The sequence below is a fragment of the Mesorhizobium sp. M1227 genome (genome assembly GCF_040318315.1).
Taxonomy (GTDB): Bacteria; Pseudomonadota; Alphaproteobacteria; order Rhizobiales; family Rhizobiaceae; genus Mesorhizobium.
Map to the genome: position 1 here is coordinate 1 of NZ_JAMYLZ010000023.1, position 55,751 is coordinate 55,751.

The 55,751-nt window shown below is 62.3% G+C and carries 57 protein-coding genes (1 of these 57 running past the window's edge); 17 read left to right on the plus strand and 40 right to left on the minus strand.

All coding sequences use genetic code 11. From position 1 onward, the window contains the following. Positions 1-398: 398 nt before the first annotated feature. From NKH28_RS22850 to NKH28_RS22870, 5 genes are all read left to right on the plus strand, one after another. Positions 399-1,403, plus strand: a complete 1,005-nt coding sequence (locus NKH28_RS22850) for a LacI family DNA-binding transcriptional regulator (protein ID WP_352980496.1) — start codon at positions 399-401, stop codon at positions 1,401-1,403. A 72-nt stretch (positions 1,404-1,475) separates the two neighbouring features. Further along, positions 1,476-2,831 carry an ABC transporter substrate-binding protein gene (locus NKH28_RS22855; RefSeq protein WP_352539309.1) on the plus strand — a complete coding sequence of 452 codons (1,356 nt, stop codon included), beginning with the start codon at positions 1,476-1,478 and terminating at the stop codon, positions 2,829-2,831. A gap of 21 nt (positions 2,832-2,852) precedes the next feature. Continuing rightward, positions 2,853-3,779: a carbohydrate ABC transporter permease gene (locus tag NKH28_RS22860; RefSeq protein ID WP_352539308.1), complete on the plus strand. Its 927-nt coding sequence runs from the start codon at positions 2,853-2,855 to the stop codon at positions 3,777-3,779. After that, a complete protein-coding gene (locus tag NKH28_RS22865) occupies positions 3,772-4,614 on the plus strand; it encodes a carbohydrate ABC transporter permease (RefSeq protein WP_352469604.1) in 843 nt (280 codons plus the stop codon). The genes NKH28_RS22860 and NKH28_RS22865 overlap by 8 nt, the downstream gene beginning before the upstream one ends. 24 nt (positions 4,615-4,638) lie before the next feature. Next, the gene (locus tag NKH28_RS22870) at positions 4,639-5,835 is read left to right on the plus strand and encodes a glycoside hydrolase family 172 protein (protein WP_352539307.1); all 1,197 of its coding nucleotides are present in this window, start codon (positions 4,639-4,641) and stop codon (positions 5,833-5,835) included. A gap of 76 nt (positions 5,836-5,911) precedes the next feature. Here NKH28_RS22870 and NKH28_RS22875 read toward each other — a convergent pair whose 3' ends face one another. Further along, positions 5,912-6,283 (minus strand): VOC family protein, encoded by a 372-nt coding sequence (locus NKH28_RS22875; protein WP_352615424.1) that lies wholly within the window; start codon positions 6,281-6,283, stop codon positions 5,912-5,914. 365 nt (positions 6,284-6,648) lie between these two features. On the opposite strand from NKH28_RS22875, the gene NKH28_RS22880 reads away from it, so the two are divergent. Together NKH28_RS22880 and NKH28_RS22885 are read left to right on the plus strand one after the other, a co-directional pair. Further along, a complete protein-coding gene (locus NKH28_RS22880; protein ID WP_352980497.1) occupies positions 6,649-6,909 on the plus strand; it encodes a hypothetical protein in 261 nt (86 codons plus the stop codon). Between the two features lie 120 nt (positions 6,910-7,029). Beyond that, positions 7,030-7,470, plus strand: a complete 441-nt coding sequence (locus NKH28_RS22885; RefSeq protein ID WP_352448133.1) for a DUF2267 domain-containing protein — start codon at positions 7,030-7,032, stop codon at positions 7,468-7,470. A 12-nt stretch (positions 7,471-7,482) separates the two neighbouring features. Here NKH28_RS22885 and NKH28_RS22890 read toward each other — a convergent pair whose 3' ends face one another. The 12 genes from NKH28_RS22890 to NKH28_RS22945 form a co-directional block, all read right to left on the minus strand. Further along, positions 7,483-8,478, minus strand: coding sequence for a LacI family DNA-binding transcriptional regulator (locus NKH28_RS22890; protein WP_352539305.1), 996 nt, complete (start codon positions 8,476-8,478; stop codon positions 7,483-7,485). Positions 8,479-8,546: 68 nt separating this feature from the next. Beyond that, positions 8,547-9,881: a sulfatase family protein gene (locus NKH28_RS22895; protein WP_352767567.1), complete on the minus strand. Its 1,335-nt coding sequence runs from the start codon at positions 9,879-9,881 to the stop codon at positions 8,547-8,549. Positions 9,882-9,903: 22 nt separating this feature from the next. Then, positions 9,904-10,719 (minus strand): carbohydrate ABC transporter permease, encoded by an 816-nt coding sequence (locus tag NKH28_RS22900; protein ID WP_352539303.1) that lies wholly within the window; start codon positions 10,717-10,719, stop codon positions 9,904-9,906. 7 nt (positions 10,720-10,726) lie between these two features. Further along, positions 10,727-11,680, minus strand: a complete 954-nt coding sequence (locus NKH28_RS22905; RefSeq protein ID WP_352469612.1) for a carbohydrate ABC transporter permease — start codon at positions 11,678-11,680, stop codon at positions 10,727-10,729. Between the two features lie 3 nt (positions 11,681-11,683). Further along, entirely contained in the window at positions 11,684-12,931 is a 1,248-nt protein-coding gene (locus NKH28_RS22910; protein WP_352980498.1) for an ABC transporter substrate-binding protein, read from the minus strand. 200 nt (positions 12,932-13,131) lie between these two features. Continuing rightward, positions 13,132-13,944 carry an SDR family NAD(P)-dependent oxidoreductase gene (locus tag NKH28_RS22915; protein ID WP_352448128.1) on the minus strand — a complete coding sequence of 271 codons (813 nt, stop codon included), beginning with the start codon at positions 13,942-13,944 and terminating at the stop codon, positions 13,132-13,134. Then, the gene (locus NKH28_RS22920; RefSeq protein WP_352980499.1) at positions 13,941-14,942 is read right to left on the minus strand and encodes a sugar phosphate isomerase/epimerase family protein; all 1,002 of its coding nucleotides are present in this window, start codon (positions 14,940-14,942) and stop codon (positions 13,941-13,943) included. The genes NKH28_RS22915 and NKH28_RS22920 overlap by 4 nt, the downstream gene beginning before the upstream one ends. A gap of 37 nt (positions 14,943-14,979) precedes the next feature. Further along, positions 14,980-15,753, minus strand: a complete 774-nt coding sequence (locus NKH28_RS22925; protein WP_352994495.1) for an SDR family NAD(P)-dependent oxidoreductase — start codon at positions 15,751-15,753, stop codon at positions 14,980-14,982. A 4-nt stretch (positions 15,754-15,757) separates the two neighbouring features. Next, on the minus strand, positions 15,758-16,855 hold the full coding sequence (locus tag NKH28_RS22930) for an ABC transporter ATP-binding protein (protein WP_352448125.1): 1,098 nt from the start codon (positions 16,853-16,855) through the stop codon (positions 15,758-15,760). Between the two features lie 10 nt (positions 16,856-16,865). Next, positions 16,866-17,768 (minus strand): carbohydrate ABC transporter permease, encoded by a 903-nt coding sequence (locus tag NKH28_RS22935; RefSeq protein WP_352539299.1) that lies wholly within the window; start codon positions 17,766-17,768, stop codon positions 16,866-16,868. Continuing rightward, entirely contained in the window at positions 17,761-18,699 is a 939-nt protein-coding gene (locus NKH28_RS22940; protein ID WP_352466746.1) for a carbohydrate ABC transporter permease, read from the minus strand. The genes NKH28_RS22935 and NKH28_RS22940 overlap by 8 nt, the downstream gene beginning before the upstream one ends. Positions 18,700-18,756: 57 nt before the next feature. Continuing rightward, a complete protein-coding gene (locus tag NKH28_RS22945; RefSeq protein ID WP_352539298.1) occupies positions 18,757-20,022 on the minus strand; it encodes an ABC transporter substrate-binding protein in 1,266 nt (421 codons plus the stop codon). A 101-nt stretch (positions 20,023-20,123) separates the two neighbouring features. Here NKH28_RS22945 and NKH28_RS22950 point away from each other — a divergent pair, with 101 nt between their 5' ends. After that, complete coding sequence (locus NKH28_RS22950; protein WP_352469619.1) at positions 20,124-21,362, plus strand: ROK family transcriptional regulator; 1,239 nt, start codon at positions 20,124-20,126, stop codon at positions 21,360-21,362. Between the two features lie 68 nt (positions 21,363-21,430). Here NKH28_RS22950 and NKH28_RS22955 read toward each other — a convergent pair whose 3' ends face one another. After that, positions 21,431-22,390 (minus strand): DMT family transporter, encoded by a 960-nt coding sequence (locus NKH28_RS22955; RefSeq protein ID WP_352539483.1) that lies wholly within the window; start codon positions 22,388-22,390, stop codon positions 21,431-21,433. Positions 22,391-22,789: 399 nt separating this feature from the next. Between NKH28_RS22955 and NKH28_RS22960 the strand changes: the two genes are divergently transcribed. After that, a complete protein-coding gene (locus NKH28_RS22960; protein ID WP_352980500.1) occupies positions 22,790-24,121 on the plus strand; it encodes a PQQ-dependent sugar dehydrogenase in 1,332 nt (443 codons plus the stop codon). 103 nt (positions 24,122-24,224) lie between these two features. Here the strand turns inward: NKH28_RS22960 and NKH28_RS22965 are convergent, their stop codons facing one another. From NKH28_RS22965 to NKH28_RS23000, 8 genes are all read right to left on the minus strand, one after another. Continuing rightward, positions 24,225-25,733 carry an aldehyde dehydrogenase family protein gene (locus tag NKH28_RS22965; RefSeq protein WP_352980501.1) on the minus strand — a complete coding sequence of 503 codons (1,509 nt, stop codon included), beginning with the start codon at positions 25,731-25,733 and terminating at the stop codon, positions 24,225-24,227. A 161-nt stretch (positions 25,734-25,894) separates the two neighbouring features. Further along, a complete protein-coding gene (locus tag NKH28_RS22970; protein WP_352469622.1) occupies positions 25,895-26,239 on the minus strand; it encodes a cupin domain-containing protein in 345 nt (114 codons plus the stop codon). A gap of 23 nt (positions 26,240-26,262) precedes the next feature. Next, positions 26,263-26,610 carry a cupin domain-containing protein gene (locus NKH28_RS22975; RefSeq protein WP_352767552.1) on the minus strand — a complete coding sequence of 116 codons (348 nt, stop codon included), beginning with the start codon at positions 26,608-26,610 and terminating at the stop codon, positions 26,263-26,265. Next, positions 26,607-27,881: a glycosyltransferase gene (locus tag NKH28_RS22980; RefSeq protein WP_352980502.1), complete on the minus strand. Its 1,275-nt coding sequence runs from the start codon at positions 27,879-27,881 to the stop codon at positions 26,607-26,609. Before NKH28_RS22980 ends, NKH28_RS22975 begins: the two co-directional genes overlap by 4 nt. Before the next feature lie 17 nt (positions 27,882-27,898). Then, positions 27,899-28,972, minus strand: coding sequence for an ABC transporter ATP-binding protein (locus NKH28_RS22985; RefSeq protein WP_352980503.1), 1,074 nt, complete (start codon positions 28,970-28,972; stop codon positions 27,899-27,901). Further along, entirely contained in the window at positions 28,969-29,763 is a 795-nt protein-coding gene (locus tag NKH28_RS22990) for an ABC transporter permease (protein ID WP_352980504.1), read from the minus strand. Before NKH28_RS22990 ends, NKH28_RS22985 begins: the two co-directional genes overlap by 4 nt. Beyond that, entirely contained in the window at positions 29,756-30,598 is an 843-nt protein-coding gene (locus NKH28_RS22995; RefSeq protein WP_352818434.1) for an ABC transporter permease, read from the minus strand. Before NKH28_RS22995 ends, NKH28_RS22990 begins: the two co-directional genes overlap by 8 nt. Positions 30,599-30,704: 106 nt before the next feature. Beyond that, positions 30,705-31,769 carry a polyamine ABC transporter substrate-binding protein gene (locus tag NKH28_RS23000; protein WP_352980505.1) on the minus strand — a complete coding sequence of 355 codons (1,065 nt, stop codon included), beginning with the start codon at positions 31,767-31,769 and terminating at the stop codon, positions 30,705-30,707. A 230-nt stretch (positions 31,770-31,999) separates the two neighbouring features. On the opposite strand from NKH28_RS23000, the gene NKH28_RS23005 reads away from it, so the two are divergent. The 4 genes from NKH28_RS23005 to NKH28_RS23020 are packed head-to-tail and all read left to right on the plus strand — an operon-like array spanning position 32,000 to position 36,921. After that, positions 32,000-32,938, plus strand: a complete 939-nt coding sequence (locus tag NKH28_RS23005) for a GntR family transcriptional regulator (protein WP_352980506.1) — start codon at positions 32,000-32,002, stop codon at positions 32,936-32,938. A gap of 5 nt (positions 32,939-32,943) precedes the next feature. Beyond that, positions 32,944-34,239, plus strand: a complete 1,296-nt coding sequence (locus NKH28_RS23010; protein WP_352980531.1) for a nucleotide disphospho-sugar-binding domain-containing protein — start codon at positions 32,944-32,946, stop codon at positions 34,237-34,239. Beyond that, a complete protein-coding gene (locus NKH28_RS23015) occupies positions 34,232-35,617 on the plus strand; it encodes a glutamine synthetase family protein (RefSeq protein WP_352539287.1) in 1,386 nt (461 codons plus the stop codon). The genes NKH28_RS23010 and NKH28_RS23015 overlap by 8 nt, the downstream gene beginning before the upstream one ends. Beyond that, positions 35,617-36,921 carry an NAD(P)/FAD-dependent oxidoreductase gene (locus NKH28_RS23020; protein ID WP_352539286.1) on the plus strand — a complete coding sequence of 435 codons (1,305 nt, stop codon included), beginning with the start codon at positions 35,617-35,619 and terminating at the stop codon, positions 36,919-36,921. The genes NKH28_RS23015 and NKH28_RS23020 overlap by 1 nt, the downstream gene beginning before the upstream one ends. 174 nt (positions 36,922-37,095) lie before the next feature. Here NKH28_RS23020 and NKH28_RS23025 read toward each other — a convergent pair whose 3' ends face one another. The 9 genes from NKH28_RS23025 to NKH28_RS23065 all read right to left on the minus strand — a co-directional run bounded on the left by NKH28_RS23025 (position 37,096) and on the right by NKH28_RS23065 (position 45,777). Further along, positions 37,096-37,353 (minus strand): hypothetical protein, encoded by a 258-nt coding sequence (locus NKH28_RS23025; protein ID WP_352539285.1) that lies wholly within the window; start codon positions 37,351-37,353, stop codon positions 37,096-37,098. A 339-nt stretch (positions 37,354-37,692) separates the two neighbouring features. Beyond that, entirely contained in the window at positions 37,693-38,232 is a 540-nt protein-coding gene (locus tag NKH28_RS23030; RefSeq protein ID WP_352452927.1) for an NADH-quinone oxidoreductase subunit B family protein, read from the minus strand. Between the two features lie 12 nt (positions 38,233-38,244). Further along, entirely contained in the window at positions 38,245-39,762 is a 1,518-nt protein-coding gene (locus tag NKH28_RS23035) for a hydrogenase large subunit (protein WP_352980507.1), read from the minus strand. 18 nt (positions 39,763-39,780) lie between these two features. Further along, the gene (locus NKH28_RS23040; RefSeq protein WP_023675518.1) at positions 39,781-41,232 is read right to left on the minus strand and encodes a hydrogenase 4 subunit F; all 1,452 of its coding nucleotides are present in this window, start codon (positions 41,230-41,232) and stop codon (positions 39,781-39,783) included. Continuing rightward, positions 41,229-41,891, minus strand: a complete 663-nt coding sequence (locus NKH28_RS23045; RefSeq protein WP_023675519.1) for a hydrogenase-4 component E — start codon at positions 41,889-41,891, stop codon at positions 41,229-41,231. Before NKH28_RS23045 ends, NKH28_RS23040 begins: the two co-directional genes overlap by 4 nt. Beyond that, positions 41,891-42,847, minus strand: a complete 957-nt coding sequence (locus NKH28_RS23050; RefSeq protein WP_023675520.1) for a respiratory chain complex I subunit 1 family protein — start codon at positions 42,845-42,847, stop codon at positions 41,891-41,893. Before NKH28_RS23050 ends, NKH28_RS23045 begins: the two co-directional genes overlap by 1 nt. Next, positions 42,838-44,859 carry a hydrogenase 4 subunit B gene (gene hyfB / locus NKH28_RS23055; RefSeq protein ID WP_502906652.1) on the minus strand — a complete coding sequence of 674 codons (2,022 nt, stop codon included), beginning with the start codon at positions 44,857-44,859 and terminating at the stop codon, positions 42,838-42,840. The genes NKH28_RS23050 and hyfB overlap by 10 nt, the downstream gene beginning before the upstream one ends. After that, positions 44,856-45,170, minus strand: coding sequence for a helix-turn-helix domain-containing protein (locus NKH28_RS23060; protein ID WP_352742228.1), 315 nt, complete (start codon positions 45,168-45,170; stop codon positions 44,856-44,858). Before NKH28_RS23060 ends, hyfB begins: the two co-directional genes overlap by 4 nt. 457 nt (positions 45,171-45,627) lie before the next feature. Continuing rightward, the gene (locus NKH28_RS23065; protein ID WP_352469632.1) at positions 45,628-45,777 is read right to left on the minus strand and encodes a hypothetical protein; all 150 of its coding nucleotides are present in this window, start codon (positions 45,775-45,777) and stop codon (positions 45,628-45,630) included. An 83-nt stretch (positions 45,778-45,860) separates the two neighbouring features. Here NKH28_RS23065 and NKH28_RS23070 point away from each other — a divergent pair, with 83 nt between their 5' ends. Both NKH28_RS23070 and NKH28_RS23075 read left to right on the plus strand, forming a co-directional pair. Further along, positions 45,861-46,328, plus strand: coding sequence for an ABC transporter permease (locus NKH28_RS23070; RefSeq protein ID WP_352980508.1), 468 nt, complete (start codon positions 45,861-45,863; stop codon positions 46,326-46,328). Continuing rightward, positions 46,325-46,663 carry an ABC transporter permease gene (locus tag NKH28_RS23075; protein WP_352980509.1) on the plus strand — a complete coding sequence of 113 codons (339 nt, stop codon included), beginning with the start codon at positions 46,325-46,327 and terminating at the stop codon, positions 46,661-46,663. Before NKH28_RS23070 ends, NKH28_RS23075 begins: the two co-directional genes overlap by 4 nt. A 192-nt stretch (positions 46,664-46,855) precedes the next feature. On the opposite strand, the gene NKH28_RS23080 is transcribed toward NKH28_RS23075, so the two are convergent. The 6 genes from NKH28_RS23080 to NKH28_RS23105 are packed head-to-tail and all read right to left on the minus strand — an operon-like array spanning position 46,856 to position 51,651. Next, positions 46,856-46,990 carry a hypothetical protein gene (locus tag NKH28_RS23080; RefSeq protein ID WP_352980510.1) on the minus strand — a complete coding sequence of 45 codons (135 nt, stop codon included), beginning with the start codon at positions 46,988-46,990 and terminating at the stop codon, positions 46,856-46,858. 42 nt (positions 46,991-47,032) lie between these two features. Beyond that, on the minus strand, positions 47,033-47,839 hold the full coding sequence (gene hpaH / locus NKH28_RS23085) for a 2-oxo-hept-4-ene-1,7-dioate hydratase (protein ID WP_352836788.1): 807 nt from the start codon (positions 47,837-47,839) through the stop codon (positions 47,033-47,035). Continuing rightward, positions 47,836-48,711, minus strand: a complete 876-nt coding sequence (locus tag NKH28_RS23090; RefSeq protein ID WP_352980511.1) for a fumarylacetoacetate hydrolase family protein — start codon at positions 48,709-48,711, stop codon at positions 47,836-47,838. The genes hpaH and NKH28_RS23090 overlap by 4 nt, the downstream gene beginning before the upstream one ends. A 25-nt stretch (positions 48,712-48,736) precedes the next feature. Further along, positions 48,737-49,717 (minus strand): 3,4-dihydroxyphenylacetate 2,3-dioxygenase, encoded by a 981-nt coding sequence (gene hpaD / locus NKH28_RS23095; protein ID WP_352469637.1) that lies wholly within the window; start codon positions 49,715-49,717, stop codon positions 48,737-48,739. Positions 49,718-49,732: 15 nt separating this feature from the next. Continuing rightward, on the minus strand, positions 49,733-51,250 hold the full coding sequence (hpaE, locus tag NKH28_RS23100; RefSeq protein WP_352980512.1) for a 5-carboxymethyl-2-hydroxymuconate semialdehyde dehydrogenase: 1,518 nt from the start codon (positions 51,248-51,250) through the stop codon (positions 49,733-49,735). 14 nt (positions 51,251-51,264) lie between these two features. Continuing rightward, positions 51,265-51,651, minus strand: coding sequence for a 5-carboxymethyl-2-hydroxymuconate Delta-isomerase (locus NKH28_RS23105; RefSeq protein ID WP_352980513.1), 387 nt, complete (start codon positions 51,649-51,651; stop codon positions 51,265-51,267). A 224-nt stretch (positions 51,652-51,875) separates the two neighbouring features. Here NKH28_RS23105 and hpaR point away from each other — a divergent pair, with 224 nt between their 5' ends. Further along, a complete protein-coding gene (hpaR, locus tag NKH28_RS23110; protein ID WP_352831300.1) occupies positions 51,876-52,286 on the plus strand; it encodes a homoprotocatechuate degradation operon regulator HpaR in 411 nt (136 codons plus the stop codon). A 6-nt stretch (positions 52,287-52,292) separates the two neighbouring features. Here hpaR and NKH28_RS23115 read toward each other — a convergent pair whose 3' ends face one another. After that, on the minus strand, positions 52,293-52,802 hold the full coding sequence (locus NKH28_RS23115; RefSeq protein ID WP_352469640.1) for a flavin reductase: 510 nt from the start codon (positions 52,800-52,802) through the stop codon (positions 52,293-52,295). A gap of 10 nt (positions 52,803-52,812) precedes the next feature. After that, positions 52,813-54,357, minus strand: a complete 1,545-nt coding sequence (locus NKH28_RS23120; RefSeq protein ID WP_352469821.1) for a 4-hydroxyphenylacetate 3-hydroxylase N-terminal domain-containing protein — start codon at positions 54,355-54,357, stop codon at positions 52,813-52,815. Between the two features lie 91 nt (positions 54,358-54,448). On the opposite strand from NKH28_RS23120, the gene NKH28_RS23125 reads away from it, so the two are divergent. Further along, entirely contained in the window at positions 54,449-55,318 is an 870-nt protein-coding gene (locus tag NKH28_RS23125; protein ID WP_352980533.1) for a helix-turn-helix domain-containing protein, read from the plus strand. A 13-nt stretch (positions 55,319-55,331) separates the two neighbouring features. Here NKH28_RS23125 and NKH28_RS23130 read toward each other — a convergent pair whose 3' ends face one another. After that, positions 55,332-55,751 carry the 3' end of an aspartate aminotransferase family protein gene (locus NKH28_RS23130; RefSeq protein WP_352503133.1) on the minus strand. 933 nt of this gene lie beyond the right edge of the window, so only the last 420 of its 1,353 coding nucleotides appear in the window; its start codon lies beyond the right edge, outside the window; the stop codon is at positions 55,332-55,334.

The following is a 55,751-nucleotide window of genomic DNA, read 5'->3' on the forward strand; positions in this document are numbered from 1 at the left end:
AATCGGTGATCGCAACGTCACCACCGTGCCATGGCCGCTCGCCCCTCAGAGCAAGCGCCGTTCTCTCTCCAAAACTTTTTGCAGAACCTTCAGCACACTATCGGTACCGCCCCCTTCGAATGCTTTGCGTTTCTGGCTCTATGGCAGCAACGCCGTTGGTCTACTGCCGCATCGTTGAAACGCCACCAATACAGACCCATATGCGAATTGCGTCGGATGTCTCCTCCCATTGCGTCCGGCGCGTTCCCCTCTGGAGGTTATAGACCTTCACACTTGGCCGGGCTTAACAGTCCGGCCTTTTCTTTTGGCATTTTGCGCAATCCGCCTGATGGCCCTAATTTGCGAGACATCGGTAAAATCGATTTGCAAATGCATTCATGTGCTCATAACCTGTCACCATGAGCACGATTTCCAAAGTTGCCACGCGAGCGGGCGTGTCGCGCACGACCGTGTCGCATGTCATCAACCATGCGGACCGGGTATCGAAATCGCTGCGTGAGCGCGTACAAGCGGCGATCGACGAACTCGGCTACACCCCGAACCCGCAGGCGCAGAGCCTGCGCACCGGCCGTACCAACATTATCGCGATGCTGATCCCGGACATCCGCAACCCGTTCTATCCGGAGCTGGTGAAAACGGCGCAGTCGACGCTCGAAGTGGTCGGCCTCGACATGCTGATCTTCAACACCGACGTGCCGGGCGGACATTCACAGGATCACGGCCGCGAGTATTTGCGCCAGATCGGGCGCAAGCGGGTCGACGGCGTCATCGTTGCCGACTTCGCGCTGCACGGCATGCACAGCGAACTGCTCAGCCTCGATCTGCCCGCCGTCTTCATCGGCCATCTGCCGAACCATGCTGTCGACAGCGTCCAGCTGGACGATTTCGGCGGCGGCTATCTGATGGGCGAGTATCTGGCGAAGAGGGCCCATCGCCGCATCGCCCATGTCACCGGGCCATCCTTTTTCAAGGAGGCGATGGCGCGTGCCGCCGGTTTCGAAAAAGGGCTCGCCGACAATGGCGTGCCAATCTCCGCCGATCTGCGGTTCGAGGGAAGCTATCTTGCCCCGTCAGGGCGGGAAGCGGTCACCTGGCTCAGGGAGAAGCACGGCGGACACCTGCCGTCGGCGATGTTCTTCGCCAATTATCTGATGGCCTCCGGTGCGCTGACCGAATTCTACGACCATGGGATCAATATCCCTCAGGATATCGCCATCGCAGTCTTCGATGACCTGCCTCAACTGGAATATGTCAGGCCGAAGCTGACCTGTGTCGGCAACAGTCCGACAATGCTTGCCAAGCGCGCCACGGAAATGCTGCTCGAACGGCTGGGTGGCAAAGTCGAGGGCGCGCCGCGCACCGAAGTGATCCCATGCGCGTTGAGCCCATTCGACAGCGCGTGACGCAGATGCCGGCAAAGGGAACGGAGGTCCCTTCGCCAACGTTCGACCGAACAACATCCAAGGGAGGAATTGATGACTGACAAAACGACCCGCGACCGGCCATTGGCCAGCCTGAACCGCCGTCGGCTGATCCAGGGCGGCGCCACTTTCGCTGCCGCCGGCCTCACAGGCTTCCCGTTCATCAACAGGATGGCCGTGCGCGCTCAGGAAGCGCCGCTGAAATTCTGGCAGTTCTATGCGCCTGGGGGAGACGTGAAGCCGCAGGTCCAGTGGTTCGAGAAGCTGGTGGCCGACTGGAACGACGGCCACGACCAGAAGGTCGAGCTCGAATATGTCGTCAACAGCGAATACATCTCCGGTTCCAAGCTGGCAACGGCCTTCGCGTCGGGCGAGGGCCCTGACATCTTCCTCATCAGCCCCGGCGATTTCCTGCGTTATTACAATGGCGGCGTACTTGCCGACCTGACGCCGCATATCGAGGATGCCGCCAAGGCCGATTTCCCGGAAAGCGTCATCGCCAACCGCATGGTGGACGGCAAGATCTACGGTGTGCCGATGGAAGTCGAGCCGATGGCCTTCTACTATTCGGTCAAAGCGTTCGAGGATGCAAAGCTCAACGAGAACGACGTGCCGAAGACCTGGGACGAGCTGTTGGCGGTCGCCAAAAAGCTGACGACGCCCAGTCGCTACGGCGTGCTGTTCGAAACGACTCCCGGCTATTACCAGAACTTCACCTGGTATCCGTTCCTGTGGCAGGGCGGCGGCGAATTCCAGGGCAAGGACGGCAAGAGCGCCTTCGATTCGCCGGCCACCGTCCAGGCGCTGAAACTCTGGCAGGATGCCATCAATACCGGCGTGGCGCCGCGTCAGGTGGTCGGCGGCGGCTTCGACATAGTCGCCAATCTCGGGGCAGGGCTGTGCGCCATGCAGAACTGCGGCATCTGGGGTATTTCGGCGATGGACAACAACGCCAAGGACGTGCCCTACGGCATCTTCAAATTGCCGACACCGGCCAATGGCAAATACGTCACCGTCGGCGGTGGCTGGGCCTTTGTCGCCAATGCCGGAGGCAAGAACCCGGATGCTTCCGCCCAGTTCTGCGCCTGGGCGCTGGCCTCAATGGATCCGGCATCGATCGACCGGGTCGTCAACTGGTGCACTGTCGCCAAGAGCGACATGCCGCCGCGCAACAGCGCGCTGAAGGCCGGCGCCGATGTCTTCAGCACCGGCAAGTTCGGCACCTTCGCCAAGGAGATCCATCCGGGGACGCGCGCCGAGCCGCGGGTTCCGCCGGAGGCCTACAAGATCATCTCCGACGCCATCCAGTCGGCACAGCTTGGCGGGGTTGATGCCCAGCAGGCGGCGACGACGGCCAGTCAGCAACTCGATGCGTTCCTCGCTTCCTATTCCGGCGCGCCGATCCTTTAGGCCCTTTCCAGCATGGATCAGATGAAACCGCCAGCCGCGGGCGCGAATTCCGCCCGCGGCCTCACCGCCAAGCAAAGGGAGCGCTGCGCCGCATGGCTGTTCGTCCTGCCCGATGCGGTTGGCCTGCTGGTGTTCGTCGGCGTGCCGATGCTGCTGTCGCTCGCCGTCGGGTTCTTCGAGGTCAACGGCTTCGGCGGCTACAGGTTCGTCGGGTTCGGCAATTACAGGCGCATGTGGGGCGACCCGCTGTTCTGGTCGTCCGTGAAGGTGACGGTAGCTTATGCCGTCATGCTGGTGCCGGCGCTCTACGTCGCCGGACTGGGACTGGCGCTTCTGGTGCAGAAGACCAACCGCTTCAACGCGGTCATGCGCTCGATGTTCTTTGCGCCGCAGATGGTCAGCCTGGTCGTGGTGGCGCTCGTGTGGCAGCTCATGCTGGTCGAAAAGGTCGGCATCGTCAGCCGGCTGGCGCCGCGCGTCGGCCTCGGCGGAATTTCGCTGCTCGGCGATCCAAATCTGGCGCTGTTCACGCTGGTGCTGGTCAGCGTCTGGTTCCTGATGGGTTTCTACATGCTGATCTTCCTCGGCGGGCTCCAGGACATCCCGGCAGAGTACTACGAAGCCGCAAAGATCGACGGTGCCGGGCCGGTGACAAGCTTCTGGTACATTACTTTGCCCCTGCTCAAGCCGACCAGCTTCTTCGTCCTCCTGGTCTCGCTCGTCGCGGCTGTCGCCGGCGGCCAGGTCTTCGACCTGATCTATGTGATGACCAAAGGCGGTCCGGTCAATTCGACCTCGGTGCTGATCATCTACATCTACAAGCAGGCATTCCAGTTCGGCGCGTTCGGCTATGCATCGGCAATGGCATCGCTGCTGGTGCTGGCGCTGATGCTGGTCACGGTCTTCTTCTTCGTGCTGACGCGCGGCGGACGTTTCGAGCATGACTGACGGCCGAACTCCTTCCGGCCGTTCGCAGATACGAGCGGCGAGACTTGCCTGGATGCTGGCAACCGCCGCACTTGGCCTGATGACGGTATTCCCGCTTGTCTGGATGCTGGTCATCTCGCTCAAGCCGGCGAGCGACGTCTTCACGCCGAGCCTCATTCCGGAACGCCCGACGCTCGGCAATTTCCTCTATGTGCTGACCGAGGTGCCGTTCCTGCGCTATCTCTTCAATTCGTTCTTCGTGTCGGCGACGGTGACGGTCGCCGCGCTGTTCTTTCATTCGATGGCCGGCTATTCGCTCGCACGGCTGCGTTTTCCGGGCCGCGACACGCTGTTCCTCGCCATGTTCTCGACCTTTCTGGTGTCGCTGCCGGTAATCATCGTGCCGCTGTTCATCCTGACGCGGATGCTGCACATGCTGGACAGCTATGCCGGGCTGATCATTCCGGCGATCTTCAACGCGTTCGGCATCTTTCTGCTCAGGCAATACTACCTGTCGCTGCCCAGGGAACTGGAAGAAGCGGCGATCATGGATGGTGCCGGCTACTGGCGCATCTATTGGAGCATCATCCTGCCGCTCAGCCGGCCGATCCTGTCGGCACTGGCGATCCTGTTCTTCCTCGCCAACTGGAATGCTTTCCTGTGGCCGTTGACGATCACATCGGACCTCGATCTCTGGGTGGTGCAGGTAGCCATTGCGAACTTCAAGAGCCAGTACGCCGCCGCCTGGAACTACGTCATGGCCGCCTCGACCATCGTCGCCGTGCCGATGCTGGTTCTTTTCGTGATCTTCCAACGCCAGATCATGGAATCGATCAAGACAAGCGGCCTGAAATAACCGCTGAAGCAAGAGGAGAAACACATGGATAATGCCGGCTTGTCGCCGCTTCGCGGGCTCGCCAAATTGCGCGACGCCAAAACCCGCCGGTTCTCGAGCTACGACCGCACCGGCGGCAATGACGACCGGCTGCATGTTGAACCCGGCCAGACGGTGGTGATTGCCGAGCATGACGGTGCCGGCATTGTCACGCATATCTGGGCGACGCTCGCCTGCAAGAGTGAGGACTTCCTGCGCAAGATCGTGCTGCGCGCTTACTGGGATGGCGAGGAGTATCCGAGCATCGAAACGCCGATCGGTGATTTCTTCGGCATGGGGCATGCCCGCACCCGCAATTTTGCCAGCCTGCCGGTCCAAGCAAGCCCCGAGGATGGCAAGGCCTTCAACTGCTACTTTCCGATGCCGTTTGCCAGCCACATGCGCTTCACCGTCGCCAATGAAGCTGAGGACGACCTGCTTTTCTATTACTATGTCGATCTCGAACTGCATGAGGAACTCGAGGAAGGCCTGGGCCGCTTCCACGCCCAATACAGTCAGCAGCGACCTGACGGCATAGACGAGACGGGATTGGCCAACGAGCAGGTCCTGTTTGGCGGGGAAAACACCGACGGGAACGGCAACTACACCATCCTGGAGGCGGAAGGTCATGGCCACTATGTCGGCGTACTCTATTCCGTCTATTCGCGGCGGCGTTCCGCACTATGGGACTGGTATGGCGAGGGCGACGACATGATCTTCGTCGATGGCGAGCCGGGCATTTCCGTGCCGGATACAGTGCGCAAGCCCGATCCGCGCATCGGACCGAAGGCCGAACTGATCGACGATCGCGGCGAGACCGGCCCCGGCGCCAACGATGCCTGGCCGCCGACGCTGCACGGCACCGGCACGGAAGATTATTTCAATACGGCATGGTGCCCGACACAGGACTACAGCGCGCCCTATCACGGCATCATCGCCGCCGGCGGGCCGAACTGGACCGAGCCGGTTACGCTCTATCGCTGGCACATAGAGGACCCGGTCATCTTCCACAAACGCATCCGGGTGACCATCGAGCACGGTCACGCCAATCGCCGCTCGGACGACATTTCGTCGGTCGCCTTCTGGTATCAGGCCGAACCGCACAAACCGTTCGAAGCGCTTGTCGATGTCGAGGACCGCATCCCCACCTATCGCGCGCCTTATCACAATTGGAATGCCGCCTTCGACGAGAAGAGGCGTTAGGCCGGGATGCGTTCGAATTGAACCGTGCATCCCGCGCTATCTGTGTCGGGGCACGACCCTGCCGCAGCGTGCCGCCTCAGCTGCGAGGTGGAAGTTGCTGGACAGACCAGGTGTTGCCGTCGGGATCCTCAAAGAAGACAAATCTGCCCCAGGGAAAATCCTTGATATCGCTGACCTCGATACCTTGAGCGGCCAGGTACCGGTGAGCCTCATCGATATCGGGCACGACGAGTTGCAGGCCCCTTATGGATCCCGGGGGGCTGTCGACGAGGCCCTTGCCCATGGCAATCGAACAGGCCGAACCGGGCGGCGTCAATTGCACGAAACGTATCTCGTCGCTTACGGTGTGGTCGTGATCGAGATGAAAGCCGACCTTCCCAACATAAAAGGCAATTGCTCTATCGACGTCCGATACGGGGACCGGGACCAGCTCCAGCTTCCAATCCATGACAGCCCTTTCGCAGCTTGATCGCCAAGTGGTGCCGAACACCGTGGGCGCCATCCCGCCATCTTCCCAATGCCATTGTCGGCGCGGGCCGCTCAGTCAGTCAAGAGATACCCGGGCTCGGGCAACGTGAGGACTGGTCTCATTGCTGAGACGGCGTTCGGAACCGATGAGCACAAGCTCAGTTAGGCGGAGGACAACCACCTTTCGGATCAGCAAGGCCGACTTTAATGATCGGAACGCAGGCGCCGAATACAACTGTGGGAAGGTTGAACGGGCGTCGTTGACGCGCGAAGGGATTGCTTGGAAGCGACGCTCGCCGAAGCTGGCGAGATCGTCGGACGGCGAAGCCGAAGCGCAATTATGCCGTGAATGCCTACGATTCGGCCTGCCTTCTCCTTGCCGCGATCAAAGACGCCAGCACTGTATCCAAGGGACATCCGAGCCGGCGCGACGTTCTGGCGGCGGTGCGCGATATCCGTTTCAGGGGAATCGCCTATCGCGAGCCGGTGCGGTGGGATGAAAAGGGTGACAATCTGGCCGCTGTGACTGAACTCAACGGGGTGGAAAACGGCCGCTTCCGACAGATCGCCGAAATCCAGCAGATGCAGAGTGTCGAGCAGACCTGACGCCGACAGGCTCTCCGACCGAACCGGTTTCCGCCGCTTTGCCAGGACGATTTTCACAGGACCACGAAACAATAATCTCCGGTCGCCGTTTCGCCCGCAGAACCTTTCGAGGAGGCGACGATGAGCGCAACCGGCTTGGACGTTTTCGACAAAACGCTGCAAATAACAAACATCTGGCTTGACGAGATCATGGCGGATCTTGGTCCGGATCGACACGTCGCCTGGCATACATTGGGCGCCGTTCTGCGAACCCTTCGCGACAGGCTGCAGATCGGACTGGCGGCCAAATTGGGAGCGGAACTGCCGCTGCTCGTGCGCGGCGCCTACTATGATCGCTATCGGCCCGCCGACATGCCCGACAAGACACGCTCGCTCGAGAAATTCCTGCAACACATCGCCGATGAATTGAAATCGACCCGTCCTGTCGATCCCGAGGATGCGGCACGCTCTGTGCTGCGTGTGCTTGCACGGCATATCGACCTTGGCCAGTCGGCAAAGGTGCGGGATGCGCTGCCAAAGGAAATCCAGGTCCTCTGGCCTGAAAGCGTGGGCGTCAAATAGCGGCGATCCTGCTCATGCGGACGCGCGACGGACCAACTGCCACGAAACGCTGAAAAGGGTAGGTATTGCGCCCGGTGTTGCCGAGATCAATGAGATCAGATGATCGGCAAGATGGTCGTAGTGGGCAGTTTCGGGGCCGATTGTCGTCAATGCCGGATGACTGAATTCGCCCTCGTCGATATTGCCGCAGCCGATGACTGCAATGTCGCCGGGCACGGAGAGGCCGGCCTCCTCGAATGCGTGCAGGGCGGTCACGGCGGCAAGATCGGATTCGACGAAAAGCGCGGTCGGCCGATCCGCGCGGGCGGCCAGCGCCGTAGCATTGGCAAACGCAGCCTTGCGCGCCTCTGCACCGCCGATCACCAGGTCGTCTCGCAGCGGAAGGCCGCGTGCTTGCAGGAAGCTGCGATAGGCGGCGAGACGGCTCCCGTCCACCGCTTGCTCATGCACCATATAGGCGATGCAGCGATGGCCGGCTCGGTAGAGGTAGTCGAGTGCCTCGAAAACGGCCCTGCCGGTATGCTGGCGCACAACCGAGAAGCCTGCCGGCTCGATGGTCGGATGGAAGATCACCGCTGGCCGGCCCGCGGCCGCCAGGCGCGCGGCCAAAAGCATCACCTCGGGCTCGGAGAGATGCTGCCAGTCGGCGATAATGCCGTCTGCCAGCCCGCTCTCGATTTCCCTCACGATCCGGTCGGTTCGTTCGAACGTGTCTCCCGCGGTGATAATTGTCGAAAATCCCCTCAGCGCCGCTCCAGATTGGATATCCTGCGCGATCCGGTCGCTGAACGGCACGCCGAGACGAGGCAGTACAAGGCAGATTCGCTCGGCCTGCTGGCGGCGCAGCTGCCGCGCGGTGCGGTTTTGCACATAGTTGAGCTCAGCGACGGCCTCGAGGATGCGCTGCCGCGCCTCCTTGCCGACGAACTTCAGGCGCGTGCTGTCGCCGCTGAGCAGGTACGACACGGCAGCGGTCGATACATTGGCGCGCCGGGCGACATCGGCCATGGTCGGCGCCTTTCTGCGATCGGAACTTCTCTCGTGCATTGTTGGATCCGCTGCGCGACGTGACATGATCAGCTGTCGCTCAGCCGGATTTCATTCCAGCTTCCATGCCCGGCGGCAAGGATCTCGGGCCTTGCCTCGCCGGCCTCCTCCATCAGGGCAACGATGCGGCCTCGCAGCCATGCACGCGTCGCTGCGTGATCGGGCGAAGCTATGAGATTGATTAGTTCGTTTGGATCGGCATCGAGGTCGTAGAGTCTCGCCTCGACATAGAAATCGCTGCCGGAATTCCGCCAGCCGTCTTTTCCCGGTGCCTCGACCTCATATTTCCACCGTCTGGTGCGCAAGGCGCGGCCGACATGGTGCTCGCTGATTTGAATGAATATCTCGTCGCGCGGCGGCCGTTCGCCCTGCAGTGCGTCGAGCAGCGAGACGCCCTGCATCGAATTGGGCACTTTCAGGCCGGCCGCGGCGAGCAGGGTCGGCGCGAGATCGACGAGGCTGACCAGGCCTTCATAAGTGCCGATGCGCTGGAAGCCGGGGCCGTGGAATAGCGTCGGCACGCGGATCGACGCCTCATGACAGGAACGCTTGTATTCGTTGTTGCGGGTCTTGAAGTGACATCCGTGGTCGGAGGTGAAGAGGATGATCGTGTCGTCAAGCCGGCCAAGGCTGTAGAGCGCCTCGATCAGCCGTCCAAACGCCTCGTCGAGGCGTGCGACCATGCCCAGATAGCCGGGGAAATGTTCCGCTGTCGTGCCGCCAAGTGCGGCGAGATCGCCGGGAATGGCGAGCTTCTTGCGGATCCTGTCCTCGTATCCGAGCGGGGCAGGGTAGTTGTCCGTCTGGTTCTGGTGATGCGGCTCGAGGAAGGACAGGAATAGAAAGAACGGCTCGTCTTCCCTCGATGCGACATAGCGGATTGCAGCGTCGGTTAGGGCATCGACGCGGTATCCCGGCAGCTTCACCGCCTTGCCGTCATTGTCGTGGACGACGGTGTCGAAGGGGCCGGAAGTGAACTCCAGGATGTTGGAGGCCAGCCAGTAGCGATAGCCGCCGCGTTGTTCCTGGGTGACCGGCTCGGCGGACCCCAGGTGCCACTTGCCGATGTAGGCGGTGTCATAACCTGCCGCGGTGAAATGATGCGCGAGCGTGCGCTCGCTCTTCGGCAGTGGGATGTCGTTGCGGTAGCAGCCGGTGATGGTCGGGTACCGCCCCGTCTGGAATACGGAGCGGGCGGGTCCGCAAACGGGCTGGCAGGTAAACGAATTTGCCACGAACGTGCCGGTCCCGGCGAGGCGGTCGAAATTTGGCGTAAGCTCGAGCGGATTGCCATGGACGCCAACGGTGTCCCAACGCTGCTGGTCGGTGAAGAAGACGATTACATTCGGTCGGCGGGACGTCATAGGGCGCAATGCCTTCGAATGGTCATTTCATGCCTGCCAGCATCACGCTGCGGACGAAGTAGCGCTGCGTGAAGAGGAACAGCAGCAGGCTCGGGATGAAGAGAATGATCCCGCCCGTCGCCGTCAGGTTCCACTGGGTGAAGAATTCCTGGTTGAAAAGCGTCAGTCCCGTCGTGATCGGCCGCATTTCGGTGGTGTTGACGGCGACCAGCGGCCAGAGGAATTCGTTCCACTGGAACACGAAGGTGAGGAGGGCCAGCGTCGCCAGTGCCGGACGGACCTGCGGCAGCACGATGCGCCAGTAAAGGCCGAGTTCCGAGCAGCCGTCCATCCGTGCAGCGTCAAGCAACTCGTCGGGAATTGGACGGATGAACTGCCGCATCAGGAAGATTCCGTAGGCGCTCATGGCGAATGGAAGGATAAGGCCCTGATAGGTGTTGAGCCATCCCATCCGCGCGGTGAGCACATAGAGCGGGATCATGCGGATGAAGAATGGGATCATCAGCGTAGACAGCACCGCGACAAACATGACGCGCTTACCGGCGAATTCCATCTTGGCGAAGACGTAGCCGATCAACGGATCGAAGATCAGATGGAGGAAGGTAATCCCGCCGGCGATGATGAAGCTGTTGAGCGTGAAACGCGCGAACGGCGCCTTCTGCCAGATGTCGATGTAATTCGTGAATTGCCACGTCTCGGGGATCAGAATCGGAATGCCGCTGAAGACGTCGGCATCGCTCTGCAGCGACAGCGAAAGCATGTAGAGGAACGGAAAGATCGACAGCGCCACGCAGAAGAGCAGCAGTAGGTAGGACGGGAGCGTTTTTGCCAATGTCATGCCAACCTCAATAGGTGGTTTCGCGGTTGAGCAGGCGGAACTGAACGAAGGTGATGGCCAGGATCAGCAGGAACATCAGGAAAGACAGCGCCGAGGCGTAGCCGATGTTGAGCTCGAAGAAGGCTGCCTCGAACACGTGCAGGCTGAAGAACCGCGTCGCGTCGGCCGGTCCGCCCTTGGTTATCAGGTAGGCCGGCGCCAGCTCCTGCAGTTGGCTGATCGTGCTGACGACCGCGATGAACAGCGTGGTCGGCGTCAACAACGGCCAGGTCAGATAGCGGAATTGCTGCGTCGGCGTGGCGCCGTCGATGGATGCGGCATCATAGAAGTCGGACGGGATCGACTGCAACGCGGAGAGGTAGATCAGCATGGCATAGCCGACATCCTTCCAGACCGTGATGGCGATGAGGGTCGGCAGCGCGGTCGAGGTGTCGCCGAGCCAATTCTGGGTCGGCAGCCCAAGCTCGGCAAGAAAGCTGTTCAAGATGCCAGTGTAGGGATCGAGAATTGCCTGCCACATCAACGCGACGATCACGAAGGAGGTGATGTAGGGAAAGAAGATGATTGCGCGGATCAGAGTGCGCCCCGGGATCGGCCGGTTGAGCACGACCGCCAGTCCGAGGCCAATGGCGATGCTGGCCGCGGTGACGCCTATCGCGAAGGCCAGCGTCACGAAGAGCGACTGCCGAACGCGCGCGTCGCCGAGCGCAGCAACGTAGTTGTCCAATCCGGCGAATCGGCTCTCGCCGATCAGCGGCTGGCCGCTGTACAGGCTCGCCCAAAACTCTAGTCCGATCGGATAGAAGAAATAGACCGAGAAATAGAGGATTGCTGGCGACAGCAGCAGGTAAGCGAGAAGCGTTTGCCGGGTGCGCCGGCTGAAGCGGCCAGTTCGCCGGGTCGGCATCGCGCCGACGCGAATGTCCGTATCGGCCGTATTGGTGCTGCCGCTGACGATCATCGGCTAGTTGTTGGCCAGGATGACGTTGGCCTCGGCCGCGAATTTCGGCATGATCTCGGCTGCTGGCTTCTGATTGTAGATGATATCCTCGAGCGCGCTTTGCAGGAGCTTCTCGATTCGCGCGTGCTTGCCGGTGAGGCGCAGCTCGGCGGTGACGTCTTGCGCGTAAGGCAGGCATTTGCTGAAGCTGCCGATGACCGGATCGGCCTGAACCTCGGCGTTGTTGGCCCAGGATTTGCGCGGCATCGTCATGCCCGCTTCCTTGGTAGCCGCCAGTTCCGTGTCGAGCGCGACGAGCCGCTTCAACAACTCCCAGGCCTCCTTCGGGTGCTTGGCGTCCTTAGGGATCATCACGCTGACGCCGCCCGCGAACGTCGCCTGCACCTTGTGCTTGAGTGATGGCGCAACCGCCCAGTTGAGCTTCGGGTTGCCCGAGCGGATCGGCTTCACGTCCCACGGACCGGTTATGATCATGGCGACCCGGTTGGCCGTGAACAGCTTTTGCGGACCCTCATAGTCAGCACCCGCCGCCGGCTTGGTCGCTGCTCTTTCCTTGTGGATCAGGTCGGCGAGGAACTGGATCGCTTCGATCGCCTCTGGACTGTCGAGATTGACCTTGTTTGTCTTGGGATCGTAGTAGGTCACGCCGTTCTGCAGCAGCCACGACGAGTAATATCCGATGCTCGGGTTGGGAGCGAAGCCGAAGCGGGCGCCGGTCGTCGTCGCCTTGGCAACCTTCAGGAACTCCTCCCAGGTCGCAGGCGGCGCGTCGAAGCCCGCCTGCTTCAGCATATCGACGTTGTAGACGAGGGTGGCGCAGGTGAGGTGGATCTGGATGCCATAGTACTGGCCGCCGAGTTTGTTGCGCTCCACGGAATAGGCTTGCCAGTCGTCGGGATAGCCGATCGCCTTGCCGTCTTGTTCGATGAAGTCGTTCAGCGGCCGCAGCAGATTCCGCTGGCCGAATTCCTGCACCCAGCCGCCGGGTTCGGCGACGAGATCGGGCGCGCTCTTCGCCGCAAAATCCGCCACCAGCTTGGTGCGCATATCCGGCCACTGGAATTTCTCCCACTGCACCGACCATCCGGGATGATCGGCCTCGAACTTTGCTATTGCATCGGCATAAGCTTGATAGGCGTGGCCGGCGTTCCAATAGAGCGTCAAGGTCTCGGCATGGGCCGCAGTCGCGGTCGTCAGGGCCACGCCCAAAACCATGCCGTGCAGGAATCCGACTGACTTGTAGCGGCTCATCTTGGTCTCCTCCCTGGTTTGCCACCCGCCTTCCTCACAATGGATGGCGTCATATTATTCGATTAATATACCCGCCATACCGCAGTTTTTGTCAAGCTCCGACTGTAATGCAGTGCATAGTTCTGGCCGAACTCGGGCGGAGCTATCTACAGCGCGCGATGGCGAAGTTGCTTCCGGTACCCGGTATGGACGATGGCGGCCTAACCTGGAAAGATCGTGAAACCGCCATCGACGCGGATTACCTGCCCGTTGATGAAGCGCGCGCGCGGACCGGCGAGGAAGGCCACCGCTTCGGCGATCTCTTCAGGCTCCGCGTACCGGTTCAGCGATTTCTTGCTCGAATCCATGCGCTGTGGATCGACCACGCGGCTCGCTTGGAACCGTGCCGTCTTGGTGGCGCCGGGGCTCACCGCATTGACGCGTACGCCATCGTCGATCAGTTCCTTGGCGAGGCAGCGCGTATAATGGACGACAGCCGCCTTGAGCGTCGAGTAGACCACCTCGGGCGAGCAGCCGATATGCGCTGCCGCCGAGGCGATGTTGATCACCGAGCCCGAGCCACGCTTGACCATCGGCGGAACGAACGCCTGGCAGACCAGCATCGTGCCGATGAGGTTGTTCTCGGTTAGAACCTTGATGTCTTCGTAGTCGATGTCCAGTGCGTTGTTGGGATTGGGCTTTACGCCCTTGGCGCCGATGTCGCCGCCGGCGCAGTTTACCAAGACGTGCACGTCGCCGAGCTCCGCCTCGATCTTCCTCTTCATTTCCGCGACAGCTTGCTTGTCGCCGATGTTGCCGGTGACCGCGGTGATGCGCGTCCCATGCTTCTCCAAGCCCCTGGCAGAGTCGCCGAGGTCCGCGAATTCGCCATATTGAGATGGCCGGGCCCAATCGAGGTCGTGGACCGCGACGTTTGCGCCAAGTTCGGCCAAGCGGTCGGCCATCACGCGGCCGAGGCCGCGTCCCGAGCCGGTGACGAAGGCGGTCAGGCCGCTGAGTTCTCGGGCAGTCATGCTGATTTCTCCATTGCAATGAAATCGAATTTCATCAGGTTGGCGGCGCTGCGCCGGATCATGTCGAGCTCGTACGAAACGAGCGCACCGTCATCATTGCGCTCCCATGGCGTGCGGTAGTCGGCGTCGTCCGCAAGGCGGTTCAGGCGCGCGGCACTCAGGCAGGCCGCGAATTCGCGGGCGGTCTTCGGCGCATATCCGTTCCACCAGTCGTCGGTGAGACAGCGAACGTGACGAGCCTCCAGCGCGCCGGGCTCAAGCACCGCCGTCAGCGTGTCGTGGTGCTCGCCAAGGATGGCTGCCAGTTCGGCGAAAGGCACCGCGCCGTCGCCGATCGCGCAGCGGACCAGGCGATAGCCCTCATCCGTGAACTGGACGCGATAGTCCTTGAGGTGAACGTGGCGGACATGGGGCGCGATCCGGCGCGTGAAGGCAAGCGGCGCCTCGCCGACAGGAAAGGTGTTGCCGGTGTCGTAGCTGATGCCGACACCCGGCCCGCCAAGTTCGCAGAACGCAGCCAGTTCGTCGCTGCCGAAGTCCTGATGGTTCTCGATGCCGAGCACGCGTCCCTCGGCCGCCGCACGCGGCCCCCATTCCGTCAAGGCAGCGCGAATCGTTGCGTTGAACTCGCTCCATTTCGGACCCCACGCATTGCGGTCGCCGCACAGGACAGGCGTCAGTGCGATGCGGATCGTCGTCGCCTCGAGCAGGCGCGCAGCCCGGAAGGCGGTGTCCAGCGGACCTGCCACCAGCAGTCCGCCGCTCACCACCGGGACGATGTCCAGCGCGGCAAGACGCCTGCGCAGCGCGACGATTTCGGCGTCAGTCAAGTCGGTCAACCAGGGTTCGTAGATCTCGAGCGTGCGTGCGCCCAGTTCCTGCCCCAGCGTGATGAAGCCTTCCAGCCCCGCGCCGTGCGGATTGTGCCGCGGCGTGCCGCGGCCCTGCAGTCCGAGATGATAGGTCAGTCCGTAGGGGTTGAGGCCGAGACGAAGCATCAGCTTGGCGGTTCCAATGGAGAGCGGAGAGGCGTCACTAGCGCAGACCGGCATCGACGGTAATGGACTGTTTGGTGATCATGCGGCTGTCGTCGGCTGCCAGGAAGAGCACCGTGCGTGCAATCTCCTCGCCCAGCAGGACGCGGCGGATCAATTGCCGCTGCACCGTCTGGTCGACTGCCTCCTGCGTCTTGAACCACAGCTCGCGCTGCCGCTCGGTCATGACGGCGCCGGGTTCGATCGCATTGACGCGGATGTTATCCGGTCCGAACGACCGCGCCAACGCACGCGTCAGCGCCACCACGGCCCCCTTGGCGGTGGCATAGGCCACCATCTGGTCCGCTCCGAACCGCCAGGCAATGGAGGAGAAGTTTATGATCGAGCCGAAGCCGAGTTCCTTCATATGCGGATGCACTGCCTGCGCGGCGAAGAAGTGATGCCTCAGATTGACATCGAAGCTGCGGTCCCAATAGTCGGCCGTTATCGCGTCGAGGGGATGGCGCTGATCATTGGCTGCGTTATTCACCAGGACGGCGACCGGACCAAGCCGCGCGCGTACGCGTGCTACCGACGCCTTTAGCGCATCGACGTCGGTCACATCGCAATGGAGATATAACGGAGCCTGCCCGGCGGCACCAGCGAGCTCGCGCACCAACGCCTCCGCTGGTTCGTCCTGCACATCGAGAAAGGCTATCCGGGCGCCGTTCGCCACGAAGGCGCGGACCATATCGGCGCCAATACCGGAGGCGCCGCCGGAGATCAGCACGACCCGATCGGTCAAGCTTGGATAAGTCGCGAATTGTACGGACATCAAACTACAGAAGCGCCTTGGTTGTTGGATCGAACAGACAGGCGCGCGACATGTCGATGCCGAGCGTTATCGTCTCGCCCATGACGGGAGCGTCATCCGGCTCGAAACGGCCGGTGATCTCCAGGTCACCCAGCCTGAGCACGGCAAGCGTCTCGGCCCCGGTAGGCTCGACCAATTCGACCGGCGCCTGCATGGACGCTACAGCAGGTTTGCGCGACTTCAGATCGGTCGTGAAACGGTAGATGTGTTCCGGCCGGATACCGAGCACGACGTCCTTTGGCGCGCCGGCGGGCATCGGCGCGGCAAGGGCGAGGCTGACGTCGCTGCCGTCAGCGGCGCGTACCGAGATGCTGGTCGAGCCCGTAAGCCGGGCGGGAATGAAATTCATCGCCGGCGATCCCATGAAACCGGCAACGAACATGTTGGTCGGCCGGTCGTAGATCCGTTTCGGCGTGTCGAACTGCTGTACCGAGCCCTGGTTCATCACCGCAATGCGGGATGCAAGCGTCATCGCCTCGACCTGATCATGGGTGACATACACCGTGGTCTTGCCGACGCGATGGTGAAGCTTCTTGATTTCGGTACGCATGTCGACGCGCAGCTTGGCGTCGAGGTTGGACAAGGGCTCGTCGAACAGAAACAGCTTCGGGTCGCGCACGAGGGCACGCCCCATCGCAACGCGCTGCCGCTGGCCTCCCGAGAGCTGGCCGGGCTTGCGTTTAAGCAGCTGTTCGATCTGCAGGAGTGCGGTAACCCGCTGGACAGCTTCCGCCTGCGCCGCTTTTGGCACGCCGCGGCTCTCCATGCCGAAGGTGATGTTCTGGCGCACCGTCATGGTGGGATAGAGAGCGTATGACTGGAACACCATCGCAATATCGCGGTCCTTGGGTTGCACCGAGTTCACCAGCCGGTCGCCGATCCATATCTCGCCCGACGTGACGGTTTCCAGTCCGGCGATCATGGCGAGCAAGGTTGACTTGCCGCAACCCGACGGGCCGACAAGGGCGACGAATTCTCCGGTCTTAGCCTCGAGATCGATGCCGGCAAGAATCTCGAGCGAGCCATAGCTCTTGTGAAGGTTGCGGATCATCAACGCGGACATGGGCGACGCCTCATTTTATGGCGCCCTGGGTGAGGCCGCGCACGAAGTATTTTCCACCAAACAGATAGATCAGCAGCGGAGGCAACGCGCCGATCAGCACGGCTGCGCTCATCACATCGTAAGCACGCGCGGTCGTGCCGCCGGCCGTGAGCGCGACCAGTGCCGCTGTGATCGGCTGCTGCTGGCCCGATGTGAAGACGACGCCGAACAGATACTCGTTCCAGATGCCGGTGAACTGCCAGATGACGGTGACGATCAGGATGGGCGGCGACAGGGGCAGGATGATCTTGCGGAAGATCCGCCAGAACCCGGCGCCGTCGATGCGTGCCGCCTTGATCAGGTCGTCCGGTATGCTGACGTAGAAATTGCGGCAGAACAGGGTGGTGAACGAGATGCCCTGGACGACGTGGATCAACACCAGCCCGTATGTGGAATTGGTCAGGCCGAGCTTGCCGAGCAGGAACGCCCACGGCATCAACGAAATCTGGCCGGGCATGAATACGCCGAGCAGCATCAGATTGAAGATCAGTTCGGAGCCCCTGAAGCGCCATTTGGAGAGGATGTAGCCGTTCATGGCGCCGAGAATGGTCGAGATGATGGTGGCGGGGATCGTCATGGCCAGGGAGTTGAAGAAATTGCGCTTCATTCCCTCGCAGGTACCGCTGACGCAGTAGGATCCCCAGGCCTGCGCCCACGCATCGAACCGGAAGCTGCGCGGTACGGAGATGAGGCCGTTGCGGGCAATCTCCGACTGCTCGCGCAATGAGTTGAAGATCACCACCAGCAGCGGCACGAGATAGACGACCGCGAAAAGCGTCAGCACGGCATAGACAAGGAAGCGGCTCCAGAAATGCCGGCGCGTGGCAGCGGCTTCTTCCGGATCAAAACGGGCATTAGGGCCAATTTCAGCCATTGCGGCCCTCCGCCCGCCGGCGCCAGACGATCCACAAGGAGTACGGCACCAGCACCACCGCGACCGCCGCGAGCATCATCATCGCCGCGGCGGCACCCTCACCGATTTGGCCGCGCTGGAACATCAGGTCGTAGACATAGATGGCTGGGAAGGTGGTGGACACACCTGGCCCGCCCCGCGTCAACGCCGCCACCAGGTCGAAGGTCTTGATGGCGAATTGTATCTGAATGACCGCCACCGCCAGGAATATCGGGGCGATGGTTGGCAGGATGACCCTCCGATAGGTCCGGAAAACCGACGCGCCGTCGATTTGCGCGGCCTTGACGAGATCCGGATCGACCGACCGCAGACCGGCCAGGAAAAGTGCCATTGCGAAGCCGGACGACTGCCAGATACCGGTTATGATCACCGCATAGATCGCAGTGTTGCGGTTGGCCGTCAGGGCGAAGCTGAAGTCGGTCCAGCCAAGCCCGCGAACGAAGGCCTGGATACCGTCGACAGGATTATAGAGCCAACTCCACACCGTACCGGTGACGATGAAGGACACCGCCAACGGATAGAGGAAGATGGTGCGCCAAACCGCCTCGCCGCGGACGCGCTGGTCGATCGCGATCGCGAGCAGCAGGCCAACGGCCATCGAGCCAACGATATAGAAGCCGCTGAACAGGAAGAGATTGGTATAGGCGATGTTCCAGCGCCGGTTTGCCCAGAGCGAAGCGTAATTGTCCAGGCCGACGAACCCATAGGTCGGCAACAGCGACGAATTGGACAGCGAGATGTAGAGCGTCCAGAGCGTGAAGACGAAAACATAGATGAAACTCGCCGCTATCGACGGCGCCAGCACCAGAATGGGCACCATCGTGCCCAGGCGCTCGCGCCACGGACGGGCCGCGGCAGCTGCGGCTGGTACAATCAGATCATGGGTGGACATCGGGCTGCTCCGGCGAGGTCTGGCCGGGAGCTTCGCCCCCGGCCATCATCGGCAGCGTCACTTCTGCGCTTCGGCCGCATCCGCCATCGCATTGGCCGCGTCCTGCGCACTCATATCCGGCGTTGCTACAAACTCCGTGATGCTATCCATTATTGCGCCGCGGACCTTTTGCGGAACCGTCATGTTGTGCGCCATCGAACGCACGAGCGTGCCGGCGGCGATCGAGGCTTGCAAATCCTTTTGCGAGAGTTGCTGGCAGGGATTGAAGCCGTTCGAAAGATCGACATCGAGGCGCGCCGGAATGGACCCTTTGGTCTGATTGAAAATGGTCTGGAATTCGGGCGACAGGATGATGCTGGCAAGCAGCTTCTGTCCCTCGATATAGTCCGGGTCCTTCTGCTTGAAGAACACGACCGAATCTGAATTCAGGATGAAGCCCGGCTTGCCCCAATCGGTCGGCGCCTGGGCGCAGACATAGTCGGTGCCCTCCTTGAAGCCGCCGGCCGTCAGCAGGCCGATCGTCCAGTCGCCCATGATGTGAAAGGCGGCCTCGCCGCGGCCGACCAGATGCGACATGGTATCCCAGTCACGCCCGTTCATGCCGGGGTCCATGTACTTCGAGGTCATGGTGCGGAACTGCTCGAAGGCCTTGACCATGCCGTCGCTGCGCATGGCGTCGACGTCGCCCTCGACGAAGGCTTTCTTGTAGAGATCGAGGTCCTGACCGTACACGACCACTTCGAAGACGGTCGAGTCGGTCCAGTCGGCGGTCGAGTGCGAAATGCAGATCTTGCCGCTGGCCACGATCTTGTCGCAGGCGGCATTGAATTCCGCCCATGTCTTCGGCATCTCGGTGACGCCCGCGTCCTTCATGACCTTCGGCGATGCCCACAGCCAGTTTATGCGGTGGATGTTCATCGGCGCGGCCACCCAATTCCCGGTCGGCTTCATCACCGGCAGCAATTCGGGAGCGACGACCTTCTCCCAATTTTCCGCTTTCGCCAGGTCGTCGAGATTGGCTGTCATGCCCGTCTCGTTCCATTCGGCGATCTCGGGGCCCTTTAGCTGCACAGCGGGAGGGGCGTTGCCGGCGATCACATCGGCACGCAGTTTGGCCAGGGTATTGGCCGTATGGCCCGCGATGGAGGTCTGCTGCCAGGTGCCACCCTTGGCGGTAAACATCTCGCCGAGCTTGGCGATAGCCTGGGCGTCCGATCCGGTGGCCCATTGATGCAAGAGGTTGGTCTTCGGCTCCGCGAGGGCTGTTCCGGTAATCAAGGTGAGGGCGGTAGCGGCCGCAAAGGCCGTCCTCAGGTATTTCATCGTTTCACTCCCATATATGATGCACGGTTCGTATCGACCGCTTGTGGCCCGCGATTTGAGGTCGTGGCCGGCGAGATGCAGTAATCTCCGTTCTTTCCAAGATGACATATCTGGGCTATCAGTCAACGTGCTTTGTGCCCATCATGAACAAACCTTCGCTTAGAAATTGGCTAATCGACAGGCCGTCCGCGTCGCCGGAGAGCCTGATCGTCCGATGCCTGCGCGAGCGCGGCGTGCTTTCTGCGTCGCAAATTACCCGCATTACCGGTTTGGCGCGGTCGACGGTTTCAACCGCGCTCAATGGCTTGAGAAAGTCGGGGATGGTAATCGAATCCCCGGCCCATCATGACGCGGCGAGGGGTATTGGCAGGCCTGCCACGACATTGACGCTCAATCCCGCTGCGGGCACCTGCGTCGGCATCCATCTGGGCCTCGACGAGATGCGGTGTGTCGTCGCTGACGTCTCGCATTCTTTCGTTGCCGAACAAACCATCCCCATGGGTCTGGACTACCAGCCGCAACAAGCGGCCCAGCTCGCCAAGTCAGTAATTGCCCGATGCTATGAAGAGAACGGTCTGCCGATGGCGGGGCTCCTGGGGGTTGGGGTCTCCGTCTCGGGCCCAGTCAGCCGCGAAGGAGTGGTGCTGCGCGCGAGTATCGTTCCGACCTGGGCCGGGGTCAACATCCGTGATGTGTTCGGGCCGGTCCTCGAACAGCCGATCTTCGCCGACAATGAGAGCAACTGCTCGGCCATTGCGGAGCTGATGTGGGGTGCGGCCGTCGGCCAGGACGACTTCGTGCTGTTCAAGGTCGATCTGGGCGTCGGCGGGGCCATTGTCCAGCACGGTCGGCTGGTGAGCGGCATCGCCGGCGGCGCCGGCGAATTCGGGCACATCAGCATCGATCCCGGCGGCGACCTTTGCCGGTGCGGTAATCGAGGATGCCTGGAGCTCTATGCCAGCTTTGCCCGACCGCTCGAGCAGATTTCGCGCATCGTGCGGCGGCCGGTCACGATGGACGACGTGATCATGATGGCCGAGCAGGGCGACGTGAGGGCGCTGCGGATGATCGAGGACACCGCCGAGTTCGCCGGCCGTGGCCTTGGCCTGATCGGTTCGGTTCTCAATCCGCCGCTCATCATCATCGGCGGCCGCATGGCCTTGGCGGGCGACATTCTCCTGGCGCCACTGATCGCATCATATGAACGCCACACGCTCATCAAGTCCCGCGATGTGGCGCCTGCGCTGCGCACGCGGATAATCGTTGGCAAGCACACGGAGAACGACGCATTGCTCGGCGCGGTCGGCCTCGTGCTGCGTCACAACAGCCGACTTCAGTGACCCGGCTTGCTTCGGGTGGCGCTCTGATTTTGCGAGCTGCTCGCCGAAGCAGCGGAACTGATGTTTGCCTACGCGACACGCACCGTGCGCTGTCTCGGCTTGATCGCGGTGGCGAGCAGCAGGCCGGCGATGATGAAGGCGGCGCCGGCGAGATCGTAGTCGTGCAAGCTTTCGCCAAGGACCAGATAAGCGAGAACGGCGACGAAGGCGGTCTGGAGATAGAGCAGCATGCTGGCGCGCCCCGCACCAAGCGTCTCGACGCTACGGTTGTAGAGATAGTACATCAGAGCACCGCCGGGGCCGGCAACATAGGCGAGAGCCAGAAGGCCGTTCGCATGCAGCGCCGAACGATCCCCGGAAAACAGTTCCCAGAGATAGAAGGGCAGTGCGGCCAGCGCGCCGGCTCCCAGCAGCAGGACCACCATCGGCAGAAGCTCGATAGCGAATTTGGCGCGACGCAGCAGCACGGTGTAGAGGCCCCAACAAAACGCGCTGCCGACGATCCACAACTCGCCGGAATTGAACTGCAGCTGCATCAGCGCGGCAAGGTCGCCGCGCGCCACGATCACCACCATCCCGGCCAGAGCGACCAGCGCTCCAAGCGCTTTCCAGACACCGAGGGGCTCGCCGAGCACGAAGCGGGCAAGCACCATGGTCATGATCGGCGACAGCGCCATGATGATGCCGGCGGTTGTCGCGTTGGTGTAGTTGAGGCCTGTGTAGATCATGCCCTGACACAAGGTTAGCCCGATAGTGCCGATGACCAGCACCTCGATCACCCGGGATTGGATCAGCACGAGCATTGCCCCGTGATGACGATGGACGATCGGCAGCAGGATCGCGCACGCGAGCGTCAGCCGCCAGAAGCAGAGCGCCCAAGGCGGCATCTCGGGGGCAACCCACTTGGCGGCGATATAGACGCCGGCCGACAGGAGCCAGCAGAGCGTCGCGAGGGAATAGGCGAGCGGAAGTGATGCGCCGGGTGTCGCCTTCGCTACACTTGGATGTGCTATCGGCAGCGATTGGATATCCGTCTCCTCCCACCGCAGACTTTAGCAGATTGGCAGCGTCTTGCTAAGCAGCAACAACAGCTGTTTCACCAGCTGGCGCAATCGGTGGGTCATTGTGGGTCCCGCCGTTCACGGTCTCCTTCCATTCGAACGCATGTTGGCCCATGAGCAACTCGATACCGAAAAGCGCAAGCCGTATCGATTTCGCGCGACACGAATGTGAGATTCATATCGCGCGACAGATATTCGCGCGGTTGCCACAATCTTCTCGCGCCATATTTCTACCGAGAGCAGATCTGTCGCGAATTCCTGGTTCCTAGGATCACGAGCGCCGCTGTTTCGAAGCAATTGGAAGAATAAGCCACTGACTTCCGTTTGCACAAAGAGCGCGACACAGATCCATGCGGAGGACGTCCGATGCATGCCGGCTTCCGAGGAAGCGTACTCGTAGCGGTGTTGGGCACCGTCATGGCAAGCTGCGCTGGCATTCCGGCGCAAAAAACCAGGGCAATAACCGGCTATGGCCCCAACCCCACTTTACCGAAACCAAGACCGACGCTGATCCCGACTGTTAACATCGCCGAGGCGAAAGGCTGGCAGAAAGAAGGTATGCCGACCCCGGCGAAGGGGCTGACGGTGAACGCCTTCGCTACAGGCCTCGACCATCCGCGCTGGCTACATGTGCTTCCGAACGGCGACGTGCTGGTTGCTGAAACCAATGCCCCTGCCAAGCATGATGAAGGCTTCAGTCTTAGAAAGGTCTTCATGGACCTGGCTATGAAGCGGGCTGGCGCCGCGACCAAAAGCGCCAACCGCATCACGCTCCTGCGCGACATCGATGGCGACGGCATTGCGGATGTGCGCACGACGTTCGCGGAAGGCCTCAATTCGCCCTTCGGCATGACGCTGTCCAAAGGCAAACTCTTTGTCGCGAATACCGACGCGCTCGTCGCTTTCCCCTACTCCAATGGCCAGACCCGAGTCAGCACGTCGCCGGAAAAGATCATCGACTTGCCGGCCGGGGACCTCAACCATCATTGGACCAAGGACGTGATCGCAACTCCGGATGGACGCAAGCTCTATGTCACCGTTGGGTCCAACAGCAACGTTGGAGAAAACGGCATAGCCGCGGAGAAGAACCGCGCCGCTGTCCTTGAAGTGGATCGGTCTACCCGCCGCACTCGGGTCTTCGCCTCGGGCCTGCGCAACCCGAACGGGCTCTCCTGGAATCCTGAGACTGGCCAGCTTTGGGTCGCTGTGAACGAGCGTGACGAGATCGGCGACGACCTTGTGCCGGATTATATGACCTCGGTTCGTGACGGCGCTTTCTACGGTTGGCCCTACAGCTACTACGGACAGAACGTCGACGAACGCGTCAAGCCGCAGCGCCCCGATCTCGTGGCGGCAGCGATCAAGCCCGATTACGCCCTGGGCTCTCATACGGCCTCGCTCGGACTGACCTTCTCCAAAGGCGCGCAACTCGGTCCGGCCTACGGCAACGGCGCCTTCGTCGGCCAGCACGGCTCGTGGAACAGGAGTGTGCGCAGCGGTTACAAGGTCATCTTCGTGCCGTTCCATGGTGGCAAACCGAGCGGTCCTCCGGAAGATGTGCTCACTGGCTTCATCGGGCGTAATGACGAGGCGATGGGCAGGCCGGTCGGCGTCGCTATCGATCAGACTGGCGCACTGCTCGTCGCCGACGACGTCGGTAATGTCATCTGGCGGGTCCGCCGGGCGAATGGCCGTTGAGCGCAGGTGGCCTTTCTGATTCCGATCTCACCAGCCTTCGGCTACATTCCCGGAGGCGGATATCCTAAACACTTAGCTAGCAGCACGCCCGAAGATAGTCGTGTCAAACATGCTTGCGCCCGCCTGCCTCGCGGAACCAGCTGTCAGGATAGGGATACCACCAGCCCTGAATCTCCGGTCTGTGGTCGATGATGACCATCTTCGAGCGGCGGAATGCATCCAGACCCTGGCGGCCGAGCTCGCGGCCGAGGCCCGAAGCCTTCCAGCCCCCGAACGGCAACGCGTCATTGTCTATCAGCGGATTGTTGACCCAGACCATGCCGGCCTCGAGCCGCTCCGCGGCCTCATGCGCTTCGGCTAGATCGGTGGTGAAGACCGAGGCGCCGAGACCGAAGGGGCTGTCGTTGGCAAGCTCTATCGCCTGGTTGAAATCCTTGACCCGGCAGATTGCGGCGACCGGCCCGAAACACTCTTCGCGCACGATTGCCATATCGGCGGTGATGCCGGTCAGGATGGTCGGCTCGTAGAACCAGCCTACATTATGTGCCGGCGGAATGCGTCCGCCGGTGACCGCTTTGGCACCGCTGCGGATCGCATCGTCGACCAGCCGGATGACCTTCGCACGCGCGGCCTCGCTGACCAGCGGTCCGATCTCGGTTTTGTCGAGGCCGTTGCCGATACGCAGCGCGCGCGTTTTCTCGGCAAACAGATCGACGAAGCGGTCGTGAACGGCATCAACCACGAAGAACCGTTCGGCCGAAGTGCAGACCTGGCCAGTGAGATGGAAGGCAGCCGTGACGCTGCCGGCAGCCGCCACGTCCAGTGGGGCGTGTTGGCTGATGATCAGGGGATCGCTGCCGCCGGCCTCGATAACGCAAGGCTTCATGCGCTCTGCACATGCGACGGCGACAGCCTTGCCGGCGGCGACCGAACCGGTGAAAGCAACCGCATGCGTGCGGTCCGAGGCGATCAGCGCCTGCGCCGTTGCTGCTCCGCCTGGCATGCAGGAAACCAGGCCCTCCGGCAGGGAGCGGAACACGGTCATGTAATCCAGCGTCGACAATGTTGTCGCTTCGGCGGGCTTGATCACGCAGGCATTGCCGGCGGCAAGCGAGGCGGCGACGGTCCAGCACATCAACAGGATCGGAAAATTGTAAGGCATGATGTGCACCGACGTGCCGTAGGGCTCGTAGCGGGCATACTGGAACGAACCGGCCTGCGTCGTGCCGGCGATCTTGCCGGCGTCGTCACGCGCCATTTCGGCGTAATAGCGGAAGATCGGCGCGCAATTGGCGATCTCGCCGATCGCCTCCGGATAGGGTTTGCCCATCTCGCGCACCATCAGCTCGGCGCAGTGCGTGAAGTCGGCCGCCTCGATGGCGTTGGCGACGGCGTGCAGATGCCGGGCACGGCTCTTGGCGTCGAGCTTTTTCCAGGCCGTTTGCGCCTTGGTCGCTGCGGTGAGCACGGCGTCGATCTCGCCGTCGCTGGCTGCGGTGATCGCGCCGACGGTTTCGAGCGTCGCCGGATCGATCACCGGTTTTGCCGCACCGGTCATTGGCCGATAATCCGGATTGACGAAGAAGGTCGGCCGGTCAGGTGAAAAGTCCATTCTGTCCTCCCGTGTGCACGGAACCTTTTTGAGAATTCACCCTGCCGAGACAGGCGGCGTGGTTTTCGAGAACCGAAGCGGAGCGGAGATTAAAGTCCATGAGCATCGGAAGCGGAGAAAACGGCGTCAGGTGTCCGGTAGGGTAGAATTATCGAGAAGGTTCAGCGGATCATGTAGACTTTCTTGATGGTCTCGTGGACGGTGCAGACGCCTTTCCAGTCCTGCGGAAAGAACGCTGCGGTGTCCGGTTCGATCTCGATCACCTCGCCGGATTCGTGGACATAGGTGCAGCGTCCCTCGAGGAAATGGCAGAACTCATCGCGGGTGACGTGGCAGTGCCATTTGCCCGGCGTGCAGACCCACAGTCCGCATTCGGAGCGGCCCTCCGGCCCCTTGTGCAGCAGCTTGCCGGAAGTGCGGGATTCGCCGTCGATCAGGGTGGGGATGACGCCCCAGTCGACCAGGTCGGTGAGGGCGAGCGGCGATTTCATGATCGGTGTCGGCATGTCGGGAGCTCCAGTGGCCGGCTTTAGGCCAGCATGTAAACGTTGCGGATGGTCTCGTGGACGGTGCATTCGCCGGTCCAACCGGCCGGGAACATGACAACCGTGGCGGCGGATACCTCGATCACCTCGCCGTCGACCGATCTGTAGGTCGCACGGCCGGCAACGAAATGGCACAATTCGTCGCGCGGAATCGCCAGCCGCCAGCGACCGGGCGTGCAGACCCAGATGCCGGATTCCGGCTGGTTGTTCGGCCCTTTGTGCACCAGCCTGCCGGTGGAGTGCGAAGCGCCTTCCAGCGCGTCGGGCTGGGTGCCCCAGTCGACGAGGTCGGTGCGGGTCGAGGCTTGGTGGAGGTGTGGGGCAGAGATCACAGCAATTTCTCCAGCAAAGCAGCCGCTTTCTCCGGGCCGTTCTGCGACTGCATCTGGGCCGACGTCTTGGCCAGCTTGGCCCTGATTGCCGGGTCGGTCAGGCAGGTTTCGATCCTGGCGATGAGCTCGGCGTCGCTCCAGTCGTAGCGCGGCATGCCGAAGCCGTGGCCGGTCTCCTCGACCCGCGTCGCATTGTCGTGGCCGTCCCAGACGTAGGGCATGATGATCGCCGGCTTGCCGAAATACAGGCACTCGGTGAACGAATTGTTGCCGCCATGATGGATCACCGCATCGACCTGCGGGATGACTGATGGCTGCGGGAACCAGCTCTCGACGATGACGTTTTCGGGCACTTGCGCGTACTGCTCCTTGTAGCCGCCGACATTGACCAGCGCCCGGTAGCGCGTCTTGCCCAACGTTGCGACGATGCGCTTCAGCAGATCGACATCGCCGGCGCCAAGGCTGCCGAAGGAAACATAGAGCAGCGGCCCGTCATTATTCTTCGCAAAAACCGGCACGATGTAGGGCTTCTCCTGCCGCACGCAGCCTTCCAGATATTGGAATTTTGCCGGGTCGAGCGGATAGCGGCGCTTGAACTTCGCCGCCTCGGGATAGAGCAGCAGATTGAGGTACGGCGAGGCCTCGAAGAACTGGCCGATCGGATACGGCGCTTCGTTGTTCGCTTTCAAAAACGCATTGAAGTCGTCATGGATCGGCTTGATGACGGCGTTGAAATGGTCGCGGTAACGCCGATGGCAGGCGTGGTCGTTCTCGCCGCAGCCGGACAGATGTGGCGGGATGTCCTCGTCCTCGATCTCGTTTTCCGAGCAGGAGATGACGCGCACCCAGGGCTTGCCATACTGCTTGATTGCCGGGAACAGGATGACGTTGTCGACGCAGATGACATCAGGCTTGATCGTCGCAAGCACGCCAGGCAGATCCTTCTCAGCCCATTTGGCGCTGTCGACGATCGCCGTCCAGCAATCCTTCACGTAATTGTCGACCTGGTCGTAGGGCGATTTGCGGAAGTTCGGGATGTGGCCGTTGATGAAGTCTTCCCAGAACTTGGCCATCTGTTCCGGCGGCGTCGGCTCGGACAGGTTCACCGGATGAGCCTCGAAGCCGTAGCCCTTGTAGACGTCGACGAAACCGGGGTCCGACAGGAACACCGCTCTGTGGCCGCGCGCCTCGATCGCCTGGGCTATGCCGACGGAATTGAGCGCGGGGCCATAGGCGGCCTCCGGAAAGAACGCGATCGTCTTCTGCGCCATGAGAGGTTCTCCTTCGATCAATCCGCGAAAATTCTGACGTCAGCCGCATCCCAGCCGAGCTCGACTGTATCGCCCGACGAGACCGGGCGGCGGTCGGCGGCGTCGGCGGTGACGCGCACCAGGAACGGCTTTGGCGACAGGGCGGTGCGGACGTGCAGCTGCAGATCGAGTCCCTGATAGGCCAGCGCCTCGACCGCGCCGAAGATACGGTTGGCCGTTTCTGCCGACGGGAACAGCCGGATGCGTTCGGGCCGCACTGAAGCTACCGCCGCAGCGCCGGGCGAAATTGTTGCGGGAACATCGCCGGCGATCCGCATGCCGTTGCTTGCCAGCACGCCATCGCCGGCGGCTTTGCCCGGTACGAAATTCATGACGCCGATGAAGTCGGCGACGAAACGGTCCCCCGGATGCTCGTAGACCGCATGGGGTGTATCGCATTGCAGCAGCTTGCCGTCCCTGAGCACTGCCATACGGTCGGCCATGACGAGCGATTCCTCCTGATCATGGGTGACGATGACGAAGGTGATGCCGACCTCGTGCTGCAGCCGCTTCAGCTCGAGTTGCATGGCCCCGCGCAATTTCTTGTCGAGCGCACCGAGAGGCTCGTCGAGCAGAAGCAGCCGTGGTCGCTTGGCCAGCGCTCGGGCAAGCGCGACGCGCTGCTTCTGGCCGCCGGACAATTGCTCCGGCTTGCGGTCGGCGAAGGCAACGAGTTCGGTCGTCGCCAAAATGGCGTCGACACGGGAGCGGATTTCCTTTGCAGGCAAGCGTTCCATTTCGAGGCCGTAGGAAACATTGGCCCTGACGCTCATATGCGGAAACAGCGCATAGGACTGGAACATCAGATTGACTGGCCGCTTATTGGGCGGGGTCCTGGCGATGTCGCGGCCGTCGAGCAGGATGCGCCCGTCATTGGGCGTCTCAAAGCCGGCCAGCATGCGCAGCAGCGTTGTCTTGCCGCAGCCCGAAGGTCCAAGCAAAGCGAAGAACTCGTTCTCGCGGATATCCAGCGAAATGCCGTCGACCGCCGTCACCCGGCCGAACTTCTTCGACACGTTGTCGATCGCCAGCAGCGTGCGGGGCTCGTTCATTGGCCGATCACCCCACGGTTGAGCCGCTGCGACAGGGTCAGCGCGGTGATTGAGACCGCCATGACGATAGTCGCCAAGGCATTGATCTCCGGCGTGATGCCGAAGCGAATCATCGAATAGATCTGCATCGGCAGCGTGGTCGAGGCGCGGCCGGCGCCGGCGGTGAAGAAGGCGATGATGAATTCGTCGACCGAAAGGGTGAAGGCGAGCAGCGCGCCGGCGACGACGGCAGGCAGGATCACCGGCAACATCACCCGCCGAAATGTCGTGAGCGCGGAAGCACCGAGATCGGCAGAGGCCTCGACGATCGACCAGTCGAAGCTTTTCAGCCGCGCGCGCACCACGGAGCAGACGAAGGCGAGATTGAAGACGACATGGGCGAGGATGATGGTGTGCAGGCCCAAGGTGAGATCAAGCATCGAGAAGAAGCTGAGCAGCGCGATCGCCAGCACGATGTCGGGAATGATCATCGGCGCAAAGATCAGCGCCTCGAGACCTTTGCCGTATTGCCGGCGTATTTCGACGCCGATCGCCAGCAGCGTGCCGAGCAGCGTGGCGATGGCGGTCGAGACAAGCGCCACGATCAATGTGTTGAGCGCGGCAGAAAGGATTGCGGCGTTTCCGATTAGCGAGACATACCATTTCAGCGAAAAGCCCGACCAGACGGTCGGCAGCCCGCCTTGGTTGAACGACAGCGCCACCAGCACGGCGATCGGGATGTAGAGGAAGGCCAGGACCAGTGAAAGCACGAGCCAGAGCGCGCGCCTCGTGGCGAGGGAGCGCTCAGCCATCGGCGCCTCCTCTCGCTTCGGCGGTACGGCCCGAGGCGCGATCAGCAGCCAGGGCCTGCGCCGTCAGCACCAGCAGCATGATGGCGATCAGCACCATTGCCAGTGCCGCACCGAAGGGCCAGTCATTGGCGGTCAGGAACTGCTCGTAGACGACATTGCCGATCATCTGGAAGCGCCCACCGCCGAGCAGAGCAGGGGTCACGAAATTGCCGATCGACAGCACGAAGACGAAAACAGCACCGGCGGCGATACCCGGCACGGTCACTGGCAGGATGACCCGGCGAAATGTGGTCACGGCCGACGCGCCGAGATCGCGCGAGGCCTCTGCGAGCTCCGGATTGAGCCGCGACAGCGGCGCGTAGCAGGCCAGGATGACGAAGGGCAGATAGTTGTAGACCAGACCGGCGATGACGGCGCCTTCGGTATAAAGCATCGACGGCGGCTCGCCGGTGTAGCCGAACCAGCGCAGCAGTTGTGTGATCAGCCCTTCGCGGTTGAGCAGCACGATCCAGGCATAGGTACGGATCAGGTAGTTGGACCAGAAGGGCAAGACGGCAAAGAACAGAAACACCGGCTGCCGTTGCCGGGGTGCTGCCGCGATCGCATAGGCGGCGGCATAACCGATCACCACCGCGACCAGGGTTGCCGTGCCGGCAATGCGCGCCGAATTGAGGAAGATGCCGGCATAGAGCGGGTCGAACACCAGCCCGAAATTCTCCAGCGTGAAAGTGTAATCGATGCCGCCATAGATGCCGCGCCGAAAGAAGGCGAGCGCCAGCACCAGCGCGCATGGCACGACCATCAAGGCGGTGAGCCAGGCCAGCGCCGGCGTCATCAGCAAGAATGAGCGAAGTCTTGTTTGGGACAAGATTGCGGTACCGCATTCAACGGTCGGCGGCGAAAACCCCGCCGTCGACCGGGATTTCTGATTTTGATGTCGGTTATTGCGCGGCCTTGATTTCGCTGACGATCTTCGAGTAGTCGCGTTGGGCATCGCCGACATCGCGCAACTGCTCGAACTTGACCAACGCTGCCACCGGCATGCTCATATTGGGAAATTTGGCGAGAAAATCCGCCGGCAGGCTTTCCATGGCCGGCTTGTTCGGTACCTTGTAGTCGATGTTCTGGGCCGCCCAGGCGTGGTTCTTGGCGTCCAGCATGAAGTTGATGAACTGGAAGGCGGCGTCCTTGTTGGCCGATGCCTTCATCACGACCATCGTATCGACCCAGAGATCCGAGCCTTCTTTCGGTATGGTGTATTTAATTTGTGGATTCTCGGCGATCCCGTAATTGCACCAGCCATCCCAGGCCTGAACCATCAGCGCCTCGCCCGAGACCAGCTTTGAATAAAAGGTCGTGTCGTCATAGGCCAGCAAGGTCTTCTTGGCCGAGATCAGCAAGTCCTTGACTTCGCCGAGCTTTGCCCGATCGGTCTCGTTCACCGAATAGCCCTTGGCGAGTTGGCCGGCGGCAAGCAGCCAGCGGTCGGTCGCCAGCATCGTCGTCTTGCCCTTGAGCGCATCGGACGGGGCGAGAAGGTCGTTCCAGCTCACCGGCTCCGCCTTCACCAGATCCGAACGGTAGCAAAGGCCGGTGGTGCCCCAAGTGTAGGGCACGGAAAAATTGTTGCCGGCGTCGTGTGGCAGCTTCGCCGCCTCGGGATAGAGATTGGCGAGGTTAGGGATCTTGGCATGGTCGATCGCCTCGATCAGGCCGAGCTTGTTCAGCACTTCGGCGAAGGGCGAGGAGACGAAGACCACGTCATAGCCCTTGCCGCCGGACGCGACGAGCTTGCCCATGATCTCCTCGTTAGTGGCGTGAACCACGACTTCACCGGAGACACCGGTCGCCGCCTTGAAAGCTTTCATGGCATCCGGCGCCATGTAGCCGTCCCAGTTGGAGATAACGAGGTCGGAGGCAGCCGCCGGCGCTGACAGCGCCAGGCCAAGGCCAAGTGCGATCAAGGATTTCCTTAACGGACGGTGCCGCAGGGTGGTGGTGGTCATGACAGACTCCCATTCTGGTTGATCATCGAACTTAGTCGTCGGACCAGCGCTTGCAGCCGTAGCCGCTTTGATCCTGTTCCCCGGTCTTTTATTGCCGATTGATCTCACAGTACTATTGCAGAAAAAAGTACGTCAATCCATAATTTGTCAAACTACGGTGAATCCCGGCCGATCGCATCCGCAAGGGCAATCGGCCAAACCTCCGCCGCCCGTCCTTCATGAGAATTGCCATGCAAGTTGCAGCCCGACGTCCCCGCACCAACCATCTCGACCTCGCACAGCGCATTCTCGATGTGGCCCGGAAACGCGGCTTTGAACCCGGCGCTCATCTCCCGGAGCAGCAGATCGCTTCGCTCTGCAATGTATCCCGAACTCCGGTGCGGGCCGCGCTGCGTCTGCTCACTGAAAAAGGCGTAGTTCAATGGGAGGCTGAGTCCGGCTATCGCTTGGCCGTAGACCTCACAAGCCAGGCGACCGTCGCCGCCGAGCTGCCGAGCGCCGAGGAGGATGAACTTGCCGACATGATCCTGCGAGACCGCGCGGCGCGCCGGCTGGACCAGACGGTCACCGTCGGCGCGCTGATGCGACGGTATAATGCCGAGCGCAGGACGGTACTAAAATCTCTGAAGAAACTGGCCGAGGAAAATCTTCTGGACCGCGCGCCGGGGCAGTCCTGGCTTTTCAGGAGAGCGCCGGACGATCTTGGCGCACAAGGGGAGAGCTATGAATTCCGGCTGTTGCTGGAACCCGCCGCCCTTCTGGCGCCTGGATTCCGGCTGGATGGGACGCGCGCGGCAGCCTTGCGACAGGGCATGGAAATGCTGCTGGCTCTGCCCGACGCGGCATTCGATTCCAGAGAGTTCCAACGGCTGGACATCGATTTTCACGGGATGATCGCCGGTGGCTCCGCCAACCGCTTCGTCGCCGAGGCGTTGGCCGATCATCTCAGGCTGCGCCGGCTGCCGGGAACGTATGCCGGCGTCAATGTCTTCCGGCTGAAGCAATCATTGCGCGAGCATCTGACCATACTCGACCATCTGGAGAGCCAGCAGTACGAGGTTGCAGCCGATCTGCTTCGGGTCCATCTGCGGCTTTCACGCAGCCAGCGACCGCAGGCGGCTAGTCGCGGGGCGCCCGCGCTGTTCGGCATGATCAGCCGGCCGGAATAACGAGGATCATGCGCAAAGGCAGCCCGACCATCGCACTGTTTCCGGAAGCGAGCTTCGGCGCTGCGCTGAATTGCGTTGGCATAGCGCAGGCCCTGCGCGCTCGTGGCGCCCGCCCGGTGTTCATCTGCCATGCCGGCTTTTCTGGCGTGTTCGCCGACTATGGGTTTCAGGAATACCAGTTGCCGACTGACGACCCGTTGACCGACAGCGAACGCCAGAGCTACTGGCAGGCCTTCGTGCGCCGTCATCTGCCGCATTTCAGGCTGAGCCCCATCGATCAGCTCGAAACCTACGTTGCCCCGACCTGGCAAGCAATTGTAGACACTGCGGTCAACGCCGAGGCGCCACTGCGCCAATTGCTGGCGCGGCTGAAGCCGGACGCCGTGGTGCTCGACAACGTCGTCATGTTCCCGGCATTGGCGACCGCCGGCTGCCCGTGGGTGCGCGTCGTCTCCTGCGCCGAAACTGAGCTTCCCGATGCCAATGTGCCACCCTATCTGTCCGGTCTCGCCGCCGACGACCCGAGCCGCGCGGCGTTCGAGGCGCGCTATCTGGCAGCGGTCGCTCCAGCCCATGACCGCTTCAATCGGCTTCGGACCGACGCCGGTCTTGCGCCCTTGCCGACGGGTCTTTTTCTGGAACCTTCGCCCGCCCTCAATCTGCTGCTGACCCCAACGATTGTGCGAAGGCAGCGCGCCGAGCCGCTCGACCCTGCCAGCTTCGTCTATCTCGAAGGCTGCGTTCGCTCGGAAGGGCCGTTCGACGTGCCGGTTTTTCCGCGCGATGGCGGACCGCTGGTTTATGTCAGTTTCGGTAGTCTTGGCGCCATGGATGTCGGCCTGATCCAGCGGATGCTCGCCGTTTTCGACAGGCTGCCGGCCCGCTTCATTGTCAATGCCGGAGGTCTGCGCGACAGCTATCGCGCCGTTCCGGACAATGTCTATCTCGATGCCTGGTTTCCACAGCCTTCGGTCGTGGCGAAATGCGACCTCTTCATTCATCATGGTGGCAACAACAGCTTTTGCGAAGCACTGCGTTTCGGTGTGCCGTCGCTGGTCATGCCCTATTGCTGGGACGGGCATGACAATGCGCAACGTGCCGAGGAAACCGGCGTCGGGCGCCACATCAGCCGCGATGGCTGGACGGAAGACGAATTGGCGCGAAGCGTTCTTGGCCTGATGGCCGATGCCGCAATGCGCGCACGCCTCCGGGAGAATGCAGTGCATATGGCGCTGACACCCGGAACGGACGTGGCTGCCGAAGCCATTCTCGCTCTCGCAAGGACCCGACCTGATGCTTGACACCACAACAACGGATGCCTCGACCATGAACGGCACCAACGACCCGAAAGACTGGTTGGCCGCTCACGCTGTCAGCGAGGTCGAGTGCCTGGTGCCCGACATGAACGGCGTGCTGCGCGGCAAGGCCCTGCCAGCGGCCAAGTTCCTCAAGGCGATCGAGGACCGAGCACTCTATCTGCCGAGCAGCGCGTTCCTGGTCAGCATCGACGGCCGCTATTCCGGTTCCGTCGACGAGGGGTTCGCCTACCAGGACCCCGACATGCGGATGGTGCCGGATGTCGCAACACTCTGTCTGGCGCCCGGTGGCGGGCCAGGCAAGGCCTATGTCTTCGCCGATGCGTTCCACATGGACGACCGGCCGTGGATGGCTTCGCCGCGGCACGTGTTGCGGGCCGTGCTCGATCTATATCGCCAGCGCGGCTGGCGGGCGGTGGTGGCGCCGGAGCTTGAATTTTATCTCACCGCGCCCAATCCCGATCCCGACAGGCCGGTGATGGCGCCGGTCGGGCGCAATGGCCGCTCCGAAAGCGTGCAGCATCCCTATGACATGGCGGCACTGGAGCAATTCGAGCCGGTGATCCGGCGCCTGTATGGCTATGCTGCGGCAGCCGGACTGCCGCTCGACACGCTCATCCATGAATCGGGCACGGCCCAACTGGAGATCAATTTCCTGCATGGCGACGCGCTGCCGCTGGCAGACAAGGTGTTGCTGTTCAAGCGAATGACGCGCCAGGCCGCGCAGGAAGGTGGCATGCAGGCGACCTTCATGGCCAAACCGATAGCCGCACAAGCCGGCAGCTCAATGCATCTCCATATGTCTGTCGTCGACGAGGCCGGCAACACGCTGTTTGCCGGGCGTGACGGCGCCGACACCGAGATGTTCGGGCATTTCATCGGCGGCCTGCAGAAATACATTCCCGAGGTGATGCCGCTGTTTGCGCCGAACGTGAATTCGTTCCGCCGCATCCGGCCGAACCACAGTGCACCCGCCAACATCGAGTGGTCGCACGACAACCGCTCCTGCGGTCTGCGTGTGCCGGCCGGCGGGCGCACCGCGCGGCGCGTGGAAAATCGGCTGCCCGGCGCCGATGCCAACCCCTATCTGGCGATAGCCGGCTCGCTGCTTTGCGGTTATCTCGGCGTCGAGGAGAAGATCGCTCGTTCGACGGAAGCGCCGGGCAATGCCTATCGCAGCAGGAGCACGCTGCCCAAAACCATGGAAGAGGCGCTCGACCGCTTCGCTGCGTGCGATCCGGTTCGGGCGGTGCTCGGCGAGGATTTCTTCCAGACCTATTTGCGCGTCAAGAGCGTTGAGCTCGACCTGTTCCAGAGCGTCGTCACCTCTTGGGAACGCGACCATCTGCTGCTCAAGGTGTGATGATGGGCTTCAATTCTGGGGGCTTCAACTCCGGCCTGGATATCGGCAAATCCTACTATGTCGCGACGGCCAATCCGGCTCCGGACCATCCGGCGCTGCAGGGCGACGTCGACGCCGATCTGGTGGTGGTCGGCGGCGGTTGTACCGGCCTCTCCGCAGCCTTTCATGCAGCCGAACGCGGCCTGAAGGTGGTGCTGCTCGAAGGCGGCAAGATCGGCTGGGGGGCGTCGGGGCGCAATGGCGGCCAGATGATCCCCGGCCTGCGCAAGGGCGCCAAGGGGCTGGTCAACCTATATGGGCCGGAACGGGGGAGGGCGCTGTTCGATCTCGCCTTCGAGGCGCGGGCCCTCGTGCTCGGTCTGATCGAGCGCCATGCCATCGATTGCGACCTCAGGCTCACCGGCCATCTGGCCGGTGCGGTCAACGGTTCCGACCTGCGCGACCTCGAAGAAGAGGCCGAGTGCCTTTCTACGGTGATGAACTTTCATGATGTCGAGATGCTGTCGGCAGCGCAGGCGCGCGGAATGGTGAACACACCTTATCACGGCGCGATGTACGAGAAGCTCGGTGGCCATATGCATCCGCTGAACTACACGCTCGGTCTTGCTCGCGCCGCGGCTGCGGCGGGCGTCACCATCCACGAGAATTCGGTGGCGCTGCGGCTGGAGCGGGAACCTTCCCCCCGGGTTTCGACGGCAAAAGGCTCGGTCCGGGCCAGGCATGTCGTACTGGCCGGCGATGCGCTGCTCCACGGGCTTGAGCCGCGCGTCAACAGCCGCATCATGCCGGTCGGCAACTACATCATCGCCACCGAGCCGCTGGGCGACACGACCGACGTCGTCCCAAGCAATGTGGCCGTCTCCGACACGCGCTTCGTCGTCAATTACTACCGGCTGTCGGCGGATGGACGCCTGCTGTTCGGCGGCGGCGAGCGCTATACGCCGTCGCCGCCCGCCGACATTGCCGGCTTCGTGCGGCCGCACATGGAAGAGACCTTTCCGCAATTGCGCGGCCGCCGCATCGATCACGCCTGGGGCGGGCTGGTCTCGGTGACGACATCGCGCCTGCCGCATGTCGGTCGCTATGGCGACGTCTATTTTGCGCATGGCTATTCGGGCAAGGGGGTGATCCTGTCGACGTTGTCGGGCAAGCTGCTCGCTGAGGCGATCACCGCGGATGCTTCGCGGCTCGATCTGTTTTCGACCCTAAGCCCGCTGCCGTTCCCCGGCGGTACGGCGCTGCGCGGCCCGCTCTATGTGCTCGGCATGCTTTGGTACGCAATGCGTGACCGCATCAAACATTGAGCGCAGGCATGCGCAATGAGGCCGAGCGCCGCCACCAAGCGATTAACGGCTGATTTCGCGGCGGCGTCCGACTTGATCGATGCTTGAATATGGTCCGCAGGCAATGGTCGCGAGTCGGTTCGTGCCCTGCTCCCGAAGCCTGAGCGCCGATAGACCTGCCTGCTATTTCCTCAGCTAATAGATCGATATGATTGCAGGATTAACTGTTTCATAGCCCAGGCGCGGCTCCGATTTGTCTTTCGAAATCGCGCTGGAGACAGTTCCGGTTGAACTGCAATCCAATTTTGTTTCCCTGTTTTTCTTGATCGTGCTGCCCGACAGGTCGGCGCCGGCCGACGTTACTTCTGTACTGACCACTCTCTTTTTCTCGTGCGCAACGGCGGCGGTGGATACGGCAATCACAATTGCCGCGCAAACAATCGTCAATCTCATTGTTTCCCCCTTAGAGCACCGCAAAAATGTGGTCGACTGCCTTAAGACGCCGGCGAAGGCGGTATTCGCGCCTGGCCGGCCCATGCAGCTTCCGACTGCACAAGATTGTAACTACATTAGCTGCAGCGCAAGTAACCATTTCGGACTAGGGAACGGGTTCCCCTTCGATCGAAAGCGCTGGGCTGCCGGCGAAAAAGCAGGCGTTTTAGACTAGCCGTTCTCGCCGCCGAGCGCCTTCCAATTTTGGGACAGAGGTTGGCTGATGCCCTTAAACTCACGGCTACGCATTGGTTGGATCTATGCAGCGACAAGGCCAACCTTGGCAAAGCCTCTACATAGTCACCTTCGGGCAGCACCAGTCTTGGAATTCACGCCCTCAAGCAAGGCGAGCAGGCCTTTCAGAATTTCGATTGGCGGCGGCGGACAACCTGGAATGTGCAGATCGACAGGCAAGGCCTCGGACACTCCGCGCACCACCGCATAGCTGCCGGCGAAACAGCCGCCATTGCCTGCGCAATCTCCCAGTGCGACCACCCATTTTGGGTTGGGTGTTGCGTCGTAGGTCCGCTTCAATGCCTCGCGCATGTTTTTTGTGACCGGCCCGGTGACGAGCAGTACATCGGCATGGCGCGGTGATGCGACGAACCGGATCCCAAAACGCTCGATGTCATAGAAGGCGTTGTTCAGCGCGTGCATCTCAAGTTCGCAGCCGTTGCAGGAACCGGCATCGACCGCCCGGATCGACAGGCTTCGCCCCAATCGTTTGTGAGCAGCCCCATCGAGCGCGCGTGCGAGTTCGTCGACTGCCGTGCTGCTTGCCAACGGCGGACGCTCGGTGAGAGGGGGGCGTATCAGGCTTTCAAAAAGAAGCTTGCGCATGACAGCGTGCCTTCAGAGATCATGGCCCGAATAAGAGCAGTTGAACGATTTGTTGCACAGCGGAAAGTCGGCAACGATGTTTCCTTCGATCGCCGCGTCAAGGAGCGGCCATTGAAACCATGACGGATCACGGAGGTGACAGCGCTCGACCAAGCCGCCCTTGCCAATGCGCAGCCAGGCCAGAATGTCGCCGCGGAAACCTTCGACGAGCGCCATGCCTTCATGCGATCGGTTTGTCTGCGCGAAATCGACGCGGATCGGCCCCTCTGGCAGTTGTCGCAGGACTTGTTCGATCAGGGACAGGCTCTGTTCGACCTCGTGGATACGAATCCATACACGGGCGTTCACATCGCCTTCCTGGAGGAGAGGTACATCGAAGGCGAGTTCGCCATAGGGTGGATAAGCGAGATTGCGTCGGGCATCGAAGTCCCGACCGGAGGCCCGGCCAACGTAGCCTCCGGCGCGATATTGACGAGCGAGTTCCACCTTCAGCCGGCCAGTTGCGACAGTCCGATCCTGCAGCGACGCCGTGTTGTCGTAGAGCTCGACCAGCGCGGGAAACCGCTGCCTGATCTCTGCGATCAGGGACCTGAGCGCTGTCGTGCCCTCATCGCTCAGGAAGCTTGCCACGCCTCCGGGCACGATGCAGTCGCGCATCAAACGATGACCGAAGGCAGCATCGCTTGCCCGCAATACGCGCTCACGCAGCACCCCACAGTGGGCATGCATGAGCGCGAAGGCGGCATCATTGCAGATAGCGCCGATGTCGCCCAGATGATTGGCCAGGCGCTCCAACTCGGCCATGAGCGCTCGCAGCCAGACCGCGCGTGGGGGAACCTGGACACCCAGGGCCGCCTCGACCGCGCGGGCAAAAGCGAGGGAGTATGCCACGGTACTGTCGCCAGAGGTTCTGCCCGCCAATTTGGCTGCACGGTCGATGTCGGACCCCGCCATCAGGCCTTCTATACCCTTGTGCGCGTATCCGAGGCGCTGCTCCAGCCGGACGACCGTTTCACCGCTCGCCGTGAACCGGAAATGGCCCGGCTCGATGATGCCGGCATGCACGGGCCCGACCGGGATCTGATGCAGGCTCTCCCCCTCGGCAGGCAGGAAACTGTACGGGAAGGCTGTCGCGGCAGACGTCCGGACGCGGGTACTCAACGGATAGCTGACACCCCAATGGCCATGATCAAGCCACCGTCTCGTATCAGGCGCGCCTTGTGGCAGGAGCCCGAACAGGTCAGCAGCCGCACGTTCGAGCCGCAATGCGGGCGGATGCAGCCGGCCGACCGATGGGTAGCGGCCACTGGGGCATTCCAGGCTGACGACGCCGATGTCCCCGGCGCTTTCATCGAGAAGTGCCATGTGGACGGCGCCTGGCTCACCCCATAGGCCGAGCAAGCTCCAGTGGCCCTCGGCCAGTTGCTCGACGGCAAAGCCCCATTTTTTCGGAGTCACCACGGCGCGTGACCACGGGAAATGATTTTCGACACGTTGGCCAGCAAGGATGAGGTCGATCAGCGCGGGCATGCTCTTTCTCTCCTCTGCTCACCCCAGGATACTTGCGACGTGCTGGAACCATGTGACCAGCGGTGGCGGCAGATAGATGCCGGCGGCAAACACCAACGCCAAGTGGGAATACATTGGAATGTAGGACGCCTCGGCGGGTGCAGTGCTGCCGCGCGGTTCGCCGAAAGCGACGCCGGTCAGTCGAAGCAGCAGGGCGCCGAAAGCGAGCAGAATCCCGAAAACCAAGGGCATCGCCAAAAGAGGGTGTCTTGCAAATGTCGAACTCACGACCAGGAATTCGCTCATGAAGATACCGAGCGGAGGGAGGCCGGCAATGGCAACGACGCCGATGACGAGCGCCCAGCCAAGGGCAGGATGTGTTTCCGTCAGTCCCCGGATTTCGGCGATGTTCTGTGTCCCCTTGACCTGGGCAATGTGGCCGACCGTGAAAAAGATCGCCGACTTGGTCAGGCTGTGCATGACCATGTGCAGCAGCCCGGCAAAATTGGCGAGCGGGCCTCCTATGCCGAAGGCGAACACGATGATGCCCATGTGCTCGATCGAGGAGTACGCGAACAGGCGTTTGATGTCGCGGCGGCGGTAGAGCATGAAGGCCGCGAAGACAAGCGACGTCAGTCCCATCGTGATCATCAATGGCCCAGGAGCGATCGCTTCCGGGCTTGCCGCGAGCAATAGCTTGAAGCGCAGCACGGCATAGAGTGCGACGTTTAACAGCAAGCCCGACAGCACTGCGGAAATCGGCGTTGGACCCTCAGCATGCGCGTCTGGCAGCCAGGCATGTAAGGGCGCAAGGCCGACCTTCGTCCCGTAGCCGAGCAGCAGAAAGATGAAGGCGACATTGAGCAGAGCCGGATCGAAGCGCGCGGCGTGAGCGATGAGCACCGTCCAGACCATCGCATTCGTCCCCTCGCCAACAACCGGCTGTGCAGCCATGTAGACGAGGATGGTACCGAACAGTGCGAGCGCGATGCCGACGCTGCCCAGAATGAAATATTTCCAGGCTGCCTCCAGCGCTTCGTGCGTGCGGTAGATGCCGACCATGAGCACGGTGGTCAGCGTGGCAAGCTCCACCGCCACCCACATCAAGCCAATATTGTTCGACACGAACGCCAGGTTCATGCCGAACATCATGACCTGGTACATTGCGTGATAAAACCGCAAGTTCGGGACTGTCAGCCGCCCGCTCTCCAGTTCGTGGGCAATGTAGGAAGCGCTGAAGACGCTGGTGGTGAAGCCGACGAATGTGTTGAGCACGATGAAGACGATATTGAGATCGTCGACGAGCAGATACTGCCCAGGCTGCGGGCGGTCGGTGACAAGAAGCGACAGTGCGGCGAGCAAGGTCAGCAAGCTCGCCGCGACATTGACGCCCGCCGATATCCGGTATTTCGGCAGCGCCGCCAGAAGTGCGGCCGCGAAGACCGGTATCAGCAAAATGGCGGCCACCGCATCGAGGGAAAACGCGGTCAACGGTGTTCTCCCCTGTAGTCGTCGAGCGCGCCGACATCCACCGAGTCGAACCTCTCGCGGATGCGGAACAGGAAGACTCCGATGACGATGAAGGCGATAAGGATCGAGAAGGCGACACTGATCTCGACGACCAGAGGCATGCCCTTGGCCCCCGTGGCGGCGAGGACCAGACCGTTCTCGAGCGACATGAATCCGACAACTTGGCTGACGGCGTTGCGGCGGGTGACCATCACCAGCAGCCCCAGCAAAATGATGGACAGCGCGAAAGCCAGGTCCTCGCGGGCGAGGGGATCAGCCTCGGGAGTGACGCGCAGCATCAGGACCATGGACAAGGTCACCAGGCCTATCCCCGCAAGCATCGTCGTACCGATGCCGACGGCGGTCTCGACGTCACGATGGATGCCGAGCCGCTGAATGATGCGATGAAGCCCGACAGGAATGACGATCGCCTTGAAGACGAGGGCGATCGCCGCCGTGACGTAGAGATGATGCGCGTCCTGAATGTATGCCTGCCAAGCTACGGACAGGGCCAGCACGATTGCATGAAGCGCAAAAACGTTGATCAGAGCAAAGAGGCGATCCTGATACAGCATCATGAAACTGACCAGCACCAGGCCGCCGGCGAGCAGGTGAGCGATGTCGAAGGTGAGGCCGTTCATCAGAGGCTCCGTGAGACGAACAGCAGGAGCGTGCCGAGCAGGGCCAGCATCAGCGCTGCCCCGAGGAAATCCGGGACGCGGAAGACGCGCATCTTGGCGATGGCAGTCTCAAACACGGCGAGGAGAACGCCACAGACGGCAAGCTTGCCGACATAGGCGACGACACCCGGAGCAAGGGATTCCAGTCCTGCCCCGGCGCTCGCCAGTCCCCAAGGTAGGAAGACGCAGGAAATCAGCGACACATAGAGCAGAAGCTTGAGGAAGGCGGCAAACTCGATCATCGCCAGATGGCGACCGGAATATTCCAGCACCATCGCCTCATGAACCATGGTGAGTTCCAGATGGGTCGATGGGTTGTCCACGGGTATGCGGGCGTTTTCGGCGATCGCCACCATCACGAGGGCGATGAGCGACATCCCGAGCGACACCCGCAAGCCAACCTCCGGTGACCCCATGAAGGCGGCGACCGTTGAGAGTTGCGTAGCACCCGCGACGAGCGCCAGGCTGAACACGATGAGCAGCATGGCGGGTTCGGCCAGCGAAGCGATCATCACCTCGCGGCTCGAGCCGATGCCGCCGAAGCTCGTGCCGACGTCCATGCCTGCCAGCGCCAGGAAGAACCGGGCGCTTCCCAGCAGTGCGACAATGGCTATGAGATCGGCGGTCCAACTGAATGTGAGGCCGGCGGCGAATGTCGGGATGAGCGCCGCGCCGACCCAGGTGGTGGCAAAGATCAGATAGGGCGTCACGCGAAACAGCCAGGATGCGTTGTCCGCCAGAACGACTTCCTTGCGCATCAGCCGCAAGAGATCGCGGTAAGGTTGGATCAGGGAAGGACCCTGGCGGCGCAAGAGCCGTGCCTTCACCTTGCGCACGAATCCGGTCAGGAGCGGCGCCAGCAAAAGCACCAGCGCCATCTGCGCGCCTTGAACGGCCAACTCGAGAATCACGGCCATAGTGCGAGCACCAGGAGCAGGACAATGAGAAAGAGAAAGACGAGGGTCAGGTAGCGCCTGATCGTCAGGAACTGCAGATGGTTGAGGTGGTCGGTCGCAAAGTCGAGGGCCCGGCCGATAGGCAGGTACAGCGTCTCCCAGATCACATCATGCATTTCGACATTCAGACGAGCCGGACCGGTCTCGCCAGGTGCCGGCATTTCGACGGTTTCCCTTGCACGGAATACGAACGTGCCGAAGACGCGGCGGATCGGCTGCGCGAAGCTGACGGCCGTGTACTGCGAGCTCGGGACCACATCCGGGAAGCCACAACCCCAGGCGGGACCCCGACGGAGTGCATGTGATGCAAAGCGATGGATCACATATGCCGCAGCGGATGCGGAAAAGGCGATGAACAGGAACACCAACAGGCCGTTGTAGGAACTGCGGCTCGCTGCAATCGGCACGATAGACAGCCAGGGCTGGGCCATCTGCACAGGCATCCGGCTGCCGATCAGTGGCAGTGTCACCGATGAGAGGCCGTCTATCACAAGACCGGGCAGAATGCCGGCCAGGAGACAAAGGGCAGCGAGAATGAACATTGCCGCCAGCGAGTAGCGGTCGACCTCATGCGCCAGTTCCACCGCGGCCGAGCGTGGCCGGCCGAGGAATGTAATCCCGAACGCCTTTACGAAGCAGGCCGCGGCCAGTGCCGCCGACAGCGCCAGCAGACCGCCAACGGCGGGCACCATGACCTTAAGTCCCCATTGTGGCAGATCGGGGCTCTGCAATATGGCCTGAAAGGCCAGCCATTCGGAGACGAAGCCGTTGAAGGGTGGAAGTGCCGAGATCGCGACGCAACCGACGAGAAAGGCAAAACTTGTAAAGGGCATGCGGTGGATGAGACCGCCCAGCTTCTCCATATCCCGCTCTCCGGTTGCCGTCAGCACGGCGCCCGCGCCGAAAAACAGCAGGCTCTTGAAAAAGGAATGGTTGAGGACGTGGAACAGCGCGGCGGTGAGCGCCAGCGCTGCAGCCGATGGCATGGCGTTCGCCTTGAAAGCGAGCGCGAGACCAAGGCTTACGAAGATGACGCCGATGTTTTCAATGGTGCTATAGGCAAGCAGTCGCTTCAGGTCCTTTTCCATCAGCGCGTAGAGGATGCCGAGAACCGCCGTCAGGCCGCCAAGGAAAAGCACGGCAACGCCCGACCACCATGCCGGCTCATCGAGCAGATCGAAAATAACGCGTATAAAGCCATAGACTGCGACCTTGGTCATCACGCCGCTCATGAGAGCCGAGACTTGGCTTGGCGCGGCCGGATGAGCGAGTGGCAGCCAAACGTGCAGCGGGACAAGTCCAGCCTTGGAGCCGGCGCCCAGCAGCATGAGAACCAGGACGAAAGCAGCGGCGAACGGGGTGGGGTCGGCGGCTCGCATCGCGTCGAATGTGTAGGTTCCATCGGATCCGGCGAGCAGGCCGAACGCAAGCAGCAGCGCGAGTGTGCCGAAGCTCGCCATCACGAGATAGATGTAGCCCGCCCGCGCATTGTCCTGCTCGCGATGGTGCGCCATGACGAGCGCCCAGGAGGCGAGCGACATGAATTCCCAGGAAAGCAGGAAAGTGAAGGCGTCGTCGGCCACCACGACAAGGTTCATTCCGGCTAGGAAAGCCGGGAAGAACGGCAGCACCCGATGCGGCGCAGACTCATGCCTGCCGTAGCCGAGGCCATAAAGGCTGGCCATGGAGCCGCCGAAGTTGACGACGATGAGGAAGAAAGTCGAGAGCGCATCCAAACGGAAATGAGCGCCAATCCATGGCAATCCAAGAGGCAACACCACAGTCGACGGGGTGACGGGATTGTCGGCGATGCGGCTCGCGACAACCATGAGCACGGCCGCCGATATACCTAGCGTCAAGCCGTAGATCAGGCGTGTTCCCGAGTCCGATCTGCGGCTTTCCGCAATCGCAAGCACCGCAGTCCCCAGGAGCGCAGCAACGCCCCACAGGAGGACCGCGGCCCCCGAAATCACGCCACGCTCCTCACGGGGAGTTTGGCATTCGTATCGACCCCGCCAAGAATTTTGGCGGGGTCGAAATCCGCTTTCAGTCGCACGCCGCGCCCGCCGATTTGGCTGGAGGCGCCTTCAGCGATCAATTCCACGCCGGCGAGGTCAAGTGCCCCGATCAGCTTCATGAGAGAATCGACGTTACCCCGAATAATCGACTCGCTGGCTTCCATGCGTTGAATTGTCGGCACGGAAAGACCGGACAATTCGGCAAGCCTGCGCTGGTCGATGCCAAGGAGCGCCCTCGCGGCACGCAACTGTGGAGCAGTTATCACGGTCGCATCCCCCTTTTTGATCAGCTTTGAGATATTATCTCTACGTCTTGCAGCATATATTAAAATGCGACGCATTCAATTAGTGATGCGTGACGCATCTGTCTTGAGGCTGTAGAAAACCGGGCGATACGCCCTGCGCCTCGAAACCAAAGCCATGCGGCCATTCCCGTCACGGCCAGTCTTGTCGCCAGCCATCTCGGATTGCGCGTGATGGCGCCGGCGATGGGCCTTATCTCGGCCGGCCACTCGATTGGAGCCGCCGCGGGCGCGTCGGCTATCTCTTCGACCTCACTCTACGCTATGAGTGGGTATGGCTGAGTTCGCTTGCTCTTGCCGTTGGGCCGATCTCATCGTGTTCGTGCTTCAGGATCGGCCAAAACAGATAGCTGCCGAAATCCAGGAACAGCGCCTTCGCGAATGTGCTGCCAAATCTTGCATGCGGCAAAGCTCTGCAGCGCTACTGCCAAAGCCGCCTCATGCGAACGGAGACGTCCTCCAGGACTGGCATGGAGGCCAGCACGAGGAGAATGGCCGCCAGAAACAACGTCGCCGCGAAGCCGACATGCTTGAAACCCACAGCGCCGACGACGCCGCCGAGAAAGAACAATGCTGGTCGTCACGCTCTCGCTTTATGCCATCCAGAACGCGCTGCTCAGCCGCAGCGGCGCCGGTCTGCGCTAGGAGGCCCGGATGTCCTCCCCGCGGTCAACCACCACCAGCCGGCTTGGCCGCTTCGGCCTCGGGCTGACGGCCATGATGGTGCTGGCTTTCCTCATGGCGCCGCTGATCATCATCGTGCTGTTCTCGTTCAAGAGCAGCGGCGATTTCACCTTTCCCATCACCGGCTGGTCGCTGAAATGGTACCGCGAGTTCTTCTCGATGCAGACCTGGATGGATGCCCTGCGCAACAGCCTGGTTCTGGCTGTCTCGACGACACTTTTGGCGACGCCGCTAGGCACCATGGCCGCGCTCGGCCTCGCGGCGCCTAATCTGCCAGGTCGGCGCACGATCTCCGCCTTGCTGCTGGTGCCGATGATCGCGCCGGTGGTCATCGTCGGCGTCGGCCTGTATTTCGTCTTCTCGATGGCCGGCCTGACCGCGACCCTTCCCGGCCTCATCCTCGGCATACCTCGCTCGCCGTTCCCTTCGTCGTGGTGACCGTCTCGGCCGTTCTCACCGGTCTCGACAGGCGGCTGCTCTGGGCGGCCGCCAGCATGGGGGCGCCACCCTTCCTCACCTTCCGCAAAGTCACGCTTCCGGTCATTCTGCCGGGCATCGCGTCGGGCGCGCTGTTTGCCTTCGCCACCTCGCTCGACGAAGTCGTGGTGACGATGTTCCTCGCCGGTCCCGGACAACGCACCTTGCCGCGCGAGATGTTCACCATCGCGCGCGACACGCTGACGCCGACCATCGCGGCTGCTGCCACAGTGCTGATCGCCGCCTCGATCGTTTTGCTGATTGCGTCCACAGCGCTCGGCCGCTCGAATCGATAGCGCCGGCCGTCCCGACAAGGAACCCCTCGGCTTCTGGCCACGGGTTTGTCGATCAAACGCATGTTGCCCAAAACTGCACAGCGGCTCGGGACAGCGGCTCGGATTGAAACAGGAGCGCAAAAGCGCGTCAGCGGATCGTGGTCTATCGCGTAATAAAGCCTTTCAGGAACGCGGCCAGCGATGGAAGTCGAGTTAATCCTGATCGTCCAGCAAAGCGATGGCATCGAACGGTTGTTCGCGCGGCACCCGGATTTCGGCGCCGATACTTTGAAGGCTGGCAAGGAGTGCCGACACCCTTTCGGGCTCTTCCGGGTTCTGTTTCAGCACGCCGCCGGCAAGTCGGGTCAGCGGGCTATGGAGGAATTGCCGCTAGCGGGCAAAGGTGATGCGGATCGCTCCATAGGGTCCGAAATCGGCAGCGATAGTGTCACTGTGGCGACACTCCACGGGCCGGATGAACGAGCCCGACAGCACGACCTGTCCGGCGGATATCTGCATGCCGTACTGATGCAGCCGGTTGGCCAGCCAGGCGATGCCCTTCGCCGGATGATCGAGCACCCCGGCGCCGAGCCCGGTCTCTTCGACCTCGCCATTGCGCGACAGGATGGCGCCGATCCAGCGCAGGTCGGCCTCGCGCGGTCCGGCACGACGGCCGCCGACGACGACGCCGGCATTGGCGGCATTGTCGGAGATGGTGTCGAAGAAGGTCCGTATCCTGCCGCTCTCCTTGTTGACGCGCTCGATACGGGTGTCGAGGATCTCCAGCGCCGGCGTGATGTAGTCGGTGGCGTCGAGCACGTCGTCGATCGACACGTCCGGACCGGCCAGCGACGCCTTCATGACGAAGGCGATCTCGGCCTCGATGCGCGGCTGGATGAAGCGGCCGGCTGGAACGGTGCCGCCGTCATCGAAGAACATGTCGTCGAACAGCACACCGGAATCCGGAATGTCGATGGCGAGCGCCGACTGCATCGCCTTGGAGGTCAGGCCGATCTTCCAGCCTTTGATCGTCAGGCCCGAGGCCACTTTTCGTTTCACCAGCGCCGCCTGGACGAGATAGGCGTCATCCATCGTCGCCCCGGGGAAATCGAGGCTGAGCAGCCTGATCTGGCGGCGGTCGCGCTCGGCCTCGAACAGCCTCGCGGCCGCGTCGTCGACCTGTTCCGGCGTCATCATCGACCGGTCCCTTCGTCGACGACGCCGTTGCTGAGCAAGCCAATGCCGTCGGCCTCGACCTCGATCACATCGCCCGGCTTCAGCCAGATTGGCGGGTCGAACCGGGCGCCGGCGCCGGTCGGCGTGCCGGTGACGATGATGTCGCCCGGCGCCAGCGTGGTGAAGGTCGAGATGTAGTTGATGATCTTGCGGAAGGAAAAGATCATGCGGCCGGTGCGGTCCTGCTGGCGAACCTCGCCATTGACGCGCGTGGTCAGCGCGATGTCGGCGATCTGTGCCTCGTCGGTGAACGGCACCAGCCAGGGGCCGATAGAGCCGGTCAGGTCGAAGTTCTTGCCCTGGGTGACATTGAACTTGGCGTGGCGCACCCAGTCGCGGATGGTGCCCTCGTTGCAGAGCGAAAGTGCTGCGATATGGCCCAGCGCATCCGCCTCGGCGATCCTGCGGCCGCCCTTGCCGATGACGATGACGATCTCGCCCTCATAATCGAGCTGCGGCGATTCCGACGGCCGCACGAGGGGCCTGCCATGGCCGACGAAGGAGCGCGGGAAGCGGATGAACAGCGACGGGTTCGAGGGTGCGGCCTGTCCGTCCTTGTACTCCTCGTTGCGGTCCGGATAGTTGACGCCGACGCAGATGATCTTTTCGGGCGAGGGGACGGGTATCTCGTAGGCGATGGCGTCGAGCGGGAAATCGGCGGCGAAAGCGTCCGCCTCTTCCGCCAGCCGTCGCAGTGCGCCGGCCTCTATCACCTCGCGCAAACTCGGCCACTGTGCGTGTCGCGCCGACAGGTCGACGCCGCCCTTGTCGGTGATTGCGCCGTAGCGCGTTTTGCCGCCAACGGTGAAGGTGGCGAGACGTGCCGCGCTCATTTGTTTCCCCTGCAGTTAGCCGACGTCACGGCGCGACGATCGGCGAGGCCGCCAGATCGGACTTGCGCGGCTCGACGCCGGCAAAGGTGCTGCCTTCCTCGAACCAGCTCTTCGGCGCCGGTGCGCCCCACAGCGTCTGGCGCTGCGGGTCCTTGAGGTCCCATTTGATCGGCTCTAGGTCGGGATCTACCGTCTGGTAGTCCGAGCAATAGATCTCGATGCGGTGATTGTCGGGATCACGGATATAGAGGAAGAAGGCGTTGGAGATGCCGTGCCGGCCGGGGCCGCGCTCGATGTTCGGCAGCCAGCCGGTGGTGGCCATCAGGTCGAGCAGATCGATGATGTTGAGCGGTGTCGGCACCCAGAAGGCGACGTGGTGCAGGCGTGGGCCAATGCCGTTGGTGAAGGCGATGTCGTGGACACCGCCCTTGCGGTGCGTCCATGCCGCCCAAAGTCTTCCGGTCGCGGCATCCTCCGTGTACTCGGTCACGCGGAAGCCGAGCTCGTTGTAGAACGCCACCGATTCATCGACATTGGGCGAGAAGCAGTTGAAGTGGTCGATGCGCAGCGGCTTGACGCCTTTGTACAGCGCATACTTCTGATGGATCGGCGGCAGCCGCTCCATTCTGGAATAGAATTCGAGCGGAATGCCGTGCGGGTCGCGGGTGCGGAAGGTACGCGACTGGTAGGGCCGCTCGACCCATTTCACAGGCAGACCCCTGGCTTTGAAGAAGTGCTCGGCCTTGTCGAGATCGTCGTCGGAAAACAGCTTGAAGCCGAGGTCGCGGGCTTCCGGCGCGGCACCTTTCCTGAGCACGATGCAATGGTGGCCGCGCTCTTCCATGGCGCGCAGATAGATGGCGTCCTTGGTCTCGTCGGTCACCTGCAGGCCGAGCGTGTCGACATAGAACGCGCGCGACTTACCGAGGTCCGTAACAGCCAGCTCGACGTGGCTGAGCCGCACGATGTTGAATGCCGGGTAGAGATTGGGTGTGGGCAAGGGCATCGTTGGGGTCTCCGGTCAGCCGCCGAGCTTCTGGATGGAATGCGGCGCCGTGGCGAACGCGATGTTCTTGGTTTCCATGTAGAAATCGAACGACCAGTCGCCGCCGTCGCGGCCGATGCCTGAGTTCTTGGCGCCGCCGAACGGCGTCGGCAGGTGGCGCATATTCTCCGAATTGACCCAGATCATGCCGGCGTCGAGCGCGTCGGTGAAGCGGAAGGCGCGGGTGACGTCCGAGGTCCAGAGATAGCCGGTCAGGCCGTATTGCGTGTCGTTGGCCAGCGCCAGCGCCTCGGCCTCGTCCTTGAACGAGATGGCGGTCAGCACGGGTCCGAATATCTCTTCCTGGGCGATGCGCATCTTGTTGGTGGCGCCGACGAACAGCGTCGGGCTGACATAGCAGCCGCCGCCCGGACCGGCGAACTTGCCGCCGCCGGCGGCGACGACAGCGCCTTCCGACTTGCCGATCTCGATATAGGACAGCACCTTTTCCTCATGCGCCGGATGGATCAGTGGGCCAACCACGGTTTCGGGGTCGAGCGGATGGCCTATCCTGATGCGCTTGGCCTTCTCCGCCACCAGCGCGGTGAACTTGTCGTAGATGCTTTCCTCGACCAGCAGGCGTGAGGACGAGGTGCAGCGCTCGCCGTTCAGCGAATAGATCATGAAGACGGCAGCGTCGGCGGCCCGCTCCAGGTCGGCATCGGCAAAGACGATGATCGGGTTCTTGCCGCCGAGCTCGAAATGCACGCGCTTCAGCGTGTCGGCACCCTGCTTCATGATCATCGAGCCGGTGCGGCTTTCGCCGACGAAGCCGATCGCCTTGATGTCGGGGTGTTCGGTCAGCGCTCTGCCGGCGTCCTCGCCAAAGCCGTTGACGAGGTTCCACACGCCCTTCGGCAGGCCGGCCTCCTCGGCGATCTCGACCAATAGCCGTGCCGTCAGCGGCGAGAACTCGGCTGGCTTGTGGACGATCGTACAGCCGGCGGCGAGCGCCGGCGCGATCTTCCAGGTCGACAGCATGAAAGGTGTGTTCCACGGCGTGATCACGCCGACCGGGCCGACCGGCACGCGCGTCGTCATGTTGACCTGGTTCGGTGCGCGGATCGCGTGGCCGTCGCGGGCCTCCGGCGCGCGGTCGGCGTAGAAGCGGAAGTTCTCCGCGCCGCGCAGCGCTGCCTTGGCCATGAACTTCAATGACTGGCCGGTGTCCATGCATTCGACGAAAGCGATTTCCTCGGCCCGCGCGACGATGGCGTCGGCTATTTTGTGCAACTGCTTCTTGCGGGCGTCGCCTGATATCGCCGCCCAGTCGCGGAAGGCAGCCTTCGCCGCTTTGGCGGCGCGGTCGATGTCGGCGGCCTTGCCGCGTGCCACCTTGGCGATCGGCTTCAGGTCGATTGGCGACAGCGTCTCGTATGTCGAGCCGTCGGCGGCCGGCACGGCTTCGCCGCCGATCTGGTTGAGCACGCCAGCGCTTCTGAAGCGCTCGAGATAGGCCTCGGCCTTTCTCAGATTGTCGTCCAATGCCGCCATGATATGGGTTCCTGTCACTTGCCGCCCAGGCGCGGGTGGATGGCATTCTTCTTCCAGCTTAGTTCGGCATCGATCTCGCGGATCTCCAGCGACAGCGCGAAATGCGGCGTCGTGAACAGAGATGCGAGATGATCCGAAACAGTAGTGAAGATCGCCTCGCCGGTGCGTTTCTTTTCCTCGGCGCTGCGGCCCTTGCCGATGCGGAAGTTCATGTCGATGAACCCGTTCTCCGGGAGGCGATCGGCGATCGCGTATGCCTCGGCGCAGAAAGCGCGTACCCTCACCGCGCCATGTTCGAACAGGCCGGTTTCGAGGATGGTGCGAGCGACCAGCGTGCAAAGCGCGCTGATGTCGACCTTGGCGTCGAGATTCGCCGAATATTCGATCACCATATGTGGCAAGGTTTCCTCCACCTTGTAATTAACATGTGAATTACATCTTGACGGCGGAATGTCAAGTGTCGTTCTCTATGCAGATACAGCTCCCGATGGTGGGATTGCCGCCCCCGGCGAAATCGCGGATATAGCTGCGATCCGAGCCTCATTGTGTGGTGCGAGTCGTACCGGAATTGGAATTTTTTGGAGACCTGACCTTGCTACCGCCCAGCACCCGCCGCTCCCTGCCCATGGCTCTGCTTCGCGCCCGCGAAGTGATCATGGCGCATTTCCGGCCGATGCTTGCCCGACACGACATCACTGAGCAGCAGTGGCGCGTGCTGCGTGTGCTTGCCGAAGCCGGGCCGCTCGAGGCAACCGAACTTGCCAATCGCGCCTCGATCCTTCCGCCCAGCCTGACCCGCATCATCAAGGCGATGGAGGAACGGCAGTTCATCACCCGCAACAAGGTCAAGGATGACGGTCGCCGGGCGCTGCTCGCAATCAGCCCGGCCGGGCTGGCGCTGATCGAGGATTTGTCGCCCGAGCGCATCGCCATCTACGATGCGATCGAGCAGCGCTACGGCGCCGAACAGCATGAGCACCTGCTCGACCTGCTCGAAAGCCTGATTCAGTCGGAATCATCCGAAAACCAGACCTGACAGCCTCTACCCGCCAAAACTGCCGAGTGCGCTCGGCTGCATGTAGTTGCGGCCGACATAGAGCAGCGCCGCCTCGTCGCTGCCGTGGCGGATGTCGACGACGCGGCCGAACATCACATTGTGCGTGCCAACCTTGTTCACGTCGCCGATCTCGCAATCGAAGCTGACGATGGCGTCGAGCAGCGCCGGCATGCCGGACGGCATGGTCTGCCATCTTGCCGCATTGTAGCGCTCGCTCATGTCGCGGATCGTGCCGGCGAACTTTGCCGCCAGATGGGTGTGTAACTGCGTCAGCACGTTGACGCAGAAACGCTGGTTGGCGAGGAACAGGCCGGTCTGCGCCGAGCGCTCGTTCATGCACACAAGCAGCGTCGGCGGATCGTCGGAAACGCTGCACATGGCGGTCGCAGTGAAGCCGCCGCGGCCGGCCGGACCATCAGTCGTGACGATGTTGACCGGCGCACAGACCCGCGCCATCGCCTCACGGAACTCCAGCCTTGCAACTTGTGGCTCCATGGCCGGGACCTCAGCTTGCGCCAGCCGGCAGCGGCGGCAGCCAGGTGTCGCCGGTCCAGCCCATTTCGTCGTAGTCGGCCATGCAGGTGTCGACCAGTTCCTCCATCGCCCTCAGGCGCCCGCCGCGCTCAGCGCCCTTCAGCACCTGCAGCCGCACCTCTTCCGGCGCACCGGCATAGTTGAGCTCATAGAGCGCGTGGCGGCCGCCGAACTCGGTGCCGGTCGCATCCCACAGCAGCTTCATGATCTTGATGCGTTCGACATGGCCCATGTCGTTGGAGCCGCGCACGTACTGGGCAAGGTACTTGTCGATCTCCGGATTGTCGAAATCCTTTGCCGAGGACGGCAGGTAGATCAGCCCCGAAGCGATGACTCGGCGCACCGTATCGATAACGCGCGGATAGGCCTCCGACATGAAAGTGCGATAGGCGAGCGCCGCCTCGAGATTGGGCAGCACGGCGCCGTTCGCCCATGGGATCGGTTTGTGCGCCATGGCGTTGGAAAAGCTCCAGAACATGTGGCGCAGCGCAATTACTTCGCCGAGCGCCGCCTGGTTGCCGCGGAAGGCATCCCCGCCCGTCGCGCGCAGCGCCTTCGCCAGCAGGCCTGCGAGGAAGTCGAGCTTGACGGCGAAGCGCGTGCAGCCCTGAAAACAATAGCCGTGCATGAAGCCCGACGCCGGGTGGAAGGAGAGGATCTTCTGCGCATCGCGCAGCACCAGCACGTCCTCCCAGGGGATGAAGACATTGTCCAGCACCAGGATCGCATCGTTCTCGTCGAAACGAGACGACAGCGGATAGTCGAAGGGATGGCCGACCGTGTTCGCCGTCTGCTCGTAAGAGACGCGGCAGAACATCTTTATCCCCGGCGCGTTCATAGGCACGATGAACATCACCGACAATGACGGGTCCTCGGTGACCGTCGCCGAGCTCTGCGCCAGGAAATTGTAATGGGTGAGCGCTGACGACGTCGCCACCACCTTGGCGCCGGACACCCAGATGCCGGCGTCGTTCTCCTTCGTGATGTGCACGAACACGTCCTTCACCTGCTCGGCCGGCTTGTGGCGGTCGATCGGCGGGTTGACGATGGCATGGTTCATGAACAGGGCCGCTTCCTGGGCGCGTTTGTGCCAGGCGAGTGCATTGTCCCTGAACGGGCCGTACCACTCGGCATTGGCGCCGAGCGTGTTCATAAGTGCTGCCTTGTAATCGGGCGTGCGCCCCATCCAGCCGTAGGACATGCGCGACCAGTCGGCGATGGCGGTCTGCTGTGCGGCGAGATCCGCGGCGGAATGGGCGACGCGGAAATATTTGTGCGTGTAGCCGCCAGAACCGGTGTCGGTCGGCGAGGTCAGCACCGCCTGCCGCGCCGGATCGTGCAAGGCATTGTAGAGGCGGGCCAGCGAGCGCGCCGAGTTGCGCATCGCCGGATGGGTGGTGACGTCGGCAATCCGCTCGCCATTGATATAGACCTCGCGCCCGTCGCGCAGGCTCTGCAAATATTCGGCACCGGTAAACGGCCGTTTCGTGTCGGCCCGGAAATCTTCCGATCGCATCATGATCCTCCTTTAACGCGTCAACTGTAGCGATCGTCGTGACAAAGGTTTATGGACGAAAGTATAGAACCACTTGGATTTTTTCGCCGTGATGAGCCAGACTGCCATTCCCGAATTCTTCGTCTACGGCGAACCGGCGCGTGCGCTCGACGTCGGATTCCTGCATGTCGAGACTGTTCTTGCGCGTGCCTCCGTGCATCGCGGCCAGGTTCTCGCGCACAAGCACCCGCAAATGGCGCAGATCACCTTCTGGACCGGCGGCAGCGGCATTTATCGGATCGAAGACGAGACCTGGAGTTTTTCGGCGCCGACGGTGAGCTTCATGCCGAGCGGCGTGGTCCACGGATTCAGCATCGAGACGGGCGCCGACGCCATCGTTGTCTCGGTCGCCGATGCTGCCCTTGCGGCGATCGCTGAGCAGTCCGCGCTGCCGCTCGACCAGCCGGTCTTCGTCACCGGACGCGGTGAAACGGCCCTCTGGGAAAGGTTGGGTGATACGGTTACGATGATCCAAGCGGAATATGCCGACAGGTTGCCCGGGATGGAGAAAATCCTGCCGCCGCTGATCGCCGTGGCATTGTCGGGCATCGCCCGCCTCGATGCGCAGTCGCATGCTGTCGCGGTGCCGGCGACGGTGGCGCTGGGCGGCCGGCTGCGGCGTCTGATCGACCGACACTTTCGCGACGACTGGCCGGTCGAGCGCTATGCCGCCGCGCTCGGCACCACGCGCCATCTGCTCGACAAGGCAGCGCGGCAGGTGCTCGGCGCGAGCGTACGCCAGGCGGTTGGTGAGCGGCGGCTGGTCGAGGCCAAGCGCCTGCTGCTGTTCACCGTGCGCCCGGTCGAGGACATCGCCTATGAGACCGGGTTCAACGACCCGGCTTATTTCTCGCGCTTCTTCCGCGCCGCCGTCGGCCTCTCGCCGGCGGCGTGGCGACGCCTGCGGCTCGGTCAGGACTGAGCGTCACCGTCGCTCAGGCGGCTGCCGTCAGTCCGGCGTCGAGAGCCTCGGCGATCTTTGCCACATCGGCGGACGAGATCACCAGCGGCGGCGACAGGATGATGGTGTTGCCGGAGACGCGCAGCATGACGCCGGCCTTGTAGGCGGCCTCTGCGGCGGCATTCATCGTCTTCTTGTCGGCCGGCTTCTTGGCGGCACGGTCGGAAACCAGTTCGAGCGCCGCCATCAGCCCTTGGTAGCGCACATCGCCAACCAAAGCGTGCTTCGCCTTCAGCGCCTCCAGCGCCTTGCCGAGCTCGACACCGCGCGCCGCCGCATTCTCGTTGACGGCAAGCCGCTTGGTCTCGGCGAGTGTGGCCAGCCCCGCCGCGCAGCCGACCGGATGGCCGGAATAGGTGTAGCCGTGCCCGATCGAGCCGAAGCTGGTCTTGTC

Excerpts from the sequence above, each read along its gene's own strand:
- NKH28_RS22980 (WP_352980502.1), bottom strand. The coding sequence starts at position 27,881 with ATGGCGCAGAAGACGATCGCGTTCTTTCCGGAGGCCGCCTATGGCCCC.
- NKH28_RS22995 (WP_352818434.1), bottom strand. The coding sequence starts at position 30,598 with ATGACGCCGGCGCTGGCCTGGCTCACCGCCTTGATGGTCGTGCCATGC.
- hpaH (WP_352836788.1), bottom strand. The coding sequence starts at position 47,839 with ATGATGACGCCGGAACAGGTCGACGACGCGGCCGCGAGGCTGTTCGAG.
- NKH28_RS22860 (WP_352539308.1), top strand. The coding sequence starts at position 2,853 with ATGAAACCGCCAGCCGCGGGCGCGAATTCCGCCCGCGGCCTCACCGCC.
- NKH28_RS22915 (WP_352448128.1), bottom strand. The coding sequence starts at position 13,944 with ATGACTGCCCGAGAACTCAGCGGCCTGACCGCCTTCGTCACCGGCTCG.
- NKH28_RS22890 (WP_352539305.1), bottom strand. The coding sequence starts at position 8,478 with ATGGCCGATGTCGCCCGGCGCGCCAATGTATCGACCGCTGCCGTGTCG.
- NKH28_RS23020 (WP_352539286.1), top strand. The coding sequence starts at position 35,617 with ATGATGGGCTTCAATTCTGGGGGCTTCAACTCCGGCCTGGATATCGGC.
- NKH28_RS23090 (WP_352980511.1), bottom strand. The coding sequence starts at position 48,711 with ATGAGCGCGGCACGTCTCGCCACCTTCACCGTTGGCGGCAAAACGCGC.
- NKH28_RS23050 (WP_023675520.1), bottom strand. The coding sequence starts at position 42,847 with ATGGCCGTGATTCTCGAGTTGGCCGTTCAAGGCGCGCAGATGGCGCTG.
- NKH28_RS22850 (WP_352980496.1), top strand. The coding sequence starts at position 399 with ATGAGCACGATTTCCAAAGTTGCCACGCGAGCGGGCGTGTCGCGCACG.
- NKH28_RS23125 (WP_352980533.1), top strand. The coding sequence starts at position 54,449 with ATGAGCCAGACTGCCATTCCCGAATTCTTCGTCTACGGCGAACCGGCG.
- hpaR (WP_352831300.1), top strand. The coding sequence starts at position 51,876 with ATGGCTCTGCTTCGCGCCCGCGAAGTGATCATGGCGCATTTCCGGCCG.
- NKH28_RS22925 (WP_352994495.1), bottom strand. The coding sequence starts at position 15,753 with ATGTCCGTACAATTCGCGACTTATCCAAGCTTGACCGATCGGGTCGTG.
- NKH28_RS23000 (WP_352980505.1), bottom strand. The coding sequence starts at position 31,769 with ATGACCACCACCACCCTGCGGCACCGTCCGTTAAGGAAATCCTTGATC.
- NKH28_RS22965 (WP_352980501.1), bottom strand. The coding sequence starts at position 25,733 with ATGGACTTTTCACCTGACCGGCCGACCTTCTTCGTCAATCCGGATTAT.
- NKH28_RS23115 (WP_352469640.1), bottom strand. The coding sequence starts at position 52,802 with ATGGAGCCACAAGTTGCAAGGCTGGAGTTCCGTGAGGCGATGGCGCGG.
- NKH28_RS23070 (WP_352980508.1), top strand. The coding sequence starts at position 45,861 with ATGTCCTCCCCGCGGTCAACCACCACCAGCCGGCTTGGCCGCTTCGGC.
- NKH28_RS22940 (WP_352466746.1), bottom strand. The coding sequence starts at position 18,699 with ATGTCCACCCATGATCTGATTGTACCAGCCGCAGCTGCCGCGGCCCGT.
- NKH28_RS22990 (WP_352980504.1), bottom strand. The coding sequence starts at position 29,763 with ATGGCTGAGCGCTCCCTCGCCACGAGGCGCGCGCTCTGGCTCGTGCTT.
- NKH28_RS22875 (WP_352615424.1), bottom strand. The coding sequence starts at position 6,283 with ATGGATTGGAAGCTGGAGCTGGTCCCGGTCCCCGTATCGGACGTCGAT.
- NKH28_RS22895 (WP_352767567.1), bottom strand. The coding sequence starts at position 9,881 with ATGACGTCCCGCCGACCGAATGTAATCGTCTTCTTCACCGACCAGCAG.
- NKH28_RS23120 (WP_352469821.1), bottom strand. The coding sequence starts at position 54,357 with ATGCGATCGGAAGATTTCCGGGCCGACACGAAACGGCCGTTTACCGGT.
- hpaD (WP_352469637.1), bottom strand. The coding sequence starts at position 49,717 with ATGCCCTTGCCCACACCCAATCTCTACCCGGCATTCAACATCGTGCGG.
- NKH28_RS23045 (WP_023675519.1), bottom strand. The coding sequence starts at position 41,891 with ATGAACGGCCTCACCTTCGACATCGCTCACCTGCTCGCCGGCGGCCTG.
- NKH28_RS23015 (WP_352539287.1), top strand. The coding sequence starts at position 34,232 with ATGCTTGACACCACAACAACGGATGCCTCGACCATGAACGGCACCAAC.
- NKH28_RS22950 (WP_352469619.1), top strand. The coding sequence starts at position 20,124 with ATGACATATCTGGGCTATCAGTCAACGTGCTTTGTGCCCATCATGAAC.
- NKH28_RS22970 (WP_352469622.1), bottom strand. The coding sequence starts at position 26,239 with ATGCCGACACCGATCATGAAATCGCCGCTCGCCCTCACCGACCTGGTC.
- NKH28_RS22935 (WP_352539299.1), bottom strand. The coding sequence starts at position 17,768 with ATGGCTGAAATTGGCCCTAATGCCCGTTTTGATCCGGAAGAAGCCGCT.
- NKH28_RS22945 (WP_352539298.1), bottom strand. The coding sequence starts at position 20,022 with ATGAAATACCTGAGGACGGCCTTTGCGGCCGCTACCGCCCTCACCTTG.
- NKH28_RS22930 (WP_352448125.1), bottom strand. The coding sequence starts at position 16,855 with ATGTCCGCGTTGATGATCCGCAACCTTCACAAGAGCTATGGCTCGCTC.
- NKH28_RS22985 (WP_352980503.1), bottom strand. The coding sequence starts at position 28,972 with ATGAACGAGCCCCGCACGCTGCTGGCGATCGACAACGTGTCGAAGAAG.
- NKH28_RS23030 (WP_352452927.1), bottom strand. The coding sequence starts at position 38,232 with ATGCGCAAGCTTCTTTTTGAAAGCCTGATACGCCCCCCTCTCACCGAG.
- NKH28_RS22865 (WP_352469604.1), top strand. The coding sequence starts at position 3,772 with ATGACTGACGGCCGAACTCCTTCCGGCCGTTCGCAGATACGAGCGGCG.
- NKH28_RS22910 (WP_352980498.1), bottom strand. The coding sequence starts at position 12,931 with ATGAGCCGCTACAAGTCAGTCGGATTCCTGCACGGCATGGTTTTGGGC.
- NKH28_RS23005 (WP_352980506.1), top strand. The coding sequence starts at position 32,000 with ATGCAAGTTGCAGCCCGACGTCCCCGCACCAACCATCTCGACCTCGCA.
- NKH28_RS22885 (WP_352448133.1), top strand. The coding sequence starts at position 7,030 with ATGAGCGCAACCGGCTTGGACGTTTTCGACAAAACGCTGCAAATAACA.
- NKH28_RS22900 (WP_352539303.1), bottom strand. The coding sequence starts at position 10,719 with ATGACATTGGCAAAAACGCTCCCGTCCTACCTACTGCTGCTCTTCTGC.
- NKH28_RS22920 (WP_352980499.1), bottom strand. The coding sequence starts at position 14,942 with ATGCTTCGTCTCGGCCTCAACCCCTACGGACTGACCTATCATCTCGGA.
- NKH28_RS22855 (WP_352539309.1), top strand. The coding sequence starts at position 1,476 with ATGACTGACAAAACGACCCGCGACCGGCCATTGGCCAGCCTGAACCGC.
- NKH28_RS22905 (WP_352469612.1), bottom strand. The coding sequence starts at position 11,680 with ATGATCGTCAGCGGCAGCACCAATACGGCCGATACGGACATTCGCGTC.
- NKH28_RS22870 (WP_352539307.1), top strand. The coding sequence starts at position 4,639 with ATGGATAATGCCGGCTTGTCGCCGCTTCGCGGGCTCGCCAAATTGCGC.
- NKH28_RS22960 (WP_352980500.1), top strand. The coding sequence starts at position 22,790 with ATGCATGCCGGCTTCCGAGGAAGCGTACTCGTAGCGGTGTTGGGCACC.
- NKH28_RS23035 (WP_352980507.1), bottom strand. The coding sequence starts at position 39,762 with ATGCCCGCGCTGATCGACCTCATCCTTGCTGGCCAACGTGTCGAAAAT.
- hpaE (WP_352980512.1), bottom strand. The coding sequence starts at position 51,250 with ATGGCGGCATTGGACGACAATCTGAGAAAGGCCGAGGCCTATCTCGAG.
- NKH28_RS23025 (WP_352539285.1), bottom strand. The coding sequence starts at position 37,353 with ATGAGATTGACGATTGTTTGCGCGGCAATTGTGATTGCCGTATCCACC.